Raw genomic sequence first — 57,671 nt, 5'->3', positions numbered from 1 at the left:
GTTACCGGTGCTGCCATTCGCCGTGTCGATTTAGGTTCATCGACTTCTGGGTTAACTTTCTCCGATGAGGAAATCAAGGTTATGCCCGTGCAAAGTGGTTTTGAAAGTATCGCTTTACTGGCACCGGGCACCGCCGCTGCTGGTGGCAGCAGTTTTAATGGCGCTTCTAGCTTTGGCGGCGCATCTTCTGCGGAAAATGGCTATTACTTTAATGGGTTGAATGTAACCAGCATTCGCACTGGGCTCGGCTCTATTCGCCTGCCTTGGGAAGCTATTTCGCAAACCCAGGTCAAAACTGGGGGGATCAACCCTGAATTTGGCGGCGCAATGGGGGGGATTGTCAATGCAGTGTCTAAATCCGGTGATAATGACTTTAGCGCTGGCGCCGAGGTGCGCTGGGAGGGGGATAGCCTGCGCTCCCAGCATGACTCAATTTATCAAAGTAATGGCACCATCAGCACCAATACCCAGCGCAGTGCCTACGACTTCAGTGAGCTGCAAGTATGGGCCAGTGGCGCTCTGATTGAGGACACCTTATTTGCCTATGCTTTGTTTAATCCGCGCCGCGAAAGCTCAGAGGGCGCAGGGCAAACAACCTTTAGTGATTTCTCCCGCGATGAAGACCGCTGGTTCAGCAAGTTAGATTGGTTTATTAATGAAGACCACGCCGTTGGCTTTTCAGCGATGAACAACAAGCGCGAATGGGAAACGGACACCTACGGCTACAACTGGCAGCAAGACCGCATTGGCGATCAGCAGGGAGTGACGGCACCCGGGGAGGACGGCGGCAACATGTATAGCCTGTCGTACAATGGCTACCTCAGTGATTATTTTTCTGTGTCGGCGGTAGCCGGGCGCGTTACCGAGAATGTTGAAAATGTGGTTGCTTCAACTAACCCGGGAGTTTGGGATGAACGCGATGGGTTTATTACGCTTTCCGAGCACACCAATGCCAATGTCTCGGCAGAGGAATATACCCGAGACCAACTGCGGCTAGATTTTAACTGGGACTTAGCCGCCCATGCGCTGCAGTTTGGCGTTGATTACACCAAGGTCGAGGTGGATTACTTCTCCGGACAAAATGGCGAAAGTGATGCCATGGGCTGGTGGACCATTGCCACCGCCGCAGACAATGATATTTCCGGTGCCGCCGCTGGTGAAGATTACATTGAGCGACGAGTACGCACTCGGGCCGTTGATTCCGATACCAGTGCGTTGGCGTTTTACATTAACGACTCATGGCAGGTCAGCGAGCAGCTGGTACTGAATTTAGGCTTGCGCTATAGCCAATTTGAAAACACCGTCAGTGACGGGCGCGCTTATGTTGATATCGACAACCAGATAGCGCCGCGCCTGCAAGCCATATATGACTTATGGGGCGATGGCAGTGCCAAAGTCTATGCCACGTATGGGCGTTATTTTCAGCCCGTGTCGGCGAATATGAACATTACCCAAGGTTCGGCATCGGTGGAATGGTTTGAATACTTTGAGCTCGACGAGCTCAATGGTTCGGGCGAACCTATCTTACTTGCGGATGGCTCTCCTAGTCGGGGCGCGATGCTACGCGACAGACGCTGGCGTCAACGCGGGATCACTGAGCCGGGGCTGATTGCATCCAGTAATCTTAAACCCATGTATTCCGATGAGTGGACTGTTGGCTACCAACAAGAAGTGTTCAGTGACATGACCTTTGGAGCACGTGCCATTTATCGCAAGCTTGGGCGCAGTGTTGAGGACACAGATGTAGGGCCGGTGCTGGCGAAAAAGCTGGCTGAATTAGGCATCGCCGATAATGTCGGTCAAGGCTCCTATTATGTGCTCAATAACCCCGGCGAGAGTGTGCAAATGAGCTATGACTTCGACGGGGATGGACAAGTTGATGAAGTGACCTTAAGTGCCCAAGAGCTGGCATTGCCAAAGGCTGAGCGCAAATACCTGGCTTTTGAGTTCACTTTGGATGGCGCCATCACCGAGCAGCTGCGCATTGACGCTTCTTACACCTGGTCGCATAGCTGGGGCAACACCGAAGGCTTGGTAAAAACCGACAACGATCAAGCCGACCCCGGTTGGACAACCTCCTATGACTATGGCGATTTAATGGACCATGGTTATGGCAACCTGCCGAATGATCACCGTCACGCAATTAAGCTCTCGGGAACGTATGATATTACCGACAATTTAACCTTTGGCTTGGTTGCCCGGGGCATATCAGGTCGCCCGAAAAGCTATTTCAGTGTGCACCCTGAGGGCGTTGATAGCTGTGCCCCAGGCAACCCCTGGGATGCGTGTATCAGCCGCTACTACGATCATGCCTCGCATTATGATGAAAACGGTGAGCCAGCACCGCGTGGCAGCAAAGGCAACTTACCTTGGAGTACACAAATAGATATGTCGTTAAGCTACTACGGCGAGCTATTTGGTCAAGAGCTGATGCTTAAGGGCACCGTGTATAACGTGCTGAACGATGATACCGCCATCGCCATTAACGAAGAGCGCACGCAATATGGTGCCAACGGCCTCGAGCTTAACCCAGATTATGGCATGACAACCTGGCGTCCAGCGGCGCGTTACGCCTCATTGGTGGCGCGTATTCGTTTTTAATTCCCTGAACTGCGTTATTACGCAACCCCGCCGGGCACCTTAGGTGCTCGGCATTTTTCGTTAACGACTAAGGTGCGATATGTGTACCTTAGCGGCAATCACTATAGAGGAACTAGAGCGAGGAGTTATGGCGATAACATTTGATTTTCAGCGCCGTATGGCGCGCTTAAGAGCACAGCTTGAGAGTCATCACGTACAGGCATTGATCATTCACAGCGGTGAAAACATTGCTTATCTCAGCGGGTTTAGTGGGCATGGCGCCACCTTGGTTGTCAGCGCCGAGCAAGCGTTACTGATCACCGATTACCGTTACTACCTGCGTGCACTAGAGGAAACATCAAAGATGGAGGTTATCCAGCGCGAACGCGATCGCGAAAGCCTTGGGCAATGTTTGGCTCGGGTGTGCGCCAAGCACAGCGTTCTGGGCTTTGAAGCAGAGCATTTTAGTGTCGGTCAATGGCAGCACATCGCCGAGCATTTGCGCGCTAATACCTGTGTTGCCACAGTACAGGTGGTCGAGAGGTTACGCCGTGTTAAAGATTGCCAAGAGGTTGCCTGTATCCGTGGCGCTGCTGAGATTGCCGATGCGGCCTTAGCCGATACGCTCACTTTGCTTGAAAGCGGCATAACTGAGCGAGAATTGGCAATAGAGCTTGATTATCAAATGCAACGACGTGGCTCGCAAGGGGTGTCTTTTGACACTATTTTACTGTTCGCCGAGCGTACGGCCTTGCCCCATGGTGAGCCGGGAGCAAAGCGCTTATGCGAGGGCGATTTAATATTGATTGATTTTGGCGCTGTGCGCAGCGGCTATCGCTCAGATATGACCCGCACTTATGTGTGGGGCGAGCCCACTAGCGAGCAGCAAGCCTTGTTTGACACCGTTGCCAGGGCACAACAAGCAGCGCTGCAACAGGTCTGCGCAGGCATTTGTTGCCATGAGTTAAACCACGCCGCTCAGCAAGTGTTGGCCTCGAGCCCGTATCATCGTTATTCCGGCGAAGGGTTGGGGCACGGTGTTGGCTTAACCCTTCATGAGTTGCCCTTTATTAAAGCCAATGCCCCCTATCAACTAGAAAGTGGCAACGTCATCACCATTGAGCCCGGCATTTACATTCCCAACTATGGCGGTGTGCGTTTGGAAGAAGACATTGTCGTTACCGAGACAGGCTATCAGCGCCTGACTCAGGCCCCTCAACAATTCGCACTAAGGAGTGAACATGGAGATTATTAATCAACAGCAAGTACAGCAAGTGATGGCCTATGCGCCATTGTTACAAGCGCTACAACAAGGCTTTGCTGGTCAAGCCACTATGCCCAGACGCAATGTCTACCCGCTCAGCCCCGATAGCGATAACCATGATGCATTTGCGGTGCTACCGGCATGGAATGAGCAAGTTATCGGTGTTAAAGCTTTTACTTATTTCCCTGATAATGAGCACCATGGCAAATCCAGTTTGTATTCCAAGGTGATGTTATTTTCGCGCCAGCATGGCGAGCCGCGAGCGCTGGTGGATGGCACCGAAATCACCTTGTGGCGAACCTCAGCAGTGTCGGCATTAGCGGCCAGTTATTTGGCTGCCCAACAGGCGAAAAAGCTGGTGGTATTTGGTTCGGGTAAGCTTGCTCCGTTTATGATCCGCGCGCACCTGAGCGTGCGAGATTATCAACAAGTCAGTCTGGTTGCCCGCAACACCGCCAAGGCCGAAGCCATCCTCGCGCAACTGCGCCAAGAGTTTGCTCATTGTCAATTTGAGCATACTTCAGTCAATGAAGCGCTTATTGCCAGTGCCGATACCATCTGCTGTGCTACCGGCAGTCACGCGCCGTTGTTTCGTGGTCAATGGCTAACGCCAGGGACTCATATAGACTTAATAGGCAATCATCATCGCGATGCTCGTGAGTGCGATAGCGAAACGATAAAACGTAGTCGCGTGTACGTGGATAGCCGCGATAACGTCCTCAATGAAGCCGGGGAGCTATTAATCCCCATCAGTGAGGGGGTGTTCTCACCCGAGCAAATACAAGGGCAACTCAGTGATTTGGCCAGCATCAATCGTCCGGCGCGCCAAGGTGATAATGACATTACCTTATTTAAATCGGTGGGGACTGCGCTCAGTGACCTCATTGCGGCCAATTATGTGTACCAGCAACTCAGCGACCGCTAAAGTCAAAGTGCAGTGCTGCGAAGTACTGACAATCACCCGGGGGCGTAGCCTACGGGCTATGCCTATGGAGCTGATGAGCCTCAGGCCTTATTTGTTGACCTACCGATACGGTGGCCGAGTCAATTCATATATGTTTTATAGCCATGCGGCACCGCCGCGCTGGCTTTATATTAGCAAGCGCGGGGACGTTGTTATGCATTCACGCTCAGCGATACTGGCCTGTCAACGACTGTTGCTCGTTTGTTTGCTTGGAGTGCTGCTGTTGTGGCAGTAGCGAATACAGTATTGTTTCGATGTCGTGCTGGTTAAAAAAACAGGGCACCGGGTAGTCAGGATGGGCTTCAGCAATCGCTCGTTTAGCTATTGTGGCGATGTCTTCTTGGCGCAGTTGCGCAATGGTACTGGGGATAGCGCAGTCATGTAGCAAGGTGGCAATCGCTGCGCGCATATCTTGAGCATCGCTATTTGCTGCCAAAGTTTGTTGTGCCAGCGCCGTGAGCTGAGCATCGATGCGCTGTCCATAGGCATTGAGCACTGGCGCTAACAGCAGGGCGTTGGCTAGGCCGTGGCCAATGCCGTACAGCGCTCCCAATTGATGGGCAATAGCATGCACATAACCCACCGAGGTGCGGGTAAAGGCTTGGCCAGCATAAAAGGCCGCCCACAACATGTGCATGCGCGCATCGATGTGGTTGGGCTGTTGGTAAACCAGGGGTAAATGAGTGAGGATCAGCTTAGTGGCAGCCACGCTTTTTGCTTTACTAAAGCGCGTTGCATTAATGCCAATATAGGACTCTATCGCGTGAGTGAGGGCGTCTATGGCGGTGGTCGCACTGAGCTGTGGGCTCAAGCCAAGGGTTAACTCTGGTAGCAAGAGTACCCCTTTTGGTACTAAACATAAGTCATTGATGGCGAATTTTATTTGTCGCTGATGGTCGCTGACTACGGCGGCTACGGTGACTTCCGAGCCGGTGCCCGCCGTGGTTGGCACTGCATAAAGTGGCACCAAGGGGCGCAACACCTTAAATAACCCCTGCATTTGCTGCAGAGATTTACTCGGTCGAGCAATGCGTGCGGCGATCAGCTTGCCGCAGTCCATCACCGAGCCACCGCCAATGGCGATAATGCCTTGGCAATGGTGTTGCTGAAAGCTGCTTACCCCTTGCTCAATGCAAGTTATCCCTGGATTGGCCTCAACATCGCTGTAGAGCACCGTATTAATCCCTTGCTGATGTAGCGAAGCAATAATGGGTTGCTGCAAATTCAAAGCAACGATGCCTGGGTCGCTAACCACTAACAAGGTGCGCAGGTTTTGCTTTTTAACTTCACAAAGCCATTGCGACAACGCTTGCTGCCCGGCATAAACATGCGGCGTGCGAATGGGTAAAAGCGCCGCCGCGAGGCGAAGACCGAAATGATAAAGCCGATATAACCTGTGTGTGAACGTCACTTCGCCTCCAAGATGATATTGCTATGCGGATACGGGCGCGCACCCTTGCTTACCCATAGCAGTATAGATGTTTTCACAAAACTGACCATAAAACATTAAGTTATAGCTTTATGGCGGTAAAGCGGCGAGAGGCAATCACAGTGCTCACACCTTATCTTAGCACCGTGCGTAAAGGGGCTTTACATTACAACAAGTGACGGTGATGCGCATCGTAGCTTAGGTGCGAGGGCATTAGGTAGTCACGATAAAGGTATCGGTATAGTCGGTTTTTTGTCTCATCCTGTTGCTGCTTGGGCTCAGTAGCTGCAAGCGCATTGACAAAGCGTGCAAAGTGCGGCTGATGCTGCTTAGCGATATGTGTGAGTGTGCGCGTATAGCCTTGATAAAAATCACCACTAAGGTGGCGCTGCAGTGAGCGCAGCGCATCAATATCATGCTGCTGTAAATAACGCATGGCTAAGTATGACCATTGATAGATTTGCTCGCTGCTATCGTTGTAATCAGTGGCAAAAATAGCCTGTAAGCTTGGTCGGTCGTTGGCATCGGTGTCTTTTATGACTTCGATTGCACGAGGGTTGTGTTGAGCTTTGGAGATGAGTTCTGCAAGGCCCTCGCTCCACCACACTAGGTGCTCGGCAAAGTGGCCAAAACCGCCATATTTATTATAACGGCCATCAAGGTAGTGCACATATTCATGATTGAGGTTCCACACCCGATTAGTATCGGCCAGCCAAAACGCACGGAATGAGTAAAACGTTGCTTGGTTTTTAGGATCGCTAGGCGTCCCCTCTATGTACATACCACCATTGTCAGTTTGAATATCAAACAGTAACTGACCATAACGATTGTAGTCGCTGTAATTGTCGAATATGACCACCCTTAGGGCATGGTTGTGATCGTTGGCCACGGGCGTATAGTCGCTGGCGAATAGTTCATGAAAGTCTTGTTCTTGGGCGATTAAGCGGCGGCAGCTGTATTGCAGTTGCTCACTGCTAAGGGAAGTGGCGCGGATAAACAAGCGTTCACTGCACCGGTGGTTAATCGGTAGTACATCATCAATATTGGGGCTCGCACAGCGCGCTTGGAAGCCCTCTTTACAGTAGCTCAAACCACGAAAACTGTTGACCAAATATACGGTCGAAAATAATCGCTGTTGCTCGTTTTCATCGTCAGTACTTTGTTGCACTGCTCGCCAAATCGCGGCATCGAGCGCGTGTTGTTGTGGCAGAGGTAACAATTGATGCCAATAGCCCAATACCCAAAGTGCATGCTGTTGTTGCCATTGCGAGCGGGAAAGGGCATCACTAAGCACCGTCAAGGTTGAGGGCGAGTGGACAAGTGTGTGTTGCAGCGGCGCTTCGGTGCGCGCGCTGAAAGCCAAAAAGGCCAGTGCCCGGTAACTTTCCCATAGTGCATAGTCAGCGTGAATGGTTGTAGTATCAGGCTGCGTGGCAATAAAGTCAGTGAGCGCGCTAATCCAAGAGGATGCCTTAGGGTGCAATGCGGGGGTATCAAGCAAGCGATAGATGCTCACCGCATAATGCTCCATAAAGCGATAATACTCGGCGCTATCCGTCTCTTTGGCCTTGTTAGCTAAGCGTTGTAAAGAGTTGGCGAGCTTAGTTCGCAGGCGCTCGCTGAGTTTATCGGGTTCGCCGAGATAGCTATATGAGCGTAAGAAATAAAGCACCGCATTAATCTGCTGCCACTGTGGGTGTGTCTGGTTCGCTTGGCTGTGCAAAAAGATAACGGCTTGCTTTGCCTCGGCCAACCTTGGCGTACTCGACCAGCCATCGATTGCGGGGGCAAGAGTGGATTCATCACGAGGGAGTGATGCACACCCTGTGATGAGTATTAGTAAAAGGATGAGCGTTATTATCTTCATACTGAATCGATTTTTATTGTTTAGCTAGACCATACACTTTATGTATATTGTATACAATAAGTGAGGCTTGAAAATATTTAGATTGTGATCAATTATATTGCGCACAATATAATTGCGAGGTATTTATGTCTATTTATCAGTTTAACGCAGTCAATAATCGTGGCGAGCAAGTGCCACTTGAGCAATATCAAGGCAAAGTCTTACTGATCGCCAATACTGCAAGTAAGTGCGGCTTTACACCGCAATACCAGGGGTTGAACGAGCTTTATCAAGACTTTGAAAATAAAGGGTTGGTGGTGCTCGCTTTTCCTTGTAACCAGTTTGGCGCTCAAGAGCCCGGTGATGATGCGCAGATAAGTGAGTTTTGTGAACTTAATTACGGCGTGTCGTTTCCGGTAATGACTAAGGTGGATGTTAATGGTGCCGATGCCCACCCTTTGTTTTCCTATTTAAAGCAACAAGCGCCGGGCGTGCTAGGCTCTAAGGCCATAAAGTGGAACTTCACTAAGTTCTTAGTTGACCAGCAAGGGCAGGTAGTGAAACGTTATGCACCGACGACAAAACCCGAAGCCATACGCGCCGATATTGAACAACTATTAGCACCCTAAATGACAGATAACAGCACCTTATATTTGCAAAACCAATTGTGTTTTAAGCTCTACACGGCCTCTCGGCTGGTTGTGCGGGGCTATCAACCTATGTTGAATGAGCTGGGCCTAACCTATCCTCAATATCTAGTGCTTTTAGTGCTTTGGCAGCGCCATGAACAGCAACAATTGCCCATGAGTCTCAAATCACTTGGCGCAGAGCTGCACCTTGACTCAGGCACATTGACGCCGCTGTTAAAACGGATGCAAAAGCAGGAGCTGCTATCTCGAGTGCGCAGTGATGATGATGAACGGCAATTGCAAATAGCGCTTACTGAGGCGGGTTTGGCGCTGCAAAGCAACGCTAAGCAGTGGCGAGACACCCTAAGTCAATCTCTGCAGTGTCAGCGAGAAGAACTTAATGCCATGGCACTGCAACTTGATGCGCTGATAGCCGAGCTCAGCTAGATAATGTTGTTGCCTTGTTCAGGCTCTCGAGATTTTTGCGCCTGTTCACGGATATCTTCGGCGTCGCTACTGATGTCATCCACCGCTTGATTATGGCTGCTGGCGCCAGTACTCGGCTTTGCCTTTTGTGGCTGTGCATGCGCAGCCTCGGCTGAGGCCTCAGGTTGGTTAACAATAATGCGCTCTCGAGCATCGTCAGGCATGCTGATCTCCTGTTCGGTAAAGGTATCGACCACCTCGCGCATCAGGTGCGAGGCCACTTTAAGCACACTGAAGCGTTCGCTATCAACCCAGAAATAAACCTGCAGGTTAGCGGTGGATGCACCGAGATTATCAATTAACACTTGTGGTGGTGGGTCGCTTAATACCATGGTTTTGCTGCTAATACACTGTAAAGCAAGCTGTTGAGCCTGCCTTAAGTTATTGTCGTAACCAACGCCAATCATAAAGTGACCCCGCATCTTGGGGTTGGCAGTGAAGTTTTTGATCACATTTTTGTACACGGTGGCGTTGGGGATCTGAATATGATTGCCATCAAAGTCAACCAAAGTGGTCGCGCGAGCGGTCACTTTACGCACTACGCCTAAACGGCCGTCCACCTCGATAACGTCATCTATTTTAAAAGGCCGCTGTATGCTTAGCAGCATACTAGAGATGAAATTCTCGGCAATATCCTTAAAGGCGAACCCGAGAATGAGTCCGATAAGGCCGGTACCACTCATTACTGCGACAGCAAATTCAGTCAGTGCGGCCAGACGAAGAAATACATAAACACCCAGCAGCATAATGAGAATACTGATAAAACGGCGCATGACCACCTGAACTAAACGGCTTTGGCTGAACCGGTGCAAAGGTTTGATCAACAGGTAGGCCACAGGGCGAGCGAGCAGGCAGCATAGGATCATGACTGCGAGGCCAAGGCTGAGATTAGGTAACATTTGCCAAGCATTGTGTAAAAACTGCCTAAACTGTTCACTCAATGCTTGCCAAGAGGGCTCAGGCATTGGCGGTGCAATGCGCTCAGCCGCCTTTAAAATCACAGTGGTGAGGTCAATACTCATGGTGTTTTTAGCCCATAAATGAACGAATAGGGGTATATGCGAGCAAATCCAGTGCCACTATGTTGGCGCTGTTATTGCTAGTTAACAAAGTACGAAGACGGTGCGGCTGTGCCGCCAAGATAACGGAGTAATATGTTGAAAAAGCGAGGTTATCAGGCTCAAAAGCCCAGTGATGTTCCACTACGGGGGTGGTGGGACATAAGCAAACGGCTGGTCCATAATTTAGGCCAAGACAACTTATCCCTCGTCGCTGCAGGGGTCGCATTTTATGGCTTGTTGGCGATTTTTCCAGCACTTGCGGCATTATTATCACTGTATGGCTATTTCTTCTCAGCAGCAGATATGGTTGAACAACTTGATAGAGTACTGAGCTTACTTGCACCGGCGAGCCAAAATTTGGTCATGAGCCAAGTACAAGAGCTGAATGCGCAATCTCAAGCAAGCCTAAGCATCAGTGCCATTATCGGTTTCGTGTTGACCATCTGGAGTAGTTCCAAAGGCGCGCAAGCGATGATCACTGCGTGCAATATTAGTTATCACGAGAGTAAAAAGCGCAATTTATTTATTGCCCTATTAACGCGCTTTGTTTTTGCTTTTGGCGCCATCATTATTGCGGTGGTGGCCCTTGCCACCATTGGTATATTGCCGGTAATACTCAATTATGTGGGCTTCGAGCGCAACATAGACTGGACTATAAAATTAATCACGTGGGCGCTGCTGGCTGTCATCTTTTTATTGTCACTGAGTATTATTTATCGCTACGCGCCGCATCGTCGAGCGGCTAAGTGGCGATGGCTCTCTTGCGGTGCGCTCATTGCCACCTGCATGTGGGTTGTCGCCTCGATTGGCTTTTCTTTTTACGTCTCACGGTTCGCCTCTTACAGTGAAACCTATGGCTCACTGGCTGGTGTGGTGATCATGTTGATGTGGCTCTATATCAGCGCCTATATTGTCATTCTGGGCGCAGCGATTAACGCCAGTATTGAGCAACAAACCTTGACAGATAGCACCATAGGCGAGCCTCGCTCAAGAGGGGAGCGTGGGGCAACCGTAGCCGATGAATTAACCACTAAGCAGCGCCAGCAGGTAGATAAAGAATGAATTAGCACGGCGGGGAAATAAAAAAGGCCAGCTTTGCTGGCCTTATATGTAAGCTTTATTGAATCTGTCCGCGTATTTCTCCGTCTGGAAAGGCAGGCGTATGAATATTCACGTAATGGCCACCACTGGCTAAAATGGCGAAAATTTCTGCGGTAATGGCCGTCTCCGCTGGTGCCATCCAACGGTTGGCGTTCTCCATGTCTTGCTCTAGAGCGACTAAGACCGGGCCATTCTCACCCAGGTTGCCGGTGTGAATGTGCGCCATAGTGGCATCACTGACACCGCTGGTAAGCACTTGCAGCTCGACGCCATAGTCGTCGGTGTTAACTAGGGCATAGCCATCACCAAAAGCGTCTGTGGTCACCATGGGTACTTGCTGATCGCCACTTAAAGGAAAGGCGACAAGTACATAGTTGTCAGTAAGAATTTGTCCGCGCAGCTCACCCCCGGTATTTGCCGGTGTATGGACATTGACATAATGACCGCCTGAAGCCAGCACTGCGAATATATCCGCATCAATTTGTGTGCCCTCTGGGGTCATCCACACTCCTGCATCCTCCATGGATTGCTCAAGGGCAACAAACACCTCGCCGTTGGTACCAATACGGCCGGTATGAATGTGTGCTGCTGTGGCATCATCGACGCCTTCGGTGACAACCCGTACCTCAGTACTGTAGTCGCTGGTATTCACCAAAGCGTAACCGCTACCCATGGCGGTCGTGCTGACGGCCGGTACTTCTTGTGCGCCGGAGAGGGCAAAGGTGGCCAAGGCAAAATTACTGGTCAGTATTTGTCCGCGTAACTCTCCGCCGGTGTTTGCTGGCGTATGCACGTTGACATAGTGACCACCTGAGGCCAACACCGCGAATATGTCGGCATCAATTTGCGTGCCCTCTGGGGTCATCCACACCCCGGCATCATCCATCGACTGCTCCAAGGCAACAAACACCTCGCCATTGGTACCCACACGACCGGTGTGAATATGGGCGGCGGTGGCATCATCGACGCCCTCGGTGACAACCCGTACTTCGGTGCTGTAATCGCTGGTATTCACCAAGGCGTAACCGCTACCCATGGCGGTCGTACTAACAGCTGGCACTTCTTGCGCGCCGGAGAGGGAAAAGGTGGCCAAGGCAAAATTACTGGTCAGTATTTGTCCGCGTAATTCGCCGCCGGCATTGGCTGGGGTATGCACATTGACGTAGTGACCGCCAGAGGCCAGCACAGCAAAAATATCGGCATTGATTTGTGTGCCTTCAGGGGCCATCCACGTACCGGCATCGTCAAGAGATTGCTCAAGGGCGACCAACACTTCACCATTGGTGCCTACACGGCCGGTATGGATATGTGCCGCGCTGGCATCATCAACGCCGGTGGTGTTGACCTTCAGCTCAACGCCATAGTCGTCGGTGTTAACTAGGGCATAGCCGTCACCAGCGGCCATGGTCTCAACCGCTGGAACTTCTTGAGCACCTGAGAGAGGGAAAGTCGCGACAACAAAGTTATCTGTCAGAATTTGCCCGCGAATTTCACCATCGGGAAAGTCAGGGGTATGAACATTAACGTAATGGCCGCCAGAGAGCAGAACAGCGAGTGTATCAGCGTCGATTTGCGTGCCCTCAGGTGCAACCCAATCGGTCATGACCTCATCATCTTGTTCGAGTACCACTAACACCTCACCATTGCTACCAATGCGTCCGGTATGAATATGTGCGGCGGTGGCATCGTCCACGCCCATGGTTACCGCGCGCAACGCTAACTCATTATTGGTGCTGTCAAAGGCAGCATAGCCATAACCAAGACCGGCGCTGTCGTTAGCGGGAACTTGCTGCTCGCCGCTTAGTTTAAAGGTGATAATGGAGGTGGTATCAGGCACAATCTGGGCGCGAAGTTCTCCGTCTGGGTAGGCGTCGGTGTGGACATTAATGTACCAGTCGCCGTCCATTAAGTCCGATACTAAGTCTTCACTTAGATCGGTGATGGCCACTTCTAACATGCCTTCACTGGCGGCACTAAAGGTGAAGGCAACATCGCCATTTTCGCCGATATCTCCATCATGAATGTGGGCAGCACTAAAGCCTTCGACATCACTGACATCGAGAGAGGCTCGAAACTGCATCAGATTCTCATCGAGCTCAACAGTGGCAGCAGCGCTTTGCATGGAATCGTTCATTGGTACTTCTTGCTTGGCGCTGAGCGTTAGCTCATAAGTTTGTGTGGCAGAAAATTCTGGTGCGGGAGGAGGGGGAGGCGGTGTAGTAACGTTGTCGTCATCGTCATCACTACAGGCACTCACAAATAGTAGACTACTCAGTAACAGTAGGTATCTCATAATGGCTTCCTGTAAATTGTTTGCTCACAGAGGGACGTGTACTGCGTGTCCAACTAGGGCGATTACGAAAGCCATATGAGAAACGATCAAATTCGCTTACATTAGTTAACTTTTTATTTTCAAAACCAGCGAAATAGACCCGGTTATGGTTTATTAGGTTGTAATGATGAGCCAATGGACGCGGTGATCACTAAGGCTACGGCCAGCCATTGTAATGGCGTCAGCAATTCGCCCAAGATCATGAATCCGGCCAAAGCGGCAATGGCCGGTTCCATACTCATCATCACGCTAAAGCCTTGGGCGGGCATATTTCTAAGAGCAATCATTTCCAGCGTATAAGGTAAGGCGCTGGACATCACACCGACCAATAGGCCGAGCGGGATCACCTGCCAACTCAGTAAGTCCATGCCTTGAAATGCTGCGCCATAGGGGACTAATACCAGGGCTGCTACACTCATGCCTAAAGCAACAGTGCGTCCACCGGAGCTTTGCCCACCGGTGCGCTTACCAAAGAGGATGTAGCCGGCCCAGAAACCACCGGCCGCTAATGCGAGAATAACACCGATGGGGTCGAGGCCCGTTTGCGCATCTATCTCTGGTAGCAGCAACACAATACCTGCGATGGCCAATGCCACCCACACTAAATCACGTTTACGTTTTGAGCTCAGCAATGCAACGCACAAAGGCCCAGTGAATTCCAGCGCCACACCGATCCCTAGGGGGATACGCTCGATAGCATAATAAAAGGTGATGTTCATACCGCCTAAGCACAAGCCATAGGTGATAATACTGCGCCACTCGGTGCCCTGGGGAAGCGCTTTCCAGGGACGAAAAACCAGACACAGTACCAAGGCTGAGAAGCCTAAGCGCAACGCTGTAGTCCCCTCAGGGCCTACTAGGGGAAATAGCTGTTTGGCAATAGAAGCGCCCGATTGAATCGTGACCATGGCCAATAAAACACAAAAAATAGCGCTGAGTAGCACACGGTATTGGGGAGAAAACATAGCAATCATCCGTGTTTGATGAGGTGGCGCTAGTGTAGCTAAGGGAGCTGGTGGGGTAAACATGGCCAATGGTTGCTGGTCGCATTTTTATTGTCATTGGTCTTGAAAACCATCGCTCGCGTCGCAACACCCATTATAGGCCCAAGGAAAACTTGGTAATTCGCTTATCACACTTAGCATCAACTGCTAAAGAGGAGCACAGTATGAAGACACTTAATGAGGTTGCTTACACCGCGAAAGTACATACCGAAGGTGGCCGCGAAGGCCATGCTCAATCAGACGATGGTCGCTTGGACGTGACCCTGTCCACGCCTAAAGGGTTAGGCGGCGATGATGGCCAGGGGACCAATCCGGAGCAGTTATTTGCAGCAGGATATTCAGCGTGTTTTATCGGCGCTATGCGCCATGTTGCCAACGAGGGAAATACCTCCTTACCCGAGGGCACCGCCATTGACGCGCAGGTGTCAATAGGGCCGATTGAAGGCGGTTTTGGCATCAAGGCCAAATTGGAGATCCATCTGCCAGATATGGCTACAGATGAAGCGCAACAATTGATTGAAAAAGCCCACCAAGTCTGCCCTTACTCAAATGCGACCCGAGATAATATTGAGGTACAACTGGTACTCAAAGACGCTTAAGGCGTTTTAGTTACTGAATAAGGGGTATTATTACCCCTTTTAAATCAGATGGTTACCAGTTTTTCACTGATAATTTGAATAATTTTGCATCCAATTGCGAGGTTAAGCCGTTACGCCCCTGATGTAACTAAAGATAGCGACGTCAGGGCTAGGACGTGAAGCAGTATAGCGAAGACACGTTATAACACGGTTTAACAACTTGCGAGGAATGGATATGCGTAATCAACATACTTCTGCTGCATCGCAGCAGCTCTCACCTTCTACCCACTCCAATGCGATAAAGCTGAGTATCATCGCCTTGGCCTGCGCTGGACTCATTGCTGGCTGTAGCGGTGATGATGGCAGTGATGGTGCGCCAGGAGCGGATGGCGCGCCAGGTAGTGATGGCAACGACGGAGAAGACGGCCGCCCGGCCTTGTCAGCAGGCACCTACTTACGTGCCAATAACGGCAGCGATAATGCCGGCACCGTTGATGTCATCAATGAATACGGTGAACTATTATACACGCTAGAAACCACCAACAATGAAGGGCTGGTATACGGCCATCAAGATCAGCTTATTCAAGCCGGCGATGCCGATACTGGCAGTATTAAAACACTGTGCGCAACATCGCGACGGGCGCAAAACAATGGCTTCTCTAGCACTTGGGATCGCGCAATATCTGGCCCCAATAGCACCTTGATGAACCCCAAGGGGATGACGCTCGCCAGCGCGCACGGAATTTTATTGGTTGCTGATTTTGGCGCTATGCAAATCAGCGCCTTTGGTGCAATGGCCAGTGGTGATAATGCGCCAATTGCCGTAACGGCCACCGATGCCGCCCCATGGGATCTTGCCTATGACGATATTAATGACCGCCTCTACGTTGCGCTCACCAATGGCACTGTCGCGGTGTACGACAATTACATTGCTTCAGGCATGACAACCACCCCAGCTCGTACGATTGTTCCAAGCGACAGTAACGGCGACGCCATTGGCGTAAATTTACATGGCATCGCCTTCGATGGCAGCCAAAACCGCTTAGTGTTATCTGATGTTGGCAGTGCGCAGAGTCCCGATGATGGCGCGCTGTTTGTCATTGAAGGTGCGGCAATGGCTGAGGGCAATACTCCTGTAAGCCGCATGATAGCGGGCCCAAGCACCCGCCTAGGTAATCCGGTTGATATTCTTCTAGAGGGCGCTACCTTGCGAGTGGCCGAGAAGTCGAACGATGCGATTTTGGTGTACACCAATATTTTCAATGGTGCCAGCGGTGATATCGCTCCTGATTTTGTGACCATGACCAGCAAACCCGAGTCTCTTGCTCGCAAACAACACACCACGCGCCTTGATGCTTCAGATATTGATAGGCCAGCCACAGTACGTGGCGTTGCGGTGTCATCTAATCCGGGAACTGCTGGGCCGACAACCGGAATGATAGCGCAACTAAATGCGCCGCTGTCGGCTATGAGCATGGGCTTTGATACCCAAGCGACCATTGAAAGCGTGACCTTTGATATTGAGGGTAACGGTTACGCCACTTTCGATAGCAGTGATGGCAGCTCTGGCGGTGTTATCATCGCAAACCGTATTGCCAACACCCGTGATAACGGCATGTTCACCTTGAGTCAGGATCGTATGGTAAGTGGCACCAACACCACGTTAACCTCACCGAAAGGGATCGATATCGCATCAAAGCAAGGGCTCATGTTTGTTGCCGAATTCTCGACTAGTAATCGCGGTATAAAAGTTTTTTCGCGCTGTGCGTCGGGCAATGTGGCGCCGCTGATGACCTTGCTGCCAGCCAACGATGCACGCCCTTGGGATGTTGATTATGATGCCCAAAGCGATCGCGCTTTTGTGGCCTTAACCAATGGCACCATTGCCGTGTTCGATGAAGTCAGCGCTAAGATGTATGGTGGAATGAGCACCTTGGCCGGCGAAGACCGACTTATTGTCCCGGCAATGTCAGGTATGGCTTTGGCGGCGCCCACCAATATTCATGGCATTGACTACGACCCGCTGAGCGATGCCTTAATCGTGACAGATGTGGGCAGCGCCGCCGATGCTACCGACGGTAAAATTTATGTGCTCAATAGCGCGGCCATGGCCTCTGGGCTAACCAACATTGATATTGCTATTAGCGGGCCTAATTCGATGTTAGGAAACCCAGTAGACATTATGTTCAGTGGGCGCGATTTATATCTAGCAGAAAAGTCCAATGGCTTGGTGATGCGCTGGGATAATATCCTTAACCGTGTCAGTGGGGATGTCAGTGCAGATGCCAGCTATGCTTTCGTGGCGCCAGAGTCCATTGCTTTAGTGCTACAAAAATAGCCTTTTCAGCGTCATCGCTGTGTCTCCTGTTGGCCGCATTAGCGGCCTTTTTATTGCTCGAATGCGCGCTAAACCCGTCCATCGCTCGTCGTTGTGCAGCTACCATCATGGTCGTCACACTGGTAGACTGAGGGCGAATATCACCATCAATAAGTGAATAATAAGTGTCAAATAAGCTGGTCATTAAGCTTCTTGTTTATAGCGTGGTGCTGGTGGTCGCTATGGTGTTGACCGTGCAGGTGACCGTGCAGCAGCAGGCGCAACGTGCGCACCAGCAAGCAAGGGTGCAAGGGGCGCACCTCAGTGACTATATCGATAGGCAATTTAGCCGCTATCAACGTATTGTCGATTCCTTGAGCCGCAGTAAAGCAGTGCACCAAGCCTTGGATATAAAGCGCGCAGCCAGTCAAGATACCGACCGCTATCTGCACGATATGCAACTGGCCAGTGGCGCCTCTGATGTGTATTTACTCAACACATCAGGCACTGTGGTTGCGACCAGTAATTGGCATTTACCCTATAGCTACAAAGGCAATAACTTTGCTTTTCGCGGCTACTTTCGAGATGCTATGCGCCACCATAGCGCCATTGATTTTGCCCTAGGGCAGCGCTCTCGCAAGCGCGGTTTTTACTTTTCTCAAGCTGTCACAGTCGCAGGTGAGGTGGCCGGCGTCATCGTTGTTAAAGTGAATGCCAGCCAGTTTGAGGCCGATAAAGCGGCACTCGATAGCGTGCAAGATACGCTATTTGCATTGGTTGATGAGAATAATGTGGTGTTGATGTCGAACGCTGAACCGTGGCGATTAACCTCGTTGTCGCCAATGACGACGCCGCAGCGCCAGCAGCTAAAGCAGTCGCAGCAATTTCTTGAACGCACCATCGCACCGGCGCCTTGGCAGTGGCAAGGTCAAGCGCAGGTTTACATTGCAAAGCGCAAGCGTACCTTTGTGATTGATGACACCGCTTTGGCGCGTGCACCTTATCAACTATTGACCCTCGTACCTCGCAATTACCTTAATGAAACCTTGGTGGCGCGCCTTGGTGTCACCCTCATGTGTTTATTGGTCTTGATTGCCTTGGTTGAGTATTTATTGGTGAAAGTAGCGGGGTATCGGCAACTGCTTTACAGCGAGCGCTCCCTTGCCGAGCAGGTGAAGCAGCGAAGTCAGGAGTTGGAGCAAGCCCAAGATGCCTTAGTACGCACCGCTAAACTCGCCACTATCGGTCAACTCAGTGCCAGCGTTAACCATGAAATTAATCAGCCGCTCAGTGCCATGAGTGCGTATATTGCCGCCAGTAAACGGCTTATTGCTCGTGGTCAATATGATAAAGCGCTCAGCAACTTACAGCTAATCGAGCAATTAGTTAATCGCGTTCATGCCATTGCGGCGCAACTAAAATCTTTTAGTCAAAAGCGTGAGCATAAAATGCAAGCAACGTCATTGGCGCAAACCATAGATAACGCTTTGTTGGTTGCAGGGCCGCAACTCAAAGAATACGGTGTTGAGGTATGCTACCACCCGCCCAATGTGACGGTGTGGGTTGACCCTTATCAATTCGAGCAGGTGTTGGTGAACCTTTTTGCTAATGCCTGCCAAGCCATGGAAAAACAGGCGGTGAAGCGGTTGCGTATTGAAGCTGATAGTGACGACGAGAATGTGTATTTATCCATTATCGACACCGGCTCGGGGATAGAGCATCATGCGCTAAGCAGCATTTTTGAGCCATTTTACACCACCAAATCCGAGCATGGTCTAGGGCTGGGGTTATCCATTTCTAAGCAAATTATCGAGTCCTTTCAAGGCACGCTTAGCGCTCATAATCACCCCGATGGCGGCGCTGAATTTTTAATTAGTTTGCATCAACAAGAGCCACAAATATGAGCAATGCACAGACTATCTACGTTATTGACGATGAACCGAGTATCCGTGACTCCTTAAAGCAATTGTTAGAGCTTGAGGGCTATCAGGTCGTGTGTTTTGACGATGCCAATAAAGCCTTGCATAAGCTTAACCGTAGCTTTGCCGGTGTGGTGCTTAGCGATATTAATATGCCGAAACTGGATGGTTTGGCGTTTTTGCAGCAGGTTCAGCAGTTTGACTCTGAGTTGCCGGTGGTGTTTTTAACTGGCTATGCCGATGTGAGTACCGCAGTAAAGGCGATGCAGCAAGGGGCTTATGATTTATTTGAAAAACCGGTCAATGAACAGCTATTAGATTGTCTGGCACGGGCCTTGGATAAACGCAAACTAGTGTTAGAGAATCGCCAATTAAAACGGCAAATAGAGCATCATTGTGCTCCTGGGGTGCGTATTTTGGGGGAAACCCCACAAATACAGCAGATGATGCAGTTACTTGATGCGATTAGAGACACCCCCGCAGATGTATTAATCGAAGGTGAAACCGGCACCGGGAAGGAGCTCGTCGCGCGTTATTTACACGAACATGGCGATCGCAGCCAAGGCCACTTTGTGGCAATCAACTGTGGCGCAATTCCAGAAGAGCTGATTGAAAGTGAGCTCTTCGGTGCTGCCAGTGGTGCGTATACTGGAGCTAATCAGGCACGCGAAGGCAAGTTCGCTTACGCCAATGGCGGAACGGTTTTTCTCGATGAAATCGAAGCGATGTCAACAAGCTTACAAGTTAAATTACTGCGTGTGCTCGAAGAGCGCCAAGTCACCCCCGTCGGCTCGAACCAGAGCATTGATCTTGATATGCGGGTGATTGCGGCAACCAAGGTCGATTTGCAAACCTTAGTGGATACTGGACAGTTTCGCGCCGACTTGTTCTTTCGCCTCAATCTTTTAAAAGTGCCGATCCCGGCACTACGGCAAAGAATAGCCGATATCCCCCTTTTGTATCAGCACTTCTTATCTATCGCCGCCACGCGTTTTCATAAACCCAGTATGGCGTTAACAGAGCCCCTGCGTGCGCAACTGATACAATACGATTGGCCGGGCAATGTACGTGAGTTGCGCAACCATGCTGAGCGTACGGTATTGCTTGGCGAGCAATTAGCCACTCACTCAATACAAGCGCTTGAATCGCAGCAAGAAGTACTGAGTTTGGCGCAAAAAGTCGCTTACTATGAGCAGTCACTCATTGAAGATGCATTAGCCCAAAGCCAAGGCAGTATCAAACAGACCATGGCACTGTTGCAAATTCCACGCAAAACGCTGTATGACAAAATGGCCAAGTACCAGCTCACCCGAGCAAGTTATACCGAGCCTAATTAATGGGTGGAATTGGTGATAAATAAGTAAAAAAATGTGCGGGAATCCACACATGTCACGCCTTATACATGCTTTAAATTATGACAACTCATTGTTTATATTAGGTTATTAAAATTGGTCAGGTTCTTGAGTGTAGTGTTGCAGACAACAATAGGAGAACACTATGATAAGACCAATAACATTATATTCATGCGTGATGCTTGGGGTGGCTGCACATGGCGCTGCGGCCGGCGACTACAGCATTTATGGTAAAGCACAGGTGCAACTTGAGCACACCGATAAAGGATTGATGCGTTACACCGATAAGGGCACCCATATTGATGCGCCATTCTCGCGCATTGGCGTAAAAGGCAAGCACGATATCAGTGCGCAAGCCCAATTGGTATATAAATACGAAGTGCAGGTGAAAGGCTTTGAAAGCGACGACACCAGCGAGCCATTCAGTGCACGCAACACCTACTTAGGGGTGCAATCAGCTTATGGCACGGTGCTATTTGGCCGTAATGACAGCCGCTTTAAGTACAGTGAGGGCAAAATTGACCAATTCAATGAGACCCAAAGTGACATAGCGCAAACAATAGGCGGTCAAGACCGTATTGCCGATAGCATTACCTATACCTCGCCAAAGTGGGGGCAATGGCAATGGGCGCTGACTTTTGCGCCGAAAGATGACGCTAAAACCGAAAAGAACGGCGTCGCCGCCTTATTGAGTTATGGCGATCGCGCCCTAAAGCAGACCCCTTACTATTTAGCCCTAAGCTACACCGATGCCCTAGCTGATATTCAAGCGTTGCGCGTCAATGCGGTGTATCAATGGCAACGACTGCAAGGTGGGGTGCTGGTGCAGCGCAGTGAAAACTTAGCCGGCGATAAAGACGGTAATAGTGTGCTTGTGAGTTTGCGCTATTATGCAAGTGACGCATGGCAACCCAAATTGCAATATGCGCGTGATACCAGCCAGCTTCGTCATGACAGCGATAGCGAGCAGCTTTCAGCGGGTGTTGACTACGTAGTTGATAAGCAAACATCTTTTTACTTTTTAGCGACTAAACTTGAGCTCAACCAAGTCTCCGATACCAGTACTGCAATTGGACTAAAATATAAATTCTAAGAGGTCTTAGCATGTCAGATTCGAAATTTACTCAACTTCGGGGTCAACTGTTGTTGGCCTTCGGGCCATGCGTCATGTTGTTGACCTGTTTGCTCGACCCACCAGCGGGGATGTCTATGGCCGCGTGGCGCACTACCGGCTTAACAATTTGGTTGGCATCTTGGTGGGTCAGCGAAGTGGTGCCTATTCCGGCCACCTCGTTACTGCCTTTGTTGATTGTGCCTTTGGCTGGGATTGCACCGATTAAGGCGGTTGCAGCTCCTTACGCCCATCCTCTTATTTACCTCTTTTTAGGCGGCTTTTTACTGTCAATTGCCATGGAGCGTTGGGGGCTGCATAAACGCATTGCTTTGACTACCTTATTGCTGGCGGGCAGCAAGCCAAGCTTGCAAATCATGGCGATGATGGCGGTGACCGCGTTTTTATCAATGTGGATGTCAAACACCGCAACAGCCGTGATGATGCTACCGATAGCTTTATCGGTGGTCCATTTGTTAAAGGATAATGGCAGCCAATGTGATAATTTTGCCAAGGCGCTGCTATTGAGTATTGCCTATGGCGCTAGCATTGGGGGTATTGGTACCTTGATAGGCACGCCACCGAATGCCTTGATGGCTGCGTATCTAGCCGACAGTTACAATATCGAAATCGGCTTTGCTACCTGGATGATGATAGGCGTCCCTTTGTCTTTAGTGATGCTGACCCTAACCTGGCTGTGGTTAACGAAAGTGATGTATAAAGTGGATAAAACTGCCAGCCAAGTAGAGACCAAAGGCATGTTTCGCAATCAACTAGCGCAGTTAGGAGCGATGTCTCGGGCTGAGAAAAGTGTCCTCGCGGTCTTTGCCTTAGCAGCGGTGAGTTGGGTGTTGCGCCCAGTGCTCGGTGATGTCACCGGGCTGGCGATATCAGATACCGGTATTGCTATTGCTGCGGCGTTGCTGTTGTTTATGTTACCGGCAGAAAAGCACTCTCAAGAGCGGGTTTTAGACTGGCAAAATGCGGCAAACGTGCCTTGGGGGGTTTTGTTGCTCTTTGGTGGCGGCTTGACCTTAGCGGCGCAGATAAAAAGTTCAGGCTTGGCTGATTACATCGCTAATCTGCTGAGTGGGGCCAGTGCTATGCCGTTGGTGATAAGTGTTCTCGTGGTGGCCGCGTTAATTACTTTCTTAACCGAGATCACCAGCAATACGGCGACTGCTGCCGGGTTTTTACCTTTACTTGGGCCGGTGGCAGAGTCGATTACTGGTACGCCCTTAGTGTGGGTGGTGCCCGCTGCCATTGCCGCCAGTTGCGCCTTTATGATGCCGGTGGCCACGCCACCGAACGCGATTGTATTTGGCTCGGGGGAGATAAAAATTACCGATATGATCCGTGCAGGCTTTGCTTTGAACATTATTGCTATTGTGCTGATCACGCTGGCAACTCTGGTGATAGCGCCGATGGTGCTTAACTTTTAATGGTTTTCTCAGGCAGCGCGGCCATAAATAACGCGCTGCCTGTGATTACGTAGCCAGTTATTTAGCGACCAACAGGGTTAAGCGCTTGTGCAGCTTGGCACTATCGAGTTTGCCATAATAGGCGATAAGGTCGGCTTTGTTATCGCCATTGATATCGGCATGGCTAATCTGCGCTGCGGATTGTGGCAAGGCAATATCTTGGCTGTTTTTGCGGGAGAAGCCACCGTCTTTGTTACCTAAGCGATAAATAAGCTCATCGCTGTCCTCAGAAAGTAATAAATCAAGAATGCCATCGCCACTAATATCGGCGAGTTTCACCAAGGGTTCGCTGGCGCGGCCTTTGCTGATACTAAAGCCCATTTCGGTTTCATAGTCCATGCTCGGCTGTTCCGGGTAGTGCCCTTGCGCATTTTGGCGATAGAGCAGCACGTCTTGGTCAATGCTACTTGCTAGCAGCGCAGAGACTACCTGCGAGACCCCTAACTCAAAGCTGGATACCATCACTTCTTTGCGACCATCACCATCAATGTCTTGCAGCTCAAGGCCAGTGAGCGTTCCTTCTGCACGCACTGTGGTATCGGCCTGCGCACCATAACGAAGCTCGCCATCAGCGGTGTTTTTGCCATAAAATATCTCGTAGTCGTTTTTTCTATCTAGCACGCCGGAGCTTTGGGTATAGCGCACCACCATATCCACTATCGCATCGCCGTTAACGTCTTCAAAGCGCTCCAACTTACGGTAGTTGAGATCGCTTTGGTCCAAAGAGCGGCCATCATCATCGAGTTGATCCCACCAATCGATGGCGTGAATATCCTCGCGAATGGCCACTGCTTGATGGTCAAAATGGCGCTTGGCAGCAGTGTAAATGTGCAGCTGCCCGGGGGTGAGATGAACAATATCCATACGCTCATCGTTATTAATATCTAAGGTAAAGGTTTGTGCCGGAGTCACACTTAAGCCATCGCGAGTTAATACGTTTTGGCCAGTAATAGCCAATTTGGAGAGTTTGTGCGCTTTATCTTGCTGGCTAAACCACACCTGTAGCTCATTAAAGTTAGGCAGCATCACATCAGCACTTTCATCGCCATTAAAGTCAAATATAAATGGCATGCGGCGCATAAAGTTACTGCGTTGAATTTGGAATACGGAGCTGACTTCGAGATAGGACAATAACCTTGGCTCTGAAGGGCCTTGTGGATACTGATAACGACCAACATGGTCTTTGGCGAGGAAATACAGGGTCTGTTTGCCCTGCGGGTCGTTGCCAATGTCATAGGCAAAATACTGCTCACCAATGGCAAAGCGGTCCACCTGGGTTAGTGTCCCGTCAACCAACGCCAGAACGGCCACTTGCTGTGCTTTGGCGCTGCTGCGGCCGATAGCGATTATCTCTTTACCCGGATGAGGCGAAATATCGGCGCTAATAGGGGCCTGAGTAATGTTAAAGTCAACATCAAGATGGTGTTCACTAAAAGCGTCAGCCCATACTGGTTTGCTTAGCAAAAGCAGTGCGGCGATGGCACTTTTAATTGGCAAGTGTCTTCCTGTCACGTTAAACCTCATTATTGTTACGTATTGTCACTGGTATTTGCCTTGGGGCCAGCGACTCACGCAAGTACAGGCCCAAGATGACTTCTTTACAGTGACATAACTTTTAATGCCTCGCCAACATTCAAATGTAAGTAAGTGTATAAACGCGAATAGGGGAGGAAGTTCGGCTAGCGCGAAGCAAGCCAATTTTGCCAGTGTTGCTGATAACCCAGCATAAGCTGGTGTTGGCGACTCTCGAAGTGTTGTGCCTGGTCTTTTTCATTGCAAAAAGGCCCAGCATGGCACAGTGGGCAATAGTTGGTATCATCTAAATAACGCGGGCGGTGATAGGGAAAGTCAACGTTTTTGGGGTTCAGCGCGTAGCTGTAGGTGACTCCTTTGGTGTCTTTGACATGTTTATTGCGGTCCACGTTGCGGATACGGTATCCGGGGAAATCATCAATATTAAAGGGCTGCTCACCGACATACTGTATATCAAGACCAGTACATAGGGCGTGGTCAAGACCCCAATGACTGTAAGGCTTGACGTCTTTTGAGGTGATATAACAAAGCCCGGCGCCGTTTTTAGCTAGGCCATAGGCGCTACCATAGCGTAAAAATTGGTGTAACAGGGCACGATTCAAGGTGTTGAGGCCACCTTGTTGCTGCGCTGCAGCAAAGGCGCTTTTAGAACCGAGTTGGCTGAGCAATGGAAACTGAAAAATGATGACATCAAAGCCCGTGCTAAGGCGTTGCCAGCAGGCCTGGTTGGTCACATCAAAGCTGAAATACAGCGGTACTTGGGCTTGGCGTAACTCATCAATGCCGTGACTGGAATACTTCTCTCGCAGTACCGCTTCTGAGTCATACACCGAACCGACGATATGAGCGTCTGCAAAGCGTCGTTTAAGCGCCCGGGTAAAGGTTAAATCGCCGTCGCCGACCGTTAAAATACGCCACTGAGCACTTAAGTACATCGTTACTCGTGACTCTGCGGGGCATTGGAGCGGGGTTGCAACAAATAGAGCCGAGCTTTCAGTGATTCAATAGCCACCTGGCGGATAATTAAACGCAGGGCCACAAAAGCGGCAATGGCAAAGTGGATAGGGCCGTGGGTAAGACCAAGCTCAGGCTGATAAATTAATGCTCCGAATAAAATAAACAAACACACCAACCACGCATCTATAAATTGGTTAGCATAAAAGTGCAGGGTGCCTTCGTGCTTATGGTCTTTTTTAATGCGTACCGAGCAAAAAAACGGCACAACCTTTACCTTGAATGCGGCGTTTTTTTCGCTGAACTGTTCGCCCAACTGCTCAAGGGCACTGCGTAAATCGTCAATCATGGCCATCTCACCGAAAAATCAGAGCGCGCAGTGTACTGTATTGCTGTGAAGCTGTCTAAGGTCTGTCGAGCATGGCGGCAATCATCAGCAAGTGACACACAAATACCACTGAGGTAAGCACAAAGCGCATCTTGCGATAGTCCTTGTGGTGCTCTGCCCATTGCGGCTGTTTTACTTCAATGGCCAGCACCAACCAAAAACTGGCGCTTAACCACGCTAATGTGAACAGCTCATTGCCCAGCGCCAACAGCGGCAGCGGGATGGTGGGAATAACGACAGCAATGGCGCGCCCATAGCTTTGCTCACCGGGGCGCCATAACTGACCGGCAAGGAAGCTCATAATCGCGATGCCATAATAAATGAACATGGTGCCAGCGTACTCAGTGCGACCACTGAGCATGCTCCATCCAACCAAGGCTAAAAACGGCAGTAATCCTAAGTAACCTAATTGGATATGATTGATATAACGGGCAATAGACAAAGTAGACCTCAGCGCGGATGCTTTTCTTAATTGTACGTGGCGCAGGTTAAAGAGTTCAATGAGTTCAGGCGAAAAAGCCATTAACGGTCTGAGAAATCGCAGTAAGTCTAAGCGTCAATCATATTTATCGATGGTTGTAATCGAATCAATCTGTTTTATTTGTTAAAGCACAACCTCTATCTTATTCATCAACGCAGCGGCACACGCCGCTAATTATTTAAAACTGATGACAGACAACATGAGGTAATTTATGAGCAACTCATTGATCAACACTAAAATCCAACCTTTTAACGCAACGGCTTATCACCAAGGTGACTTCGTTGAGCTAAGCGAGCAAGACCTGTTAGGCAAATGGTCAATCGTGTTTTTCTACCCAGCGGACTTTACTTTCGTATGTCCTACCGAGCTAGGTGACTTGGCTGACTACTACGCTCAATTGCAAGAAATGGGTGTTGAAGTTTATTCAGTGTCTACGGACACCCACTTCACCCACAAAGCGTGGCACGATTCTTCTGAAACCATTAATAAAATTGAGTTCCCAATGATTGGCGACCCAACTGGCAAAATCACGCGCAACTTCGGTGTGATGATTGAAGAAGATGGCCTAGCGCTACGCGGCACTTTCGTTATCAACCCTGAAGGCGAAATTAAAGTGGTTGAAACGCACGACCTAGGCATTGGCCGCAGCGCTAAAGAGTTAGTACGTAAAGTACAAGCGGCGCAGTACATCGCTACTCACGACGGTGAAGTATGCCCAGCCTCTTGGCAGCCAGGTGAAGAAACGCTTGCACCTTCGCTAGACCTTGTCGGCAAAATCTAATAACGCCTAAATCGCAACTCTCGGGCGGTGGCAACACCGCCTTATTTTTCTAACGCTTGAAGAGGCTAACCATGTTAGACAGTACCATTAAGAATCAATTATCAAGCCATTTTAGTGCATTGACGGGCAATATAGAGCTGGTTCTAGCCCTCGATGAAAGCAACAAAAGTAAAGAATTAGACACCTTGGCCAACGATTTGGCCGAGTTGAGCCCGCGCATTAGTATACGACAAGACCACCAAGCAGCGCGACGCCCTGCGATGCAAGTACTCGGCGAGCAAGGCACCTCGATTACATTCGCTGGGGTCCCGATGGGTCATGAGTTTACTTCATTAGTGCTCGCTGTACTGCACAGCGGCGGTGTGGCAACCAAGGCTGATGAGGCGCAACGCACGCAAATCCAGGCCTTAGATAAAACCCTTAATTTTGAAATTTACATCTCCCTGAGCTGCCAAACTTGCCCAGCCGTCGTGCAAGCGCTCAATACCATGGCGGCTTTGAATCCTCAGGTGAATGTGACCATGATAGACGGTGCTTTGTTCCAAGAGGAAGTAGAGCAGCGCAACATCATGGCGGTGCCTACGGTGTACTTGAATGGGGAGCTATTTAGCCAAGGCGCTATCAGCCTCAATGATATTCTTAATAAAGTCGATGAGGGAGCTGCGGCGCGCCAAGCCGAACTATTGAATGAAAAAGACCCCTATGACGTATTGGTAGTCGGCGGTGGTCCTGCAGGTGCATCGGCTGCTATCTATGCGGCGCGAAAAGGGCTGCGCACCGGTATTGTCGCTGAGCGCTTTGGTGGCCAAGTAGCTGATACCATGGCCATTGAAAACTTTATCTCGGTCAAAGCCACAGAGGGCCCGAAACTGGTAGCTCAGCTAGAAGAGCATGTGAAAGAATATAATGTCGATGTCATCGATAATCAGCGCGCCGCGCGTTTAGACAGCGATAACCGCGCCATCACCTTGGATAATGGTGCCACACTGCAAAGCAAATCCCTGATTCTTGCCACGGGGGCACGCTGGCGGGAAATGAATGTGCCAGGTGAGCGTGAATACCGAGGCCACGGGGTTGCTTATTGCCCCCACTGTGATGGTCCGCTCTTTAAAGGTAAGTCGGTAGCGGTGATTGGTGGCGGTAATTCAGGCATTGAAGCAGCGATCGATTTAGCTAACATTGTTGAACATGTGACGGTGCTGGAATTTGCCGATACCTTACGTGCTGACGACGTGCTGGTTAAAAAGGCGCAGAGCCTTACTAATGTCACCATCATTACCAATGCGGCGACCACCGAAATTGTTGGCGATGGCAATAAGGTGACCGGTCTTAATTACACCGACCGCGAAACACAACAATCGCAGCATGTAGCCTTAGCCGGCGTATTCGTACAAATCGGCTTAGTGCCTAATACCGAGTGGCTGAAAGACAGTGGTCTGGATTTAAGCTCTTTTGGTGAAATAACGATTGATGATAAAGGCGCGACTAATTTGCCTGGGGTCTTTGCCGCTGGGGACGCCACCACCACGCCTTTTAAGCAAATCATTATTGCCATGGGCGCAGGAGCCAGTGCCAGTCTTGGCGCCTTTGATTACTTAATTCGTCACAGCGACGACCAAGCGCAAAGTGATGCCGCTTAAAGTAGATACTGCACACACCCTGAAATCTCCAGATGTGTAGTCCCCAAGCCGCTCAATGAGCGGCTTTTTCCTGTGCTGTGAAATTGAAAGCAGCTGCCACTGCAAGCGGTAAAACTGATTGTGCATGTAACCCTACCGATGAAGCGGTTTTATTTGAATGCCGTCCACTTATACTTATGCCGCGCTACCGGTGTTGTTAGCTGTCATTTTTCAGTTTATTTTTCATTGCTTTACCTTCATTAGCGAATCTCAATTTTACAAGGTATGCTAGCGTGTAAAGCAGGGACAATACCTGTTAGTCAGACCGTCGGCGGAGGATTAATGCCACATTTTGTAATGGATTGCTCACAGGACATCTTCGTCTCCCATGATGAAGCCTTTATTATTGAACAACTTTTTTTGCAAGCTTGTGCTACCAATTTGTTTGATGAACGTGATATCAAAGTCAGAATAAATTCTTTCGAAAAATACTCTGTAGGTAATAAGCGAGAGCCCTTCATTCATGTTTTCGCCTCCATCATGCAAGGCAGGACGACTGAGCAAAAGGCGATGCTATCGCAGCAAATGGTATCAAAGCTGGTAACGTTATTTCCGAATGTTCCGAATATCGCCATGAACATCAGTGACTTTGAAATGGCCACTTACTGTAATCGTACAATGGTGTAACTCGTCACATTATCCAAAACTTAGGGTGGCTTTCAGTGCTCGCTTTGGATAAATTTGCCAATGAGTCGCTTGAATTCAATCGCATTACTGGCTTCGAGGAACGCGACTGGGTCTTTATAAACATGTTATATGAATTAACCGAAAACGGAGTTTTCAATGAAAAAATACCTATTCTTTGCAGTATCAATTTTGGTTTCAGCATCGTTATCCGCCAAAGAGACAAAAATTGATCTAAATGAACTTGCTCAAAAGTATTTCGATACCATGGTTGCCACGCAAAGCCCAGGAGCAACGAAAAAAGAACTGGAGACTCATCTTAATTTACTTACAGAGGATGTTGGGCATTCGCACTTACCTTGGGTGACAGATGATTCGCGCTTACCAAATGGCAAAGAGGCAATGAGAAAAGGGATGACTTTTTATCTTGGCGCCCACAGCGAATACAATGCAGAGCTATTGGATGTATTTACATTTAACCACTCAGCCGTTGCTATAAGATATAAAAACTACGCTAAGGGCACCCACCCTGAAAATAATCAACCGATAGAATATAGCCAAGTCATGATGGAAGTATTGGAAATTGAAGACGGCAAAATTGCGGTAATAAGAAAATACCATGAGTAACTTTGCCCATTGAGTAGGGTGCGAGGCCTTAAGGAGAGAAAATGAAGTACCTGTATATATGGCTACTTATCCCTATTTTTTGTATCCCCCTGGTGCAAGCAGAGATTATCTATGATGAAGCTAGGGATATTTAGATGGCAAAAAGGCCGCCAGAAAAGCGGTTATGAGAAAATGTTGCTGGCAAGGGCATGGTGGCCGCTAAAATTCGATGTTTACTTGCTCAAGTTCCCACAAGGCTGTGAGGTGCCCACGCACACTGACAAAGTAACCGCAGGCAGGCATTATCGGCTTAATATTATCCTCAAACAAGCACGCTGTGGCGGTCAGTTTGTTTGTAAATCGCCTATTTACAGCTCTAAACGAATCAAGTTATTTCGCCCCGATATCAGTGAGCATGCAGTTACTAAGGTCACCTCAGGCAATCGTTACTTGTTAAGTATTGGTTGGGTTCGTGGCCATTAAAAGACTAACTGTCGTCCATCATATTCATCATTTACAGGTTAGCGCGAATCGCTAATCACACTCGTTTTTTACATATTATCTCGGGGTGAGAGCAGTAATTTTTTAAACTGGATTGGCGCATTTGCTTATCTTCGAAAATAATTAAGTAGCAACTGCTGTTGCATGAAGTGCATGGATAGGCACAAAAATCTTAGTTTAAATTACGAGGGTGTCCCATGCTCAATACCATGTCTGTGAAGATGCGACTGATTATTTTGTCCATAATTCCAATTGTATTACTTATTATTTCAGCGGCGTTGAGTATGTCTCAACTTAATACCATTGGCGAGGGCGTTGACAGTATTTATAAAGATAGGGTGGTGCCATTAAAGCAAATTAAAGTGGTGTCAGATAATTACGCGGTCAACATTGTCGATTTATTGCATAAGTATCGCGCTGGCGTTATCGACAAATCGCAAGTTATATCTTTGATTGAACAGGCGAAAGACACCGCGCAGCAGCATTGGCAGGACTATTTACAAACCAAACTCACAACCGAAGAGCAGCGCTTAACCGAAGACGTGGATGAGTACCTCGCACCGGTGGTTGAGAAAATTGATGCGTACATGCGGGCCATAGAAAATGGCACCTTTAAAGCGATGGACCAATCGCAGTTTGTAGCCGACCTTTACAGCGTTTTTGACCCACTCAGTGGCAGCTACGCGGCACTTATCGATTTGCAGCTATCAGAAGCGCAGCGGTTTCGCGACAGTGCCGATGAGCAAGTTTCCCACGTCACCACCTTATTGTTAGTCTTTATTATCTTGACCATTGCCTTTATGTCTTTATTGGCTTGGTTTATCTACCGCTCTATTCATGGGCCTTTGAGCCACTTGCAGGGCACCATTCAAACCATTGCCGAACAAGCCGATTTGACCCTGCGTGCCAAAGTCACCGGGAAAGACGAAATAGCCACCACAGCTGAGCACTTCAATCATATGCTTAGCCGAATCCACACTTTGGTTACTGACGTCACGGGTGCGACACTGACGTTGTCATCGGCGTCAGAGCAAATGCAAGCGATCAGTGCCCAGGTGGCCTCGACTGCAACCCAGCAAGAGCAACAAAGTGCGATGATAGCCACCGCCATTACACAAATGAGTGCAGCGATTCAAGAAGTGGCTCAAAACGCGCAAAATACCTCGCAACATGCTGCATCTGCTGATGGCTTGGCCGAGCAGGGCAGTCAAACCATCGATGATAACCTTGAGGCTATTCGCACCTTATCTCGTATTGTTGCGCAAAACGCCCAATTGATTGGTGAGCTAAATGCCCAGTCAAATGAGATCAACCAAGTGGTGCTCATGATTCAAGGGGTGGCTGAGCAGACCAACTTGCTAGCGCTGAATGCTGCCATTGAAGCTGCCCGCGCCGGAGATTCAGGGCGTGGCTTTGCGGTGGTCGCTGATGAAGTTCGTACACTGGCACACAATACTCAACAGGCCACAGAAAACATCAATACCATGATCGCCAAGCTGCAGGATATGGCAGGCCAGGCGGTGGCAGCAATGCAGAGTGCCGATGACAGCGCCAAAGAAAGTGAGCATCATAGCCAAGAATCGGCAACTGCCATTAACCGTATTCGTGAAGCGGTCGCTGACATTGCCGATATGAATTTACAAGTATCTACAGCCACCGAAGAGCAAACGACAGTGGCTGCTGAGATAAGCCAAAATATTAATGAATTTAACGACAGCATTACCAGCGTATCGCAAAGCTCACAGCAAAACGCCGATGCCAGTAAAGAATTGGCGCAGCTCGCTGATAGCCTGCAACAGCAAGTGAAAGCTTTTGTGGTCTAAATACGCACTCGCTAATTGATGCTTAGCCGCTGCAAATAGTCTAGCCCTTGCTGACAGCCCAAAGTGTAGCCGTGGCGTAACTTGTCGGCGTCGCGTGTGGTTCTGCCCACAGCAAACTCTGGGTCAGGGGCAATGACCTCGATATGGCAATCCGGCGGCGGTGAATGGATAAATTCTAAGCTTTGGTTATATCCCTCGGCTCGGCGGCTTGAGGCACTGATCAGCGCCGGGGTATCGCGCAGTAAGCGTCGTGTTACCCAGAGTGAGCGACTCGGTTTTTTGCGATAGCCCAACGGCTGGGACAAAATCACGGTGATGCGTTTCGCTCCTTCTCCTTGTAAGTAAGCCTGTTGCACGGGGATGGAATCGCTCAGACCCCCATCGGTATATTGCTTATCGCCAATTTGCGGGTAATCGCGATAGGCCAAAGGCAGCGCACAAGAGGCTTTTAAAATTGCTTCTAAATTATCGGCGTTGGCTTTTAAATACTCGGCTTGACCGTTGGCGATGTTGGTGGCCACCACATAAAATGGTGCGACTTGCTTCGCAAATGTCGCTAAATCTAAGCGGATATCAGCAATGGTCTGTTGCCATAGCCAATCCAAATCAAACAGGTGCCCGCCGCGTGCAAAACGTAGGTAATTAATAAATTCAGGTCGGCACGAGTAATCCGTGATCACCTTATAGTTGCGCTGGTGTTGTTGGCACAAATAAGCAGCGATATTGGTCGCGCCAGCGGACACTCCAAAATACATATCAAAGGGCTGGTAGTGCTGTTGTAGCCACGTATCGAGTACGCCGGTGGCAAAAATACCACGCATCGCGCCCCCTTCAACAACAAGGGCATGGCTTAGAGATGAATTGGAAATAGGTAAAACCCTGCATACGCTTTTATTTATTACCTCAGCAACTTAACATGAATTTTATTTGCGCAGCAATGGGCTATAAGGGCAAAAGGCGGTGTATAGGGCACCGCCATAAAAGTGATCAACGATTGGTAACCGCATCCTTACCATCGACATAGTGTTTAACGTCGCTGGCTTTACCCGCTTGTTCACGCAACAAATAGAAGCAGCCGCGAGAACCTGGATTGTCGGAGTAGCCTTGAATGCCAACAACGGCATCTTTAGTCACATTACCCACGTACTGCAAAGTCGGGTAGCTATCGAAAGAGATGATCACCAATCCCTCTTCTTGCCACCAGTTACCGCCTCCGTATGGGTAGCTCCATGTGCCATCGGCATTAATTGTAAATAACGCAGCGGTAATCGGCGTTGAGCCCGCAGTATTACAATTCCAATTGACATGGTTGCGCCAAGTACCGACTACCGAGGTCGAAGACGCAGCTAATACAGAGGAGGTTGAAGCAAGAGATAGGCCGATAACACAGGCCACAGTCGAGAGTGATTTCACTAGTTTCATAATTATATTTCCTTATATAAATGTGTTTTTGCGTTTTGGTTACACACAAGAGCAATCCTTCAGTCCTGTTGTGTCGCCACGCGACTTTGAGATTAGCTAAAAAAAGCATAGTTTCAATGCTGTTTTAACAAAAAAGTTACATATGGATGATTTTTAGGGAAATTTATTTATTGATATTGTTCGCAGTTGAGAGCCAGTGAAGGGTTCTAAAGCGGGCAGTGGCACCTATCACTCTTTCATGAGCAGTTCTTGTGCATTCACAACGGGCGGTGATGAAAACGGGTGTAATATAGTCGCAAAACAAGTACAATTGCGACTATATATCATTCCCGAGTATCATCCGGCGCGCATGACCGACATCACCACACACCAGGCTTCTCGCAAACGCTTACTTATTGCGCTCGCTATAACCTGTAGCTTTATGGTCATCCAGCTAATAGGAGCTTATCACGCAAACTCTTTAGCGGTGTTCGCCGATGCCGGTCATTTATTTGTGCACAACAGCACGTTATTTATCGCTATTTTGGCCTCCTCTATCGCCATTCATTTGGCACGCAACTTTAATGAAGGCTATAAAAAAGCCGAATTAGTGGGCGGGCTTATTAATGGCAGCTTGTATTTGGGAATTAGCTTAACCATTTTATTTCTTGGTTCTGAGCGGTATTTTGAAATGCATGAGGGGCATCACAAAGACGTTAACACCACCATTATGGCGTGGGTTTCAAGTATCGGCTTTGTCTTTCATGGGTGCGCCGCTTGGGTGTTATACAAGGGCCGCAAAGACAGCATTAATGTTTACGCGGTGTTTCTCCATACTTTCTTTGATTTACTCTCCACCGTCAGTACCTTAGTGGCCGGTGTCACTATCGCGCTCACTGGGTGGCAGCAATTGGATGTGCTGTTTAGTATGGTGATTGCCGTCTTCGTGTTATTCACCGGTTTGCGCCTTATTGTGCAGTGTATAAAGCGATTGCAGAATCAAGAAGGGCGTTTGCCTAGTGCACAAGCTATTGAAAAGGCGATGACGAAACTTGCTCACGTACACAGTGTGCACAATGTGACCGTATCTCGAATTGACAAGCAGCTCGCCGTTGGCGCACATATCGTATTGAAACATCAATGTACTGTCGCGGCTCATGATGCAGTCTGTCGAAACAATGCCGAACAGATGTTAAAACAACGCTTTAATGTTGAGCACAGCGTACTGCAAATAGAGGCCCATCCGCATTCCGAAGATGGACAAGCGCATCACTGTGTACAACACTAAGACTACGCAGTTCCTATAAGTTTTTAAGCTTTCCTACAAATGAGCACAATTCGCACCGGACTTCAAAGCAGCAACAAGTTCATGGTGGCTTGCTTACTCGGCCTGATTGGCGGGTTGACGCACCTAATTCCTGTATGGTTTTTGGACAGCTCCGAGTTTTTATTTGGGCAAATTTTTGTGTTGCTGAGCCTCGTTGCCTTGGGCTTACGCTACAGTGTTATCACCTTGGCTATCGCCTCTGCTTTTATCTTTTATCGCTGGCAACATGCTTGGCCCAGTATCGCATTTTTGCTCGAGTTGATATGGCTGCATTGGTTTTGTTGTCGCCGCTTAAGGCGTCCTTTATTGCCATGGGGTGGGGTCTTTTGGTTGCTGATTGGTTTGCCGCTGCTGGTGGTTTTTGGTCATTGGATGGTCGAGTTGCCGTGGTTATCGCTTACTACTGCTATTTTCAAGTATTTACTTAATGCCATTATTTCATTAGCTGTAGTTGACCTATTAAGCTACTTTTTACCCTTTATAGTTTGGCACTATCGGCAAAACTCGCTCAAACATATCCTCAGCTACGTGGTCAGTGTATTGATTCTATTGGTGGTGCTGTTGACGACGGTGATTTTGGTTAACGATCACTATGAGCGTATAGAGTATGAGGTCAATACACAATTACGCGCCCATGCAGATAGGGTCTCGCAACAAATAGATAGCTACCTAGAACAACATCAAAATGCTATTGTTTCGGCGCGCGATACCTTGGCGCAAGGTGTTGATGAGCGTTGGCAGCTTAGTCATTTAGGGCAAATGTACCCTGGCTTTATTTCTACAGTGCTGATTAATCAGCAAGGGATGGCGTATTTGGGATGGCCCAAGTCACTTCTTGATGGGCTCTCCGCACAGCAGCGAGATGTGACTGACCGCGATTATTTCACGCAAGCGCATAGCCACCCTAACGGCTATATTTCCACTGCTTTTCGCGGTCGAGGTTTAGGTGACAATCCCATTGTTGGCATCTCGGCACCGATATACGAAAAACAACAGTTTGCAGGCGTGATTGAGGGTTCGCTGCGATTAGAGTCTTTTCGTCGCTTTCGGCCCTACTTGTTTGAGCAACAAGGGGAATTGCTGGTAATGGATGCCAACAATCACGTGGTGTATAGCAGTGTAAATACTTTCAAAGTGCTAAGCCACCTCAAGCAACCTGCTTTAGCGGAGTTTAACGGTGATTCAAGCGCTTTGTACCGCTCTGCTAACAATGAGCTGTATTACAGCCGGTCACTTAATAGCTCCCAAACAGGTTGGACGGTCATCGCTATGATGAACCGCCTTCATGTAAACACTGTGGTCGCTTCAACCTGGCTTTACGTGTTGTTGCTCACGCTAGTACTCTTGCTGCTGGCAGGGATTTTCATTCGCCAGCTAAGCCAAAGATTGGCGGCGCCACTTAATTTTTTGACCCAAGTAATGCAGCGCTACCCGATGCTGCCAAATAAGACGCCGCTTAGCCAACACGAGTGGCAGGAAGTTCAGCAACTACACGAACAGTTTGATTCGCTGGTGGTGCAACTCCAGCAGAGTTTTGAGCAGTTAGCACAATCTGATGACCGCAACCGCGATTTGAACAAACAACTAACGCGCTTTAACCAAGAGTTGGAGCGTAAAGTACAAGAGCAAACTGCAGAGCTTAAGACTGCGGTGCATCGGGCGAACCAGGCCAGCCGAGCAAAGTCACAGTTTTTAGCTAACATGAGCCATGAGCTGCGTACACCCATGAACGGTGTGCTCGGGATCACCGACATTTTGCTGCAAGACTCGCAGCTGAGCGCCCAGCAACGCCAGTATTTAACCACCCTGGGTGCAAGTGCACAAAACCTACTGCAAATTCTTAACGACATACTGGATTTTAGTAAAATTGAAGCCAATGCCTTGGAATTGAACGCACAGCCACTGGCTACTCGGGCATTTTTCACTCACGTAGAGCAGGTCTTTAATAGCGCCAACGACAACAAAGAGGTGCGCTTTGCGTGCGATATAGCCGCGAATGTGCCCTCTAGTATTCGTGTCGATGAGCTCAGACTCAACCAAGTGATCACCAATTTATTAAGCAACGCGAAAAAATTCACCGAGCGAGGAGAGATTGTCCTTAGCGTGCAATACCGAGATGATGAGCTTCAAGTAACGGTGCGAGATACTGGCATAGGCATGAGCGAAGAGCAGCAAGCACGTATCTTTACGGAATTTACTCAGGCTGATGTGTCAACAGCTCGGCGGTACGGAGGCATTGGTCTGGGGCTGGCAATCTGTCGCTCCTTGGTACAAAAAATGGGCGGCGATATCTGCGTTTCCAGCGCTGAAGGAGAAGGTAGCTGCTTTAGTTTTACCATCAAAGCGCCAGCCTGTGAGGACATCGAGGTTAACCAACATAGCGAACTCTCGGCGCCTGATTTAACTGAGCGACACGTCCTTGTGGTTGAGGACAACGCTGTAAATCAATTAGTCCTTGCCAAGATGCTTGAACCTTTGGGCTGTGAGGTGGCCATCGCTCAAGATGGGGTGCAAGCTTTGGATATGCTTCAGCAGCAACGCTATGATGTGGTGCTCATGGATTGCCAAATGCCGCACATGGATGGGTATCAATGTACCCAACATATTCGCAAAGAGCCGCATAAATATGGCGTCATGCCCATTATCGCGATTACTGCCAACGCCTATGAAGAGGACAAAAATCGTTGTTTGGCGGCAGGGATGAATGCCTTCGTTTCCAAGCCACTGCAAGCGCATGAGTTGCACCGCAGTATTCGCGCTGTGTTAAATATTTCCCACTAACTAAGCGTAAACTCAAAGCATCGCCGACACTCAAGTACTACAAACTTTTGGTTTTATCAATCACGCCATCAATAAACTCACTCGATAGCAGTGTTTGTGCGTCCACTGGCCGAGCAAAGAAGAATCCTTGTAAATGGTGACACCCTAACTTATTGAGGAAAAAGATTTGCTCTCTGGTCTCCACCCCCTCGGCGATACAGTATAGGCCAAGGCTGCGCGCCAAGTTGTGAATGGTGCGAATAATGGATTCATTGGTTGGATTTACCCCAATTTGCCGTACAAAGCTTTGGTCTATCTTAATGACATCAATGGGGAATTGACTCAAATAGGTCAGTGATGAGAAACCAGTGCCAAAGTCATCAAGGAAAAGTTTGAATCCGGCGCTGTGCAAGCGGTTAAGTTGCTCTGCCGCTTTGGTTTTATCCTCGAGTAGGGTGTTTTCGGTGATCTCCAAGCGAAGCTGGGTGGGGCTAACATGGTGAAGAGCCAATATATCTTGTAGGCGGTCGCTTAAATTCGACTTTAAGATATGAATAGGCGACAGGTTCAAAGATAAATAGAAATCATCAGAGCTCTCAAACCAAGGCTTTAAATCGCGCAGGGCTCTGTGTAATGCTTGCTCGGTAATGGCATCGATTAAGCCTATTTCCTCGGCGATGGGAATAAATTCTCCCGGAGAGATAAAAGTGCCCTCATGTGGCCAGCGCAGAAGGAGCTCCACCCCTACGATGCGTTTTTGGAAGTCATGCACAATGGGCTGGTAGTGGTTGAGTAACACCTCATCGCGATAGGCATCTTGTAACGCATTTTCTAGCATTAACTTATGGGTAATGCGGTTGTTCATTTGTTCGGTGAAGAACTTATAGCCATTGCGGCCCGCATTCTTGGCATGGATCATCGCCATATCGGCATTACGAATAAGATCTTCGGCGTTATCCGCATCGAAAGGAGACAGGGCAATCCCCACACTGACAGAGATATTGATAGTAATATTACCAATTTTTATGGGTTGCTCTAACACCTTGGCTAAGTGCTCAGCAAATTCACTGAGCAACTGTGGTGAATGGACATGTTCTATCAGTAACAAGAACTCATCGCCACTTTGACGCGCGAGCAGCGCATTGTCGTCTAATTGTTCGCTGATGCGCTCACAAATGCAGCACAGCACTTGGTCACCTACGGCATGGCCAAACGAATCATTTACCGGCTTAAATTTGTCCAAATCAATAAATAATAGCGCCAAAAGTGAGGAATTTTCTTTCGCATAGTCAATTGCTTGGGATATTTTTGAGCGCATCATAGTGCGATTCGGTAACCCGGTTAAGGGGTCATAATTGGCTAAGTAGCGTAACTCGTCTTCAGCACGCTTTTGCTCGGTCAAATCGGTGATCACGATGACGTAGTAGCTTACCTCATCACGGTTGTCGTTATTATCACGGCACACCGCAGTGACGCTTATTTGCACCGGATGGTGGCGGTTATGCTTGGTGCGGATCTGTTCTTCACAGCGCCAGTTCTGCCCCGCTTTTAAGCGGCCAATGATACTCATGTACTTCTTATATTTGTGTTTACCTAGAGCACGCACAAATGGCTGAACATTAAGTTGTGGCGCTTGTTTGCTGGCAAAGGCTTGCAGGAAACTATGATTGGCGGAGAACGGTTGCATATGCTCATCTAAAATCAGTAACCAATCGCTGATCTGGCTGATGGCTTCACCTAATACTGTGGCTTGCTGCGCTGAGGCTTTCGCGTCGGTGATATTGGTATAGATGCCAGATACGACTCGCGCATGCCCCTGTAGGTCGCATTCGGTAATGCGCCCAACTTCGTGATACCACAGCCATTCACCACTGCTGTGAGCAATGCGATAGGTGCACTCCCAAGTGCCTTGCTCTCCTTGTTTTAAAAAGCGCTTCCACTGGGTACGATAGCGCTCCACATCATGAGGATGAATAAGTTCGGCATGTTGCTCAAATGAGCAGCTCAAAAAACTGTTAGCATAACCGAGCTCGTCACTCAGACGCCGCTGCGCAAATTGGCGCTCAGATACATAGTAGTGCCACACACCGCTGTTACTGCTTTGCAGAGCTAGGTTGGTTTGCTGTTGCGAGTTGACCGCTACACTGTGGGCGTCACGTAGTTTGCGTTGTTGTGCGCGTAAGTACATCAACCAAGCGCCAATAATCGCAATGGCGAGCAAGGCATACATGGTTTTTGCAAGCGGCGAACGCCATGGCGCGTAGGCCACATTAACAATAAGACGCGCCTCTCGTGAGTACTTGCCGGAGACAGGGTCGAAAGCACGAATGCTTAGTTCATGGCGTCCGGGGTTGAGTTTAGCAAACTGTAAGGTGTTGTCTTTGTAATCGTTATAAGTAAAGTCGCTCGCACCCGATAAACTAATGCGGTAGCGCACTTGGCTGCGGTGTAAAAAGTTAAAACTAGAAAAGGATATTGTCAGCCCGAGGTCGTCGTGTTGTAACTGCAGCGGCTTATCAATATAACTGATAGGGGAGTAATCGATTGAACGAGACAATAAATCAATATCGGTGATTTGCGGTGGTGGTGCAATATACTGGGTGTTGCCAGAGACGAAGTCCGTCGGGTCTATTTCCAATAACCCTTTTACAGTCCCAAATACCAGCTCGCCGTTGCTTCGCTTAAGTACCGCGAAGGCGTTAAACTCCGATGCGGATAGGCCATCTTCTACGGTGAAATAGCGCACGTGTTCAGAGTTTATATTTAATCGATACAAGCCGTTGTTGGAGCCAAACCACAAGTAACCTAAATCATCCACCACCGGCGTATACACGCCAAGATTTTTTAATCCTTGTTCGAGGCCTATTCGGGCGCGAACCTCAAGTGTTTCCATATCAAGAGCAACTAAGCCCTCGTTATCGATGCTTAACCACAAGGAATTATTCTGATCGACCGTCCAGCCATCAATATAATTAAAGTGCTGCGGGTTCGTGTTGGCGGATTCATAAACCACCTCAACTTGTTGGCGCAAGGTGTCATAGCGATAAAGCGTACCGCTATGGCTGAGCAGTGGGTCGTTCGGATGATTAGGCAGCGGCGATAGAAAGTGCGTGGCTAAATCAGGCAAAAGCGCACGATTTAGTGCTGGCACATCGGTAATGCGGTTGGCCTCGGGGTCATACATATAAAAGCCACTGGGGGCGATAAAAAACGCCCGGTTGTCAGGTAACTGCACAAGCCCGCCATAGTAACTCTGGGGGTCGAAGCTTTGTGGTCTATCTGCTTTTTCTAACGGTCGGGTGAGGGTACTGGTTTTGATGTTAAATAGCTCACTGCCGTAGCTCGAATCTAACCAAAGCGAGTCTGGTTGATGTGTAGCTGGTGAGATACGATAGATAGTTTGTTGGCCAATGGCGAGCTTATCGTCCTTATTGACCAAATATGCCTCACTCTCACCATTGGCACTGAGACGATTGAGGCCGTTATCGCTGCCCACCCACAATGTACCATCGGCCTGCTCATGCATGCCCCAAGCGATATGCCCATGTTTATATTGGCCGCTAGGAAGCGTTCGCTGGCGAAAACGCATAGACAGCGGCGACCACGAGAATACTCCTTGGGAGCGAGAGCTGAGCCACAACATGCCACCTTTATCGCGAAAGAGTACTTGGATACTGTTGTCGCTGACGGCAAAGCGCGATTTACTAAATTGGACCAGTGTTTGTGCGCGCAAAGATTGCCGATTAAATTGTTTTAAGCCCTCATCTGTGGCGATAAAGTCATAAAGCCCATAGCGTTGGAAGCCCCATATGTTGTAGCTTGGCAATAATGTTCTAAATGTATTGGGGCTCGAGAGGCTCATGCTGTACAAGCCTTCTACCGTGCCGATCATCAGGCCGAATTCACTGTCAAAGCGCAACAGTTTCACGTTTTGCTGATCGCCGCTCGGCGCTTCGCTCTTGGGTAGGTAGTTAATTTGCTTCACTCGGCCTTGTTGATAATGGTAAAGGCCATTAGATGCACCGACATAAAGCCCATCTTGATGTGGCAGCAAGGCGCGGATGATATGGGTTTCATTGGTAATACTAAAGGCATGAGTGAGTGAGTTATCGGTTAAATCGAGACTGAAAATATGGTGATTTAAGCCAAGCCAAACTCGCTCAGGGTTCAGGGGATCTTGAGCGATGGCAGAGACGGCAACATAGTCTATCTTGTGTTCACTAAGGGTGTTGGCAATGATTTGCTCGGAAGTGAGCGTGGCCGGGTCGACCAAGTACACGCCGCTGAACTGCGTCGACACGAGTAGTTTGCCATTTGCTAGTTTAAGCATGGTCAAAATAAAGTCACTACTTAGTGCCGAGTATTGGCTCTCAAAAAGCGTTACCTTATAGCCGTCGTAACGATTTAAACCACGCCCTGTGGCGAACCACATATAGCCGAAATCGTCTTGGGCTATGGCACTAACCGAGCCTTGAGACAAGCCCTCATCAGTGGATAAACGTTGGAGCTGATAGCCGTATCCAGCATCGTTGACGTGTGCCTGTGAGGGTGTAGCAAATAAATGCAAAAGCATGAAAAGCACAGTAATACATGCGCTATGTAGACGACGCAATGGCTGACCCCAATTGAAGTTGAAACCAACATATTAGCCTTAAATCCCTCAGGGCATTTAGGCATCAACTAATCGTTAACAATAATACATAAATTTAGCATAGAACCTTGGTTCGTCACTATATCTTTATAATTTTACTTTGAAAAAACCACACCTTATGATGAATTTCGGAAAACAAAAAGGAACAAAGTGGAGCGTTTAATGAACAATAATGCACAAAATGCAACCTTAGTGGTTGTTGATATGCAAGCTAAGTTAGCACCCGCTATGAGCGAGTACACCCATATACGTGCTCAGGTGCAGTTGCTACTTAGCGCCAGTCACTGCCTTGATATTCATTGTGTGGTGACAGAGCAATACCCTGAAGGTCTTGGGCCAACCGATGCACAACTTAAAATAGGGAACGCCAACTATATTACCAAAACAACGTTCAGTGCCGCCCAGCATAAAGATTTTGAGCAAGCATTAGGCTCGCACCAGCACATCTATTTATGTGGTATGGAAAGTCATGTCTGTGTCTACTTCACGGCAATGGATTTATTGGCCAAGGGCTACACCGTGAGTGTGATAGCCGATGCGGTGTGTTCACGAAAACAAGAAAACAAACAATGGGCGCTTTTGCAACTGCGTCAAGCTGGCGTGCAGGTATGCTCTGCAGAAACGGCTATATTCGGATGGATGCACAGTTGCGAGCATCCGCAATTTAAAGAGGTTTTAGCGTTAATAAAATAGGCGCCATGGTCGGCGCCCATTGTGGGGATTTACAGTGAGAACGTTTTGCTCACTGACAGTACCAAGCGCTCATCAGCGTATTCGCTATCAAGGTTGGTATCTTCTGCCGCTAACTCGAAATCAAAGCCTGAATAGGAGGTTTGATAGGCGAGACGGTAATGTACGTAGGATTTGCCATCCGCTTGCCACGCGAACTTATCGCCATCTAGGGAGTTTGAAGCGTCTACGCTTAAGCGCAAGTTATGACCCTCTGCCAGTGCATAGTTATGAGCTAGCATGGAGATAACATGGCCAGCATCGGTGCCAAAGTAATCCCAAGTGTACCAGAAGTTGGCCTCGGTGGTGCCCAGTTGCGAGTCATAGGCAAATTTGGTGTAGGCTTCAAAATAGTTACCGTCACTGGAGCTAGATGCGCCGTGGTAACTGTAATAGGCGATACCATAATCCACAGACAGCTGGTTGTTCAACTGGCGAAATTGGCCGACGTAGAAATCCCATTCTAAGTCAGTGCCATCGGCAAAGTCGACGTTTGACGCCCAGCTGCCGGCGTAGAAACCGTTATCGGCAGCGTAATCAATGCTCCCTTGCAGCGCAGGGTCGTTTTCAGTTTGGCTTACACCATTAAAGGTGTAGTCGCTAGCACCAGTAATTGTTGCTGACCAATCAGCTAATGCGACCTGTGAGGCCATCATCAACGAGATTGCGCTTAAAGAGTAAATTGTTTTTCTCATCATTGCTCCTAATGTACGGATTCTATTTTTTTATAATCAAGACGGTTTTCTTTTGGTGAGCTATCAATGTTGCTCACGGTTTTGAATTTGGTGTACAAAATGTAGCCTAAACAACTAAAGAATAGACCAATTACCAAGGCACCGACCCATTGGATTTGTAAGAAGTCAAAAGTAAACAACAGTGTCAGCGCTGCTAAGGCTAGAAAATGAAAGCCCATGTAACGCCATTTACCCAGACGCTTAGTCGTCAGATTGAGGTTGTCACTATAAAGACGGATTAATGAGTCCAACGAGTTGATCACGAAGATAATGCCGACAAACACCATGGCGAAGTTACGGATACCCGTCGTATCTAGCCCTGCATCGTGATAGTGGTATAACACCGCAAACCACAGCGCAATTGGAATAGAGGGGAAGATCAACATCGCTGCTAGCACCTGATAGGTTTTAAGACCACCGACAAAGCGGGCGGTAAATTGGCCAATCATGATGCTCCATGCGAACCACCAAAACAGGTAGAAGGCGTGATAATCATTGATAGGGAAGATAAATTCGTGGATGTTGCCGAAATAGCCTCCCAGCATGGCCACTGACTGAGCGTACTCACCCATGGCGCTATCACCCCATAAGAAGGCGCTGCCCCACATAAAGGCGATAAGACCAATAAAAACCCACGTCGTGGATACACTCAATACACGTACATATTTAATGTCGGTACTGGAGTAAACCGAAAAGGCAATAGCGGCAAAGACAATGAGGTAAAATAACGGAATGATGCTCTCGCCATCACCGATGCTAGGCAAATACCATGGTAAGTTGGCCAACAATAATGAAGCGGTAAAGGCACAAGTGCCGATAATCACCACGTTATTAATAAACTTCACCCAAGGGATCTCAAAGAACTTTACTTTGGGCTCAATTACGCAGAAATAAAAGCAGGTGAGGAAGTAAAAACTCCAGATGAAAAAGCCCCAAAAACCAAACTCAATGGCGAGCGGGTTAGTGAATGCATATTCTGGGCTTGCGTTTATGTCTGCATAACCGCCAAACTCGGTCAATGGGAACATGATCAGTCCCACATCCAGGCCGGAGGTGAACAAGATAGCAATAAAGGTGAAGGTTCGTACTGGGGTGACACCCACGCACTGCACATTCCCCCATTTCGCCAAGATAAAGACGATAGCGAGTAGGGTAAATAAAATGCCAGCACTAAGCCATAAAGTCATTATCACCCTCCCAATATAAGTAGAAATAGTTCATATTTTCTCCATTTTGTTGTTTTTAAAATATAAGGCGCCCAGGGCGCAGCTATTGAGCTGCACCAAGAAAGCCTTGTGAAATCGTATTAGTTACAGAGTTTGGCTACGCTGTCGCTGCTGCCATTGCGGGTCGTTGACCACTTCAACATGTTGCGACGTAAGCGGAGTCTTTCCTAAGATATGGTCGGCTGCCTTTTCCGCTACCATAATGGTGGGCGCATTTAAGTTGCCATTAGGAATGGTCGGGAAAATTGAGGAGTCAACCACACGCAGACCCTCAAGACCATGTACTTTTGCCTGACTATCAACCACGGCCATTTCATCTTCACCCATTTTGCACGAGCAAGAAGGGTGGTAGGCACTTTCAACGGCTTGGCGCACAAAGGCATCAATTTGCTCATCTGTTTGCACGTCAGTACCCGGTTGAATTTCCTCATCGCGGAATGCATCAAATGCATTTTGATTGATAATTTCGCGCGTTAGGCGCACGCAGGCACGAAAGCCTTCGATATCGTCCGGGTGTTGAAGGTAATTAAATTGAATTTTTGGCGCACAGTCAGGGTCGCTGTTTTTAACCAACACATGACCACGACTTTTCGGCTTATTGTGACCAATATGGACTTGGAAGCCATGGCCAGCAAAGGCACTCTTGCCGTCGTAACGAATCGCCGCAGGTAAAAAGTGATACTGTAAGTCAGGCCACTCAACCCCTTCTTTGGAGCGAATAAAGCCACAAGATTCAAAGTGGTTAGTTGCCCCTAAGCCATCTTTGAATAATAACCAACGGGCCCCAATCATGGCTTTTGAAAACAGCCCAAGCTTGCCATTGAGGGTAATAGGTTGCTTACACTTAAATTGGAAATAAAACTCCAAGTGATCTTGCAGGTTCTGACCTACCCCGGGTAAATGGTGTGTACACTGAATACCGGCATTATCTAAATGGGCTTTGTCACCGATGCCAGACAACTGCAACAAATGTGGAGAGCCAATGGGCCCGGCACTTAAAATCACTTCTTTGTTGGCCATAGCTTTATGAACTTTGCCACCAACGCGATACTGAATGCCACGAGCTTGTTTGCCCTCTAGTAACACTTTTTGCGCTTTCGCATGAGTGACGATGGTGAGATTACTACGCTCTTTGACCGGATCCAGATAGGCACGCGCCGCCGAACAGCGTTTGCCGTCTTTTACGGTCATGTGCATAGGGCCAAAGCCCTCTTGCTGTGCACCATTATAATCTTTGCTAAAGGCATAGCCTGCTTGCTGACCGGCATCAATAAAGGCTTTATACAACGGGTTTTTCATGTCGTTGCCGTTATTTACGCCCAATGGACCATCGCCACCACGATAGCTGTCACCACCGAGGTACCACTGCTCGGCCTTTTTGAAATAAGGTAAGCAGTCCTGATAGCTCCAGCCTTGTGCACCGTGTTGTTGCCATTCGTCAAAGTCTTTGGCGTGACCGCGTACATACACCATGCCGTTGATAGATGATGAGCCACCGAGTACTTTGCCGCGAGGACAATGCATTTTGCGATTGTCTAAATACGGCTCTGCCTCAGTGTGGAATTGCCAAGCATACTTGCTGGTATTCATAGGGATAGACAGCGCCGTAGGCATTTGAATAAAAATACTTTTATCACTGCCGCCGGTCTCAAGTAACAACACCCGGTTATTACTATCGGCACTCAGGCGGTTTGCCAGTACACAACCCGCTGAACCGGCGCCAACGATAATATAATCAAATTCGCTGTTCATGATGACACCTCCTTAAAACGGGCTCTCAAGTTGGTTCATACCCACGTACACCGATTTCGTTTGTAGGTATTGGTTGATAGCCTCTAAGCCATTCTCGCGGCCAATGCCCGATAGCTTATAGCCGCCCACAGGCATTTCTGCCGGGGAGGCGCCATAAGCATTAATCCAACAAATACCAGCCTCAAGCTGGTGGATCACACGGTGGGCGCGGCGTAGATCTTGGCTCATTACACCAGCGGCCAGGCCCATAGGTGTGTTATTAGCGCGCTCAATGACTTCTTGCTCGTCATCAAACACTAAGACACTCATAACCGGACCAAAGATTTCTTCGCGACAAATAGTCATGTTGTCATCGCAATCGGTAAATACGGTTGGGGCAACAAAATAGCCTTGCGGCGCACTTGTTGGGGTCAGCGCATGACCGCCGATAGCAACGGTAGCCCCTTCTTGTTTACCCTTGTCAATGTACTCAAGCACAAGCTGTTGATGCTTTTTCGAGATCAGCGCGCCTAAGTTCACCTCAGGGTCTAACGGATCGCCGGCAATAATATTCTTTTGTGTGCGCTCGAGCAGTTCACTCATAAACTGCTCATAAACACCACGCTGCACAAACACACGAGTACAGTTAGTGCACACTTCACCTTGGGTGTAGAAGTTGCCAAGCATCGCGGCACTGACCGCTTCGCTAATATCGGCATCATCAAATACCAATAGCGGTGATTTGCCGCCGAGCTCCATGGTGACGTCTTTTAAGTTGCTGGCGGCGCTTTGCATTACTTTTTTACCTGTGCCCACTTCGCCGGTGAAAGAGACCTTCTCGATTTCTGAGTGGGTTGTAAGCCACTGACCCACCTCGGCGGCGCCATGGACGACATTGAAAACGCCTGCTGGAACGCCGGCTTCAATGAAAATCTCCGCTAACATGTTGGCGCCTTTTGGGGTTTCTTCCGAAGGCTTAAAAATCATGGCGTTACCTGCGGCCAAGGCCGGTGCAGATTTCCAACACGCTATTTGCAGGGGGTAGTTCCATGCGCCGATACCGGCACACACCCCTAACGCCTCTTTGCGGGTATAATAAAAATCGCCGGCAACCTCTTGCTGCTGGCCGACTACGGTGGGCGCTAATGAGGCAAAGTACTCAATGGCGTCGGCACCGGTGACTACATCGACGCACTCGGCTTCTTGCCACGGTTTACCGGTATCTAATACTTCAATTTTTGCCAGCTCATCGTTACGCTCGCGTAACAACGCTACTGCTTTGTGCAAAATGCGGGCACGCTCGATAGGCTGCATTGCTGACCACTGCGCGAAACCAGCTTTAGCGCTGTCGATGGCGGCCTGTTGGATATGCTCATCGGCCACTTCGACCTGATAGATGACCTCGTCGGTTGCTGGGTTAATGACATCAAACACATCGCCACTGGCGTTGGCCATGGGGGCACCATCAATAAAATTTTGTAAGCGAGGGTAAGACATTTACTGTTCTCCAAATTGCGCTATCAGGGTATCGATATAACTTTTACTTAACTGCTCAGCGTGATGAAAGTCATCGGCTTCGCCGCGGCTGAGTACACAGCGTAGCCATAATCCGTCAATCATGCCTGCGGCCAACTCGGCGGCCTGCTTGGCTTTGTCGCGTGGCATCAGGGTATTCAACGACACCTGTAAATTACTGCGTAAGCGACGACTGTTGACCTGCTGCAGTCGGAATAGGGCAGGGTCGTGCAGTGACTGCGCCCAAAAGCTCAGCCAAGTTCGGGTGCTGTCATGCTGTTGCTGTACGGGGGCAAAGTTTGACTCAACGATTAAGTTTAGTCGCTCTCGCGGACTGAGCCTGTCGTCAGCGGTGGTCTTCGCCAGCAAGTTAATTTTCAGCTGGGTTAATAAGTAACGCACCGTTGCTTCAATCAAACCTTGTTTACCACCAAAGTAATGGCTAATGATGCCCGAAGATAATCCGGCACGTTTGCTAATGCTGTTGATGGTGGTGGCATGTAAGCCAAGCTCAGCAACTGAGTTTAAAGTGGCGTCGATTAACTGTTGACGCCGCACAGGTTCCATTCCGACTTTAGGCATATTTTTATTAATTGACTGTTCAATTAAAATAAAGATTAATAGTTTGAGCTGAAATGATCAAGCTTCAGAGTTTGTTCAGATCCAAACGTAGGCAAAGATCTATGTTGACTAGGAGGCTAATTTTTACTGGTCGGTGAATTAATAAATATCAATTTAAAACATCGAGTTATAGGTCTATCAAAGTGCTTTTTGGGTGGCGAGTACGGCTCGAGAATAGAGATACAAAATTTTTTTATCAGCACCAATGATTAGATGTCTAATTGCTTGTTAGCAAAGTGTAGATAGCGCAATAAAACAGCAATAATTTTTTATTGATAACTATTTTTGTTTAGATTAAACTAAAGCCAATAACGCAATTGAGAGTGGTTTGTATTCGTGTATATCTGTTTATGTCATGGTGTATCAGACAAAAAAATTGAGCAGGCGATTGATGATGGAGCCCGTTCAATGCGCGATCTTACAAAAGAATTAAAGGTTGGTTCGCAGTGTGGCAAATGCTGCAATTGCACCAAAAAAATCCTTAACCAAAAGCTGATTGATATTGTTGATGTGACTGACGACGTTGCTTAATCCCCATAGCGACGTATGATCCCCCTACCTCCTTTTATATCCCCCTGAATTTGTTATAGTAACAATAGACTACGTTGCTTAGGTAATCACCATGGATGCCCTTATCAACGCGCGTTTATTACTTGTCTTTGCCGTGGTGGTGGTTGCCGGTTGCGTAGCCCCTAAAGCGTATAACGTGCACAACTTAGATGATGCCAGTTATTCCATGCCAGCGAAGGGAACAGCTTTGATATCGAATGTTATAGACGAACAGCCCAGCCCTGAACTGTCGGGGTTTTATCCCTTGATTGATGGCCTGGATGCCTTCGCTGCACGCATTGCGCTGATAGAGACAGCGCAATACTCTGTCGATTTACAGTACTACTTGTATCATCGTGAGGAAACCTCACAGCTGTTGAGTGCCTATTTATTGCGTGCTGCCGAGCGTGGCGTGCGAGTTCGCCTGTTACTTGATGACCTATCTCAAGCGAACTTAGAGCAAGATTTAAGTGCTTTGGCGGTGCATAACAACGTTGAAGTGAGACTGTTTAATCCTTTGAATCACAGACGATTGCGGTTCTTAAGTTTTATCACTGATTATTCCCGTGTATCGCGGCGTATGCACAATAAGAGCTTTATCGTTGACAGCGAGCTCTTCATTACTGGGGGGCGGAACATTGGCAACGCCTATTTTTCCGGTGATCATAACTCACAATTTGTTGACTTTGACGTACTGGGTGTCGGCCCAATCGTTGATAAGGCAACCATGGCTTTCGACTTATATTGGAATCATCCACTCGCTGAGGATATCAATGAATTGTCTGGCAGTGCTGACAGCCAAGATTTGGCGCAGTTATCAAGCCGCCTAAGTCGTTACGTTAGCACCGCATTTCACAACGAAAGCCCCTATATTCAAAGGCTTAAAGAGTCCACTTTGGTACAAACATTGGTTAACGGTAAGCTGTCTATGGACTGGGCAGAAGCGCAGTTATATGTTGATGACCCTAATAAGCTGTTAACCGATAGCCGTAATAATAGTACGCACATGGCACCGAAGCTGTTTGCAGCCATGGGAGAGCCTCGTCAGCGCGTGAACATTATCTCCCCTTATTTCATTCCCAAAGATAAGGGATTAGAGCTCATTAAGAAATGGCGTGAGCAGGGGGTTGCTGTGACTGTTCTCACCAACTCGCTTGCCGCCACCGATGTGCCGGTTGTACATGCTGGGTATGCCGACTATCGCCAGCAGCTGTTGGCTATGGGCGTCGAATTATGGGAGCTTAAGCGTAATCTGGACTTAGCCGCGCAGCAACCGAAGCGTAAAGGGTTTCGTGGCTCTTCCACTGCCAGCTTGCACGCCAAAAGCATGACCATGGATGATGACAAAATATTTGTAGGTTCGCTAAATCTAGACCCGCGCTCGTTTAATTTAAACACAGAGCAAGGACTGTTGATTCACTCCGAGCGTATGAATCGCTTATTAAGTCGATGGATCACAACGGAAATGCCTAAATATGCGTGGCAATTAAGCCTCGACGAGCAGGGCGATATTGTGTGGCAAGACAGAAAGAATCAACAGCGATTAACCACTGAGCCTGATACCAGTGCATGGTTGCGTTTTAAAGTATGGCTTATGTCTTTATTGCCGATAGAAGATGTTCTTTAGCACAGCTATGTTGGCCACACTTAAATAAAAAAGCCGCAACTAAGCGGCTTTTTTTAATGAAGATCAGGCGCGGCAAGGATTACATCTGCGATTGCAGATAGTTTTCGAGGCCCGTGGCCTTGATTAGATGTTGCTGCGTTTCCAGCCAATCTATTTGCTCTTCCTGCTCATTTTGAATTGCATCTAGCGCCTCACGGCTGATGTAATCTAAACGCTCTTCGGCAAGCTTTACCGCTGCCTGCAAGTCCTTTAATGACTCCAGCTCAAAATGCATGTTGGCAGCTATCATCTCTTCAACATTTTCACCAATACGCAGGCGCCCTAAATCCTGTAGGTTAGGAAGCCCCTCTAAAAACAGAATGCGCTCGATAAGTCTATCGGCATTTTTCATTTTCTGGATAGACACCTTGTAATCTGCTTTATCTAATTTGCTAAAACCAAAATCTTTAAACATGCGCGCATGCAAAAAATATTGATTAATGCCTACTAGCTCATTTGCGAGCACTTGGTTTAAGGCTGCAATGACGTCTTTATCACCTTTCATAATTAAGCCTCAGACTCACCCATTTGCGATTGTTGATAATTTTGAATACCGATCTTCTCAATGAGGCCAAGTTGCTGTTCAAGCCAATAAACATGGTCCTCTTCGGTATCAAACAAGAGCTTCTCAAGTACTTCGCGAGATTGATAGTCTTGTTCTTCTTCGCAAATTTTGATGGTTTCTTTAACACACTGTACAACCTCAAGCTCAAGTTTAAGGTCGTTGGCCATCATCTCTTTGACGTTGCTACCAACAAGCAGAGCTCGACGTTTAGTTAAATCGGGCACGCCTTCTAAAAATAAAATACGCTTGATAAGCCAGTCAGCGTGTTGCGTCTCCTCGTCGCGCTCGTGCTCCAAACGTTCATAAAGTTTATTTAAACCCCAGTCTTCGTACATGCGCGAATGAATGAAATATTGGTCAATTGCGGCCAGCTCATTTGCAAGCAGCTTATTGAATGCGTCTATAACTCGTTGTTTACCTTGCATTTGCCATAATCTCCTTAGAAAGATGTAGCCCTAGTGTAGTCGATCTTATGAATAAATCAAATTTTTATATATAAATCATAGGGTTACAATTAAAAAGTATTCGCATTCAAGTTTCGATTAATGCTTGTGAGTGATTTTTTTTTAACCGCAGTGAGACAGGCAGAATAAAAAAGCCGGTAAACCGGCTTTGCACTGTTGATACATCTGGATTGCTTATTACCGCCTTAGAATTGGTAATGGATACCGGCGGTGATTGTGGTGCCTAAGCCTTTTATATTGTAGCCGCCATAGGTGTAAGCTTGCGCTCTTGCTGGGTAGTAATCGCGGTTAAGAAGGTTTTCGATGCCGAAATAGGCATTGGCGCTTGGATTGAATTGCCAGTTACCGCTGAGGTTCATGACAAAATAATCGTCAATCGGCCCTTGATCGCCAACATACTCGCCAGCATCGTTGGCGGTAAACCGTTTGCGGCTTCCCACGTATAAGGTTGATAACGTGAGCGCGGCATCATCTGTAGCTTGCCATTGTAGGTTTACAGTCGCCTTGGGTGGACTAATTTGTTTGCCTCCGAGATAAATATCTTCAGCCGTGTTTTTGCCTTCGACATAAGAATAGGTGGCAGTGGCTCGCCAAGCAGGGTGAAAGCGGTAATCCACTAGCGCTTCATACCCCCAAATCTCCTGTGGAGCACGTACAGGCATGTATACGCCAGTGGCTTCATCAAAACGGTTAGTGGTTCCCAAATCAGAGGTGCTGCGATATAAAGACGCTTCAATTCGCAGGCTATCAAGTACCGACGTAAAGCCCACTTCGTAATTGTCGATAAGTGCGGCTTCAGTGCGGATCAGAGCAATATCATCCACGGTAGCGCTACGCAGCAAGCGGCCAATATCCGAGATATCTGCACCTTGAGAGTAACTAAAAAACGGACTAAATTGCTCATACGCATTATATTTTAGCCCGACATTGTAGGTGGTGGCTGTGTAATTGAGGGTGTCACCACGCACTTCGAACGCCACAGAGCATTGCTGGGCGTTGCGGCACAGTTTAAGGGTACGGTAATCATCAACTTCGAGGTCGATGTCCTCATGGCGTACACCGGCTTTGATAACATAGTCATCAAACATCACCCATTTACTTTGAAAAAAGCCGGCAAGGTTGCTCATGTCCATTTCTGGGACCCACTCACGGCCATCAACTAAGGGTTGAGATGTGGTGTCTTGCAGCGCATCAATACCATAAATAAAGGTGGCTTCGGTGTTGTCAAAATCTATCAAGGTATTCAACGTGGCGCGCAGGCCCTGCTTCTGCGAGGCAATGATCGACTGACCGCCATCATAACCCTCATCTGGGTTGGCAAGATTTGGAGAGAAGAAGAACACGTTTTCAATATCTTGCGCATATAAGTCTAGAGTCAGTGCGGTGTGCGCGAAGATAGCGTTATCGGTGTACTTAAGCATGGCATTGGTGTTGCCACTTGGGCCTTGAGGACGACCTTGCTTTTGCTGTGCTGGCGGCACATGAATCGCGTAGGATTTATCGCCAGAATTGACGTTACCAAAGGCATCGCCTAAATCTGTTTTTTGTTGCGACTTATAGTAGTTGTAAGTAAAGGCGAGGGCCTTATCTGCATCAAAGTCGTAACCTAATTTGGTGAAGTAATTGTGCGTTTGTACGTCACTGAGTCCGTATTGCAAACCAAGAATATCGCCTTCGGCGTCGCGCTGTACGCCATTTTCTTCATAGCTGATTGTCGCTAAATAAGAAAACTTGTTTGCCCGGCCACTGACCGAGCCCTCGATGCGTGCACCTAAGGTTTCATCCGCTTTGACGGCACTGAATCGTGTTGACACATCAAGCTCTGCGCTAGAATCATCAGCCGTTGTCGGTTTTTTGGTAATGTAATTGATCACTCCGCCTGCAGCGCCATTGCCATATACTGAGGTGGCCCCTTTGATGACTTCAATGCGTTCAATAACGCTTGGGTCGAGTGTGCGTATGCCCAAAGAGCCATTACGCAGCGGCGTGGACTGAGGGACACCGTCAATCATCACTAAGGGCGCTCTGCCGCGCAACGTTTGCCCGGTGTTACTAGAACTATTTGTGCTTGGCGCCATGCCTGGCACCATCATTTGCAAGAGGTTTTGTAATTCTGGATTAACCTTAAGCTGGGCCTCAATTTGTTCTCGAGTGATCACCGTCACCGATGCTGGCACTTCGTCAATATTTTCTATGACACGGCTACCAGTCACAATAATATGTTCTAAGTTTTCATTGTTATTTTGTTTGGCGATGACGTTGCCACTGAGAGCAAGCATAATTAGAGAAAAGGGAAAGCGCACGTATTGTCCTTGTTTTAGTAAAATGGAGGGGCGAATGATAATTAATATCACTAATGATAACAAGGTGGAAAGATGTCATCCGACCATATGCATTTAGTCGCGGTAACTTATGCACAGCGGGCAGAGCAAACTTGCTTTACCACGCGATGTTGCATGTCTGCTCTTAGAGGCTGGGGTAAGTGTAGGAAAGGAGCTGTGTTACAGCTCCCGAGGTTTTTCAATGTAGTAGCCTTGTGCACCATCAAGACAAAGCTGCTCGATAATATGCTTCTCTTCTTGGCTCTCGACGCCTTCGGCGAATACTTTAACGCCAATACGGTGCGCTAAATCAACCATTAATCGCATGAAGTACTGGTTATTCTTATCGTCTTCTAGACCGCGCGTGTAGCTGGCATCCATTTTGATAAAGTCTGGTTTTAACTCTCGGAAAAACTTAAATGACGTTAGCCCTACGCCAAATTTCTCTACGGTAATACGGGCGCCTGCGCGATGCAGCATGGTAATAAAACGTTTGCTTGCGCCGATGTTTTGTTGCAGTCCTAGCTCTGAAATCTCAAAGATGAGACGAGCTGCCAATTCGCCTTCTTTCATCAGTCGACGCTCAAGCCAGATCACAAATTTATCATCATGGGCGCTTGCGGCTGACACGTTGAGCCCGAAATACTGTGCATTGAGGTTCTTACTTTTCATCGCCCGAAAAGCATGTTCGATGATCATCTGATCCAGTTCAACCGATTTTCCTAACTGATCGGCCATCGCCATAAACGAAGAGGTCGGTAAGATATGCTCTTCCTCATCGCGAAATCGCGCCTGAATCTCTGAGTAGGCATTGTTGCTTTTACCTAGCGGCATAATGGCTTGGATCACTAGGGTCACACTTTGCTTATCGAGTAAATCGTTGATCATTTTGCGCCAATTTTGCGACCCTTGATTGCTGCTGGCACTCATATCCTCTTGGCGTTGAATGTGCCAAGCGTTATTTTGTTTGCTCTGGGCGATATTCATCGCCACATCAACATTCGCCAGTAGCTCGCCAAGGGGTTTATTCTGCTCGTAGGGCACAATGCCGGTGTAAGCGACAGAGGTTAGATCATGGATTTTCTGATACTGGTTTAGCTTAGACTGAACATTATTAGCAAAGCGCTCCGCTTCTTTTAGCGGAATATTAGGTAACACCACGGCAAAATCTGAGCTGTTAAGGCGAAATACGCTGCTGCCACGATAACTGCCGACCACGGCGCTGAGCATCTCAGCAATACTGCGAATGTACTCATCGCCTTGCTGATAACCGCTGCGCTGGTTGATGTGCTGCAATTCGGTGCCTCGTACCAGGGCGATACAGCCAAAACAATCGCCCTGAACGTGTTCAATGTGACGTTCGTAATACTCTACGAACATGTTGCGATTACCCAGTTCGGTGACTACGTCTTTATAGGCCTCTTTTTTTATTTCCACTGCCGAGCTGGCAATATTGTCGAGTTGCGAGCCTAAGTATGTTGATAGGCGATTGAGGGCAGGGGAGATTTGACTGGCTAATCGTTGCTTTTGGCTATCGTCAGAGAATGCACGGCTGCTGGTATCTGGCACCACGCCATTGCTGACGAATTGGTCGATTATCGCTGAAATCATATCAGCCACATGCCGGCGGTATCCAACAAACGCCGTTTTTAAACTGGCAATAGGCAACAGTGCGAGCAGGGATATGACTAATACAAAATAAAGTAACCCAACTTCAAATGTTTTCGCTACATCGTCTAAATCGGCAATAAACTCTATGCGCAGCTCACCATTACTGCTGACTGCATACTGGCTGCGGACACTGTTGAACTGAGACTGAGCAACTTGTGAAAGTAGTGCGCTATTCTGACGATGTGTTTTGTTTGCCAACACTTCACCCTCAGCATCTCTCAGCCATAGGTTTTTCAAGTTCATGGTGGCAAACAGTTGCTCTGCCATAGCGGGAGCATCGGTGACGGTAATTTGCGGATGGCTATCTAAATACCGCTGCAAGCTTACCTGCATGTGTTCTTGCTTTTCCACACTGTAAGAGTGAAAAACCATCACGTTAGCGATAATACCGGCACACAATGCCAGTAGCCATAAAGAAAATTGTAAGAGGGTGAACCGTTTCAACTTAGCTTTATCCTTATTATTTAACCAGCTAAACGATAAATCCTAATCGCGACTGAACTTTGGCAAAGAGTCCATTCACATGCGCGAGCGTGCCATGTGAGACGGCGAATTATCACAGCGGCCTAATCTCTACTAGTGTAATTTAACCGTTATTACATACAACCTTGGTGCAATGAGTTGTTATAAATCATTGACTAATGGCGCAATAATATAGCACGGCTTGAGAAAAAACACAGTACAAAGAGTAGTTTACAAAGATGAGTTTGTCTAGAAAGAGGAAATGGGTGAAAATTGGCTCCCCCTCCCCGACTCGAACGGGGGACCTGCGGATTAACAGTCCGTCGCTCTAACCAACTGAGCTAAGGGGGAACAATTACCTTATTGCTGAAAGATTTGGCTCCCCCTCCCCGACTCGAACGGGGGACCTGCGGATTAACAGTCCGTCGCTCTAACCAACTGAGCTAAGGGGGAA

Annotated in this window: 44 protein-coding genes and 2 tRNA genes (1 of these 46 running past the window's edge); 23 read left to right on the top strand and 23 right to left on the bottom strand. The window is 48.5% G+C overall.

Annotation, left to right across the window (positions count from 1 at the left end; translation table 11 throughout):
* The 3 genes from EXT46_RS05695 to EXT46_RS05685 all read left to right on the top strand — a co-directional run.
* Nucleotides 1–2,601, top strand: the 3' portion of a protein-coding gene (locus EXT46_RS05695; RefSeq protein WP_130145815.1) for a TonB-dependent receptor. Its footprint begins 408 nt before the window's first position; only the last 2,601 of its 3,009 coding nucleotides appear in the window; its start codon lies beyond the left edge, outside the window; the stop codon is at nucleotides 2,599–2,601.
* Between the two features lie 127 nt (nucleotides 2,602–2,728).
* Nucleotides 2,729–3,835 carry a Xaa-Pro peptidase family protein gene (locus EXT46_RS05690; RefSeq protein ID WP_240701090.1) on the top strand — a complete coding sequence of 369 codons (1,107 nt, stop codon included), beginning with the start codon at nucleotides 2,729–2,731 and terminating at the stop codon, nucleotides 3,833–3,835.
* Complete coding sequence (locus tag EXT46_RS05685; protein ID WP_130145813.1) at nucleotides 3,822–4,769, top strand: ornithine cyclodeaminase family protein; 948 nt, start codon at nucleotides 3,822–3,824, stop codon at nucleotides 4,767–4,769. The genes EXT46_RS05690 and EXT46_RS05685 overlap by 14 nt, the downstream gene beginning before the upstream one ends.
* A gap of 205 nt (nucleotides 4,770–4,974) precedes the next feature.
* Here EXT46_RS05685 and EXT46_RS05680 read toward each other — a convergent pair whose 3' ends face one another.
* Both EXT46_RS05680 and EXT46_RS05675 read right to left on the bottom strand, forming a co-directional pair.
* A complete protein-coding gene (locus EXT46_RS05680) occupies nucleotides 4,975–6,219 on the bottom strand; it encodes an iron-containing alcohol dehydrogenase (RefSeq protein WP_240701089.1) in 1,245 nt (414 codons plus the stop codon).
* A gap of 184 nt (nucleotides 6,220–6,403) precedes the next feature.
* Complete coding sequence (locus EXT46_RS05675) at nucleotides 6,404–8,104, bottom strand: collagenase (protein WP_130145811.1); 1,701 nt, start codon at nucleotides 8,102–8,104, stop codon at nucleotides 6,404–6,406.
* A 125-nt stretch (nucleotides 8,105–8,229) separates the two neighbouring features.
* On the opposite strand from EXT46_RS05675, the gene EXT46_RS05670 reads away from it, so the two are divergent.
* Together EXT46_RS05670 and EXT46_RS05665 are read left to right on the top strand one after the other, a co-directional pair.
* Nucleotides 8,230–8,712, top strand: coding sequence for a glutathione peroxidase (locus EXT46_RS05670; RefSeq protein ID WP_130145809.1), 483 nt, complete (start codon nucleotides 8,230–8,232; stop codon nucleotides 8,710–8,712).
* Nucleotides 8,713–9,159 carry a MarR family transcriptional regulator gene (locus tag EXT46_RS05665; RefSeq protein ID WP_022945819.1) on the top strand — a complete coding sequence of 149 codons (447 nt, stop codon included), beginning with the start codon at nucleotides 8,713–8,715 and terminating at the stop codon, nucleotides 9,157–9,159.
* Here the strand turns inward: EXT46_RS05665 and EXT46_RS05660 are convergent.
* On the bottom strand, nucleotides 9,156–10,163 hold the full coding sequence (locus EXT46_RS05660) for a mechanosensitive ion channel family protein (RefSeq protein WP_240701105.1): 1,008 nt from the start codon (nucleotides 10,161–10,163) through the stop codon (nucleotides 9,156–9,158). The genes EXT46_RS05665 and EXT46_RS05660 overlap by 4 nt on opposite strands.
* Before the next feature lie 189 nt (nucleotides 10,164–10,352).
* On the opposite strand from EXT46_RS05660, the gene EXT46_RS05655 reads away from it, so the two are divergent.
* Nucleotides 10,353–11,321, top strand: coding sequence for a YihY/virulence factor BrkB family protein (locus tag EXT46_RS05655; protein ID WP_130145805.1), 969 nt, complete (start codon nucleotides 10,353–10,355; stop codon nucleotides 11,319–11,321).
* 55 nt (nucleotides 11,322–11,376) lie between these two features.
* Here EXT46_RS05655 and EXT46_RS05650 read toward each other — a convergent pair whose 3' ends face one another.
* Both EXT46_RS05650 and EXT46_RS05645 read right to left on the bottom strand, forming a co-directional pair.
* The gene (locus tag EXT46_RS05650) at nucleotides 11,377–13,653 is read right to left on the bottom strand and encodes a CHRD domain-containing protein (RefSeq protein WP_130145803.1); all 2,277 of its coding nucleotides are present in this window, start codon (nucleotides 13,651–13,653) and stop codon (nucleotides 11,377–11,379) included.
* A gap of 143 nt (nucleotides 13,654–13,796) precedes the next feature.
* Nucleotides 13,797–14,657, bottom strand: coding sequence for a DMT family transporter (locus tag EXT46_RS05645; protein ID WP_045979052.1), 861 nt, complete (start codon nucleotides 14,655–14,657; stop codon nucleotides 13,797–13,799).
* Between the two features lie 203 nt (nucleotides 14,658–14,860).
* Here EXT46_RS05645 and EXT46_RS05640 point away from each other — a divergent pair, with 203 nt between their 5' ends.
* From EXT46_RS05640 to EXT46_RS05615, 6 genes are all read left to right on the top strand, one after another.
* Entirely contained in the window at nucleotides 14,861–15,295 is a 435-nt protein-coding gene (locus tag EXT46_RS05640) for an organic hydroperoxide resistance protein (RefSeq protein WP_045979053.1), read from the top strand.
* Nucleotides 15,296–15,509: 214 nt separating this feature from the next.
* Nucleotides 15,510–17,612 carry a collagen-like protein gene (locus EXT46_RS05635; RefSeq protein ID WP_240701088.1) on the top strand — a complete coding sequence of 701 codons (2,103 nt, stop codon included), beginning with the start codon at nucleotides 15,510–15,512 and terminating at the stop codon, nucleotides 17,610–17,612.
* A 164-nt stretch (nucleotides 17,613–17,776) separates the two neighbouring features.
* Nucleotides 17,777–19,495 (top strand): ATP-binding protein, encoded by a 1,719-nt coding sequence (locus tag EXT46_RS05630; RefSeq protein ID WP_130145801.1) that lies wholly within the window; start codon nucleotides 17,777–17,779, stop codon nucleotides 19,493–19,495.
* Complete coding sequence (locus EXT46_RS05625; protein ID WP_130145799.1) at nucleotides 19,492–20,847, top strand: sigma-54 dependent transcriptional regulator; 1,356 nt, start codon at nucleotides 19,492–19,494, stop codon at nucleotides 20,845–20,847. The genes EXT46_RS05630 and EXT46_RS05625 overlap by 4 nt, the downstream gene beginning before the upstream one ends.
* 160 nt (nucleotides 20,848–21,007) lie before the next feature.
* Nucleotides 21,008–21,955 carry a porin gene (locus EXT46_RS05620; RefSeq protein ID WP_130145797.1) on the top strand — a complete coding sequence of 316 codons (948 nt, stop codon included), beginning with the start codon at nucleotides 21,008–21,010 and terminating at the stop codon, nucleotides 21,953–21,955.
* Nucleotides 21,956–21,966: 11 nt separating this feature from the next.
* Nucleotides 21,967–23,415, top strand: coding sequence for an SLC13 family permease (locus EXT46_RS05615; RefSeq protein ID WP_130145795.1), 1,449 nt, complete (start codon nucleotides 21,967–21,969; stop codon nucleotides 23,413–23,415).
* Between the two features lie 57 nt (nucleotides 23,416–23,472).
* Here the strand turns inward: EXT46_RS05615 and EXT46_RS05610 are convergent, their stop codons facing one another.
* The 4 genes from EXT46_RS05610 to EXT46_RS05595 form a co-directional block, all read right to left on the bottom strand.
* Nucleotides 23,473–24,966, bottom strand: a complete 1,494-nt coding sequence (locus EXT46_RS05610; protein WP_165381061.1) for a VCBS repeat-containing protein — start codon at nucleotides 24,964–24,966, stop codon at nucleotides 23,473–23,475.
* Between the two features lie 167 nt (nucleotides 24,967–25,133).
* Complete coding sequence (locus EXT46_RS05605) at nucleotides 25,134–25,922, bottom strand: Rossmann-like fold-containing protein (protein ID WP_130145790.1); 789 nt, start codon at nucleotides 25,920–25,922, stop codon at nucleotides 25,134–25,136.
* Between the two features lie 2 nt (nucleotides 25,923–25,924).
* On the bottom strand, nucleotides 25,925–26,290 hold the full coding sequence (locus tag EXT46_RS05600; protein WP_026111246.1) for a hypothetical protein: 366 nt from the start codon (nucleotides 26,288–26,290) through the stop codon (nucleotides 25,925–25,927).
* A gap of 55 nt (nucleotides 26,291–26,345) precedes the next feature.
* Nucleotides 26,346–26,765 (bottom strand): DUF3429 domain-containing protein, encoded by a 420-nt coding sequence (locus EXT46_RS05595; RefSeq protein WP_130146514.1) that lies wholly within the window; start codon nucleotides 26,763–26,765, stop codon nucleotides 26,346–26,348.
* A 256-nt stretch (nucleotides 26,766–27,021) separates the two neighbouring features.
* On the opposite strand from EXT46_RS05595, the gene ahpC reads away from it, so the two are divergent.
* From ahpC to EXT46_RS05565, 6 genes are all read left to right on the top strand, one after another.
* A complete protein-coding gene (gene ahpC, locus EXT46_RS05590; RefSeq protein ID WP_045978974.1) occupies nucleotides 27,022–27,591 on the top strand; it encodes an alkyl hydroperoxide reductase subunit C in 570 nt (189 codons plus the stop codon).
* A gap of 71 nt (nucleotides 27,592–27,662) precedes the next feature.
* A complete protein-coding gene (gene ahpF, locus EXT46_RS05585; RefSeq protein WP_130145788.1) occupies nucleotides 27,663–29,231 on the top strand; it encodes an alkyl hydroperoxide reductase subunit F in 1,569 nt (522 codons plus the stop codon).
* Between the two features lie 321 nt (nucleotides 29,232–29,552).
* On the top strand, nucleotides 29,553–29,897 hold the full coding sequence (locus EXT46_RS05580) for a 5-carboxymethyl-2-hydroxymuconate Delta-isomerase (protein ID WP_130145786.1): 345 nt from the start codon (nucleotides 29,553–29,555) through the stop codon (nucleotides 29,895–29,897).
* Nucleotides 29,898–30,053: 156 nt separating this feature from the next.
* Nucleotides 30,054–30,521, top strand: coding sequence for a nuclear transport factor 2 family protein (locus EXT46_RS05575; RefSeq protein WP_045978977.1), 468 nt, complete (start codon nucleotides 30,054–30,056; stop codon nucleotides 30,519–30,521).
* A gap of 114 nt (nucleotides 30,522–30,635) precedes the next feature.
* On the top strand, nucleotides 30,636–30,983 hold the full coding sequence (locus EXT46_RS05570) for a 2OG-Fe(II) oxygenase (RefSeq protein WP_200860089.1): 348 nt from the start codon (nucleotides 30,636–30,638) through the stop codon (nucleotides 30,981–30,983).
* Between the two features lie 215 nt (nucleotides 30,984–31,198).
* Complete coding sequence (locus EXT46_RS05565; protein WP_130145784.1) at nucleotides 31,199–32,824, top strand: methyl-accepting chemotaxis protein; 1,626 nt, start codon at nucleotides 31,199–31,201, stop codon at nucleotides 32,822–32,824.
* 11 nt (nucleotides 32,825–32,835) lie between these two features.
* Here EXT46_RS05565 and EXT46_RS05560 read toward each other — a convergent pair whose 3' ends face one another.
* Nucleotides 32,836–33,693, bottom strand: coding sequence for a patatin family protein (locus EXT46_RS05560; RefSeq protein ID WP_130145781.1), 858 nt, complete (start codon nucleotides 33,691–33,693; stop codon nucleotides 32,836–32,838).
* Between the two features lie 118 nt (nucleotides 33,694–33,811).
* The gene (locus EXT46_RS05555; protein ID WP_022944611.1) at nucleotides 33,812–34,246 is read right to left on the bottom strand and encodes a hypothetical protein; all 435 of its coding nucleotides are present in this window, start codon (nucleotides 34,244–34,246) and stop codon (nucleotides 33,812–33,814) included.
* Nucleotides 34,247–34,595: 349 nt separating this feature from the next.
* On the opposite strand from EXT46_RS05555, the gene EXT46_RS05550 reads away from it, so the two are divergent.
* Together EXT46_RS05550 and EXT46_RS05545 are read left to right on the top strand one after the other, a co-directional pair.
* Nucleotides 34,596–35,513 (top strand): cation diffusion facilitator family transporter, encoded by a 918-nt coding sequence (locus EXT46_RS05550; RefSeq protein ID WP_045979060.1) that lies wholly within the window; start codon nucleotides 34,596–34,598, stop codon nucleotides 35,511–35,513.
* A 39-nt stretch (nucleotides 35,514–35,552) separates the two neighbouring features.
* The gene (locus tag EXT46_RS05545) at nucleotides 35,553–38,333 is read left to right on the top strand and encodes a response regulator (RefSeq protein WP_130145779.1); all 2,781 of its coding nucleotides are present in this window, start codon (nucleotides 35,553–35,555) and stop codon (nucleotides 38,331–38,333) included.
* 37 nt (nucleotides 38,334–38,370) lie between these two features.
* Here the strand turns inward: EXT46_RS05545 and EXT46_RS05540 are convergent, their stop codons facing one another.
* The gene (locus EXT46_RS05540; RefSeq protein ID WP_130145777.1) at nucleotides 38,371–42,885 is read right to left on the bottom strand and encodes an EAL domain-containing protein; all 4,515 of its coding nucleotides are present in this window, start codon (nucleotides 42,883–42,885) and stop codon (nucleotides 38,371–38,373) included.
* A gap of 240 nt (nucleotides 42,886–43,125) precedes the next feature.
* Here EXT46_RS05540 and EXT46_RS05535 point away from each other — a divergent pair, with 240 nt between their 5' ends.
* Nucleotides 43,126–43,656: an isochorismatase family protein gene (locus EXT46_RS05535; protein ID WP_130145775.1), complete on the top strand. Its 531-nt coding sequence runs from the start codon at nucleotides 43,126–43,128 to the stop codon at nucleotides 43,654–43,656.
* 29 nt (nucleotides 43,657–43,685) lie between these two features.
* Here the strand turns inward: EXT46_RS05535 and EXT46_RS05530 are convergent, their stop codons facing one another.
* From EXT46_RS05530 to betI, 5 genes are all read right to left on the bottom strand, one after another.
* Nucleotides 43,686–44,387, bottom strand: a complete 702-nt coding sequence (locus EXT46_RS05530) for a TorF family putative porin (RefSeq protein ID WP_130145773.1) — start codon at nucleotides 44,385–44,387, stop codon at nucleotides 43,686–43,688.
* A gap of 8 nt (nucleotides 44,388–44,395) precedes the next feature.
* Nucleotides 44,396–45,613: a BCCT family transporter gene (locus EXT46_RS05525; RefSeq protein WP_022944617.1), complete on the bottom strand. Its 1,218-nt coding sequence runs from the start codon at nucleotides 45,611–45,613 to the stop codon at nucleotides 44,396–44,398.
* Nucleotides 45,614–45,736: 123 nt separating this feature from the next.
* Nucleotides 45,737–47,404: a choline dehydrogenase gene (gene betA, locus EXT46_RS05520; protein ID WP_130145771.1), complete on the bottom strand. Its 1,668-nt coding sequence runs from the start codon at nucleotides 47,402–47,404 to the stop codon at nucleotides 45,737–45,739.
* A 12-nt stretch (nucleotides 47,405–47,416) separates the two neighbouring features.
* Nucleotides 47,417–48,880 carry a betaine-aldehyde dehydrogenase gene (gene betB, locus EXT46_RS05515; RefSeq protein ID WP_045978986.1) on the bottom strand — a complete coding sequence of 488 codons (1,464 nt, stop codon included), beginning with the start codon at nucleotides 48,878–48,880 and terminating at the stop codon, nucleotides 47,417–47,419.
* Nucleotides 48,881–49,480, bottom strand: coding sequence for a transcriptional regulator BetI (gene betI, locus EXT46_RS05510; RefSeq protein WP_130145769.1), 600 nt, complete (start codon nucleotides 49,478–49,480; stop codon nucleotides 48,881–48,883).
* Between the two features lie 375 nt (nucleotides 49,481–49,855).
* On the opposite strand from betI, the gene EXT46_RS05505 reads away from it, so the two are divergent.
* Nucleotides 49,856–50,050: a (2Fe-2S)-binding protein gene (locus tag EXT46_RS05505; protein ID WP_022944621.1), complete on the top strand. Its 195-nt coding sequence runs from the start codon at nucleotides 49,856–49,858 to the stop codon at nucleotides 50,048–50,050.
* A gap of 91 nt (nucleotides 50,051–50,141) precedes the next feature.
* Nucleotides 50,142–51,695, top strand: coding sequence for a phospholipase D family protein (locus tag EXT46_RS05500; protein WP_130145767.1), 1,554 nt, complete (start codon nucleotides 50,142–50,144; stop codon nucleotides 51,693–51,695).
* 79 nt (nucleotides 51,696–51,774) lie between these two features.
* On the opposite strand, the gene bfr (EXT46_RS05495) is transcribed toward EXT46_RS05500, so the two are convergent.
* The 6 genes from bfr (EXT46_RS05495) to EXT46_RS05470 form a co-directional block, all read right to left on the bottom strand.
* Nucleotides 51,775–52,239, bottom strand: coding sequence for a bacterioferritin (bfr, locus tag EXT46_RS05495; RefSeq protein WP_022944623.1), 465 nt, complete (start codon nucleotides 52,237–52,239; stop codon nucleotides 51,775–51,777).
* Nucleotides 52,240–52,241: 2 nt separating this feature from the next.
* Entirely contained in the window at nucleotides 52,242–52,724 is a 483-nt protein-coding gene (gene bfr, locus EXT46_RS05490; protein ID WP_130145765.1) for a bacterioferritin, read from the bottom strand.
* Between the two features lie 224 nt (nucleotides 52,725–52,948).
* On the bottom strand, nucleotides 52,949–55,042 hold the full coding sequence (locus EXT46_RS05485; RefSeq protein ID WP_130146512.1) for a TonB-dependent receptor: 2,094 nt from the start codon (nucleotides 55,040–55,042) through the stop codon (nucleotides 52,949–52,951).
* Nucleotides 55,043–55,264: 222 nt separating this feature from the next.
* Nucleotides 55,265–57,199, bottom strand: a complete 1,935-nt coding sequence (locus tag EXT46_RS05480; protein ID WP_130145763.1) for an EAL domain-containing protein — start codon at nucleotides 57,197–57,199, stop codon at nucleotides 55,265–55,267.
* A gap of 292 nt (nucleotides 57,200–57,491) precedes the next feature.
* A tRNA-Asn gene (locus EXT46_RS05475) sits at nucleotides 57,492–57,568 on the bottom strand.
* Nucleotides 57,569–57,593: 25 nt separating this feature from the next.
* Nucleotides 57,594–57,670 (bottom strand) — tRNA-Asn (locus tag EXT46_RS05470).
* Nucleotide 57,671 lies beyond the last annotated feature (1 nt).

It is taken from the genome of Pseudoalteromonas sp. CO325X, assembly GCF_004208955.1.
GTDB lineage: Bacteria > Pseudomonadota > Gammaproteobacteria > Enterobacterales > Alteromonadaceae > Pseudoalteromonas > Pseudoalteromonas ruthenica.
Note: the sequence above shows the minus strand (reverse complement) of the source record. Positions and strands in the feature narration are given on the sequence as shown.

Coding starts and splice junctions, on each gene's coding strand:
- EXT46_RS05650 (WP_130145803.1), bottom strand. CDS start 13,653: ATGAGATACCTACTGTTACTGAGTAGTCTACTATTTGTGAGTGCCTGT.
- EXT46_RS05675 (WP_130145811.1), bottom strand. CDS start 8,104: ATGAAGATAATAACGCTCATCCTTTTACTAATACTCATCACAGGGTGT.
- EXT46_RS05625 (WP_130145799.1), top strand. CDS start 19,492: ATGAGCAATGCACAGACTATCTACGTTATTGACGATGAACCGAGTATC.
- EXT46_RS05605 (WP_130145790.1), bottom strand. CDS start 25,922: ATGTACTTAAGTGCTCAGTGGCGTATTTTAACGGTCGGCGACGGCGAT.
- EXT46_RS05550 (WP_045979060.1), top strand. CDS start 34,596: ATGACCGACATCACCACACACCAGGCTTCTCGCAAACGCTTACTTATT.
- EXT46_RS05685 (WP_130145813.1), top strand. CDS start 3,822: ATGGAGATTATTAATCAACAGCAAGTACAGCAAGTGATGGCCTATGCG.
- EXT46_RS05665 (WP_022945819.1), top strand. CDS start 8,713: ATGACAGATAACAGCACCTTATATTTGCAAAACCAATTGTGTTTTAAG.
- ahpF (WP_130145788.1), top strand. CDS start 27,663: ATGTTAGACAGTACCATTAAGAATCAATTATCAAGCCATTTTAGTGCA.
- EXT46_RS05545 (WP_130145779.1), top strand. CDS start 35,553: ATGAGCACAATTCGCACCGGACTTCAAAGCAGCAACAAGTTCATGGTG.
- EXT46_RS05690 (WP_240701090.1), top strand. CDS start 2,729: ATGGCGATAACATTTGATTTTCAGCGCCGTATGGCGCGCTTAAGAGCA.
- EXT46_RS05655 (WP_130145805.1), top strand. CDS start 10,353: ATGTTGAAAAAGCGAGGTTATCAGGCTCAAAAGCCCAGTGATGTTCCA.
- EXT46_RS05500 (WP_130145767.1), top strand. CDS start 50,142: ATGGATGCCCTTATCAACGCGCGTTTATTACTTGTCTTTGCCGTGGTG.
- ahpC (WP_045978974.1), top strand. CDS start 27,022: ATGAGCAACTCATTGATCAACACTAAAATCCAACCTTTTAACGCAACG.
- EXT46_RS05575 (WP_045978977.1), top strand. CDS start 30,054: ATGAAAAAATACCTATTCTTTGCAGTATCAATTTTGGTTTCAGCATCG.
- EXT46_RS05600 (WP_026111246.1), bottom strand. CDS start 26,290: ATGATTGACGATTTACGCAGTGCCCTTGAGCAGTTGGGCGAACAGTTC.
- betB (WP_045978986.1), bottom strand. CDS start 48,880: ATGTCTTACCCTCGCTTACAAAATTTTATTGATGGTGCCCCCATGGCC.
- EXT46_RS05535 (WP_130145775.1), top strand. CDS start 43,126: ATGAACAATAATGCACAAAATGCAACCTTAGTGGTTGTTGATATGCAA.
- EXT46_RS05525 (WP_022944617.1), bottom strand. CDS start 45,613: ATGACTTTATGGCTTAGTGCTGGCATTTTATTTACCCTACTCGCTATC.
- betA (WP_130145771.1), bottom strand. CDS start 47,404: ATGAACAGCGAATTTGATTATATTATCGTTGGCGCCGGTTCAGCGGGT.
- EXT46_RS05635 (WP_240701088.1), top strand. CDS start 15,510: ATGCGTAATCAACATACTTCTGCTGCATCGCAGCAGCTCTCACCTTCT.
- EXT46_RS05485 (WP_130146512.1), bottom strand. CDS start 55,042: ATGCTTGCTCTCAGTGGCAACGTCATCGCCAAACAAAATAACAATGAA.
- EXT46_RS05540 (WP_130145777.1), bottom strand. CDS start 42,885: ATGCTTTTGCATTTATTTGCTACACCCTCACAGGCACACGTCAACGAT.
- EXT46_RS05660 (WP_240701105.1), bottom strand. CDS start 10,163: ATGCCTGAGCCCTCTTGGCAAGCATTGAGTGAACAGTTTAGGCAGTTT.
- EXT46_RS05530 (WP_130145773.1), bottom strand. CDS start 44,387: ATGAGAAAAACAATTTACTCTTTAAGCGCAATCTCGTTGATGATGGCC.
- bfr (WP_022944623.1), bottom strand. CDS start 52,239: ATGAAAGGTGATAAAGACGTCATTGCAGCCTTAAACCAAGTGCTCGCA.
- EXT46_RS05565 (WP_130145784.1), top strand. CDS start 31,199: ATGCTCAATACCATGTCTGTGAAGATGCGACTGATTATTTTGTCCATA.
- EXT46_RS05580 (WP_130145786.1), top strand. CDS start 29,553: ATGCCACATTTTGTAATGGATTGCTCACAGGACATCTTCGTCTCCCAT.
- EXT46_RS05615 (WP_130145795.1), top strand. CDS start 21,967: ATGTCAGATTCGAAATTTACTCAACTTCGGGGTCAACTGTTGTTGGCC.
- EXT46_RS05640 (WP_045979053.1), top strand. CDS start 14,861: ATGAAGACACTTAATGAGGTTGCTTACACCGCGAAAGTACATACCGAA.
- bfr (WP_130145765.1), bottom strand. CDS start 52,724: ATGCAAGGTAAACAACGAGTTATAGACGCATTCAATAAGCTGCTTGCA.
- EXT46_RS05620 (WP_130145797.1), top strand. CDS start 21,008: ATGATAAGACCAATAACATTATATTCATGCGTGATGCTTGGGGTGGCT.
- EXT46_RS05555 (WP_022944611.1), bottom strand. CDS start 34,246: ATGAAACTAGTGAAATCACTCTCGACTGTGGCCTGTGTTATCGGCCTA.
- EXT46_RS05570 (WP_200860089.1), top strand. CDS start 30,636: ATGAAGCTAGGGATATTTAGATGGCAAAAAGGCCGCCAGAAAAGCGGT.
- EXT46_RS05645 (WP_045979052.1), bottom strand. CDS start 14,657: ATGTTTTCTCCCCAATACCGTGTGCTACTCAGCGCTATTTTTTGTGTT.
- betI (WP_130145769.1), bottom strand. CDS start 49,480: ATGCCTAAAGTCGGAATGGAACCTGTGCGGCGTCAACAGTTAATCGAC.
- EXT46_RS05670 (WP_130145809.1), top strand. CDS start 8,230: ATGTCTATTTATCAGTTTAACGCAGTCAATAATCGTGGCGAGCAAGTG.